This is a genomic window from Rhodococcus sp. WB9 (genome assembly GCF_007558985.1).
GTDB classification, from domain to species: Bacteria; Actinomycetota; Actinomycetes; order Mycobacteriales; family Mycobacteriaceae; genus Rhodococcus_F; species Rhodococcus_F opacus.
Window position 1 is genome coordinate 6,468,081 of record NZ_CP041769.1, and the last position, 57,671, is coordinate 6,525,751.

General features: G+C 68.4%; 45 protein-coding genes and 1 pseudogene (2 of these 46 cut by a window edge). 14 read left to right on the forward strand and 32 right to left on the reverse strand.

All coding sequences use genetic code 11. From position 1 onward, the window contains the following. Window positions 1-6,870, forward strand: partial view of a non-ribosomal peptide synthetase gene (locus FND50_RS30185; protein WP_144288127.1) — the 3' portion only. Its footprint begins 7,851 nt before the window's first position; only the last 6,870 of its 14,721 coding nucleotides appear in the window; its start codon lies off the left edge, out of view; the stop codon is at window positions 6,868-6,870. On the opposite strand, the gene FND50_RS30190 is transcribed toward FND50_RS30185, so the two are convergent. From FND50_RS30190 to FND50_RS30200, 3 genes are all read right to left on the reverse strand, one after another. Continuing rightward, on the reverse strand, window positions 6,805-7,521 hold the full coding sequence (locus tag FND50_RS30190; protein WP_144288128.1) for a M50 family metallopeptidase: 717 nt from the start codon (window positions 7,519-7,521) through the stop codon (window positions 6,805-6,807). The two genes, FND50_RS30185 and FND50_RS30190, sit on opposite strands and share 66 nt — an antisense overlap. Before the next feature lie 28 nt (window positions 7,522-7,549). Next, the gene (locus FND50_RS30195; RefSeq protein ID WP_144288129.1) at window positions 7,550-9,505 is read right to left on the reverse strand and encodes an aconitate hydratase; all 1,956 of its coding nucleotides are present in this window, start codon (window positions 9,503-9,505) and stop codon (window positions 7,550-7,552) included. A 130-nt stretch (window positions 9,506-9,635) separates the two neighbouring features. Further along, entirely contained in the window at window positions 9,636-10,823 is a 1,188-nt protein-coding gene (locus tag FND50_RS30200) for an AAA family ATPase (RefSeq protein ID WP_005258779.1), read from the reverse strand. A gap of 169 nt (window positions 10,824-10,992) precedes the next feature. Between FND50_RS30200 and shbA the strand changes: the two genes are divergently transcribed. From shbA to FND50_RS30215, 3 genes are read left to right on the forward strand one after another with little or no spacing between them, the layout of a single operon-like run. Continuing rightward, a complete protein-coding gene (shbA, locus tag FND50_RS30205) occupies window positions 10,993-11,580 on the forward strand; it encodes an RNA polymerase sigma factor ShbA (RefSeq protein WP_144288130.1) in 588 nt (195 codons plus the stop codon). Between the two features lie 52 nt (window positions 11,581-11,632). Then, entirely contained in the window at window positions 11,633-12,730 is a 1,098-nt protein-coding gene (locus FND50_RS30210; RefSeq protein ID WP_144288131.1) for an exo-alpha-sialidase, read from the forward strand. Next, window positions 12,727-13,017, forward strand: coding sequence for a MoaD/ThiS family protein (locus FND50_RS30215; protein WP_007297691.1), 291 nt, complete (start codon window positions 12,727-12,729; stop codon window positions 13,015-13,017). Before FND50_RS30210 ends, FND50_RS30215 begins: the two co-directional genes overlap by 4 nt. A 6-nt stretch (window positions 13,018-13,023) precedes the next feature. Here the strand turns inward: FND50_RS30215 and FND50_RS30220 are convergent, their stop codons facing one another. Further along, window positions 13,024-13,695: a cyclase family protein gene (locus FND50_RS30220; protein ID WP_144288132.1), complete on the reverse strand. Its 672-nt coding sequence runs from the start codon at window positions 13,693-13,695 to the stop codon at window positions 13,024-13,026. Window positions 13,696-13,764: 69 nt separating this feature from the next. On the opposite strand from FND50_RS30220, the gene FND50_RS30225 reads away from it, so the two are divergent. Then, the gene (locus FND50_RS30225; protein WP_144288133.1) at window positions 13,765-17,262 is read left to right on the forward strand and encodes a serine/threonine-protein kinase; all 3,498 of its coding nucleotides are present in this window, start codon (window positions 13,765-13,767) and stop codon (window positions 17,260-17,262) included. Between the two features lie 7 nt (window positions 17,263-17,269). Here the strand turns inward: FND50_RS30225 and FND50_RS30230 are convergent, their stop codons facing one another. The 14 genes from FND50_RS30230 to FND50_RS30295 all read right to left on the reverse strand — a co-directional run bounded on the left by FND50_RS30230 (window position 17,270) and on the right by FND50_RS30295 (window position 33,325). Continuing rightward, complete coding sequence (locus FND50_RS30230) at window positions 17,270-18,286, reverse strand: aldo/keto reductase (RefSeq protein ID WP_144288134.1); 1,017 nt, start codon at window positions 18,284-18,286, stop codon at window positions 17,270-17,272. Continuing rightward, window positions 18,283-18,774: a hypothetical protein gene (locus FND50_RS30235; protein ID WP_144288135.1), complete on the reverse strand. Its 492-nt coding sequence runs from the start codon at window positions 18,772-18,774 to the stop codon at window positions 18,283-18,285. The genes FND50_RS30230 and FND50_RS30235 overlap by 4 nt, the downstream gene beginning before the upstream one ends. Window positions 18,775-18,778: 4 nt before the next feature. Continuing rightward, window positions 18,779-20,380, reverse strand: coding sequence for a GMC family oxidoreductase (locus FND50_RS30240; protein ID WP_144288136.1), 1,602 nt, complete (start codon window positions 20,378-20,380; stop codon window positions 18,779-18,781). After that, window positions 20,377-21,888 carry an aldehyde dehydrogenase family protein gene (locus FND50_RS30245; protein ID WP_144288137.1) on the reverse strand — a complete coding sequence of 504 codons (1,512 nt, stop codon included), beginning with the start codon at window positions 21,886-21,888 and terminating at the stop codon, window positions 20,377-20,379. Before FND50_RS30245 ends, FND50_RS30240 begins: the two co-directional genes overlap by 4 nt. A gap of 16 nt (window positions 21,889-21,904) precedes the next feature. Then, window positions 21,905-23,023 (reverse strand): Zn-dependent alcohol dehydrogenase, encoded by a 1,119-nt coding sequence (locus tag FND50_RS30250; RefSeq protein WP_144288138.1) that lies wholly within the window; start codon window positions 23,021-23,023, stop codon window positions 21,905-21,907. A gap of 34 nt (window positions 23,024-23,057) precedes the next feature. Further along, window positions 23,058-24,035, reverse strand: coding sequence for an ABC transporter permease (locus FND50_RS30255; RefSeq protein ID WP_144288139.1), 978 nt, complete (start codon window positions 24,033-24,035; stop codon window positions 23,058-23,060). 44 nt (window positions 24,036-24,079) lie between these two features. Further along, window positions 24,080-25,597 (reverse strand): sugar ABC transporter ATP-binding protein, encoded by a 1,518-nt coding sequence (locus FND50_RS30260; RefSeq protein WP_144288140.1) that lies wholly within the window; start codon window positions 25,595-25,597, stop codon window positions 24,080-24,082. After that, a complete protein-coding gene (locus FND50_RS30265) occupies window positions 25,594-26,625 on the reverse strand; it encodes an ABC transporter permease (protein WP_144288141.1) in 1,032 nt (343 codons plus the stop codon). Before FND50_RS30265 ends, FND50_RS30260 begins: the two co-directional genes overlap by 4 nt. 36 nt (window positions 26,626-26,661) lie before the next feature. Beyond that, window positions 26,662-27,702 carry a sugar ABC transporter substrate-binding protein gene (locus FND50_RS30270; protein WP_144288142.1) on the reverse strand — a complete coding sequence of 347 codons (1,041 nt, stop codon included), beginning with the start codon at window positions 27,700-27,702 and terminating at the stop codon, window positions 26,662-26,664. 190 nt (window positions 27,703-27,892) lie between these two features. Beyond that, complete coding sequence (locus FND50_RS30275) at window positions 27,893-29,017, reverse strand: glycerate kinase (RefSeq protein ID WP_144288143.1); 1,125 nt, start codon at window positions 29,015-29,017, stop codon at window positions 27,893-27,895. Continuing rightward, on the reverse strand, window positions 29,004-29,831 hold the full coding sequence (locus tag FND50_RS30280) for an aldo/keto reductase (protein WP_144288144.1): 828 nt from the start codon (window positions 29,829-29,831) through the stop codon (window positions 29,004-29,006). Before FND50_RS30280 ends, FND50_RS30275 begins: the two co-directional genes overlap by 14 nt. Then, the gene (locus FND50_RS30285; RefSeq protein WP_144288145.1) at window positions 29,828-30,586 is read right to left on the reverse strand and encodes an SDR family NAD(P)-dependent oxidoreductase; all 759 of its coding nucleotides are present in this window, start codon (window positions 30,584-30,586) and stop codon (window positions 29,828-29,830) included. The genes FND50_RS30280 and FND50_RS30285 overlap by 4 nt, the downstream gene beginning before the upstream one ends. Next, window positions 30,583-31,752, reverse strand: a complete 1,170-nt coding sequence (locus FND50_RS30290; protein ID WP_144288146.1) for an acyl-CoA dehydrogenase family protein — start codon at window positions 31,750-31,752, stop codon at window positions 30,583-30,585. Before FND50_RS30290 ends, FND50_RS30285 begins: the two co-directional genes overlap by 4 nt. A 10-nt stretch (window positions 31,753-31,762) precedes the next feature. Further along, the gene (locus FND50_RS30295; RefSeq protein ID WP_144288147.1) at window positions 31,763-33,325 is read right to left on the reverse strand and encodes a CoA-transferase; all 1,563 of its coding nucleotides are present in this window, start codon (window positions 33,323-33,325) and stop codon (window positions 31,763-31,765) included. Window positions 33,326-33,443: 118 nt separating this feature from the next. Between FND50_RS30295 and FND50_RS30300 the strand changes: the two genes are divergently transcribed. Next, a complete protein-coding gene (locus FND50_RS30300) occupies window positions 33,444-34,601 on the forward strand; it encodes a DUF993 family protein (protein ID WP_144288148.1) in 1,158 nt (385 codons plus the stop codon). 1 nt (window position 34,602) lies between these two features. Beyond that, window positions 34,603-35,406: a sugar phosphate isomerase/epimerase gene (locus FND50_RS30305; protein ID WP_144288149.1), complete on the forward strand. Its 804-nt coding sequence runs from the start codon at window positions 34,603-34,605 to the stop codon at window positions 35,404-35,406. Between the two features lie 9 nt (window positions 35,407-35,415). Here the strand turns inward: FND50_RS30305 and FND50_RS30310 are convergent, their stop codons facing one another. The 5 genes from FND50_RS30310 to FND50_RS30330 all read right to left on the reverse strand — a co-directional run bounded on the left by FND50_RS30310 (window position 35,416) and on the right by FND50_RS30330 (window position 40,605). Beyond that, window positions 35,416-36,429, reverse strand: a complete 1,014-nt coding sequence (locus tag FND50_RS30310; RefSeq protein ID WP_144288150.1) for a LacI family DNA-binding transcriptional regulator — start codon at window positions 36,427-36,429, stop codon at window positions 35,416-35,418. 102 nt (window positions 36,430-36,531) lie between these two features. Beyond that, window positions 36,532-37,584, reverse strand: coding sequence for an alcohol dehydrogenase catalytic domain-containing protein (locus FND50_RS30315; RefSeq protein WP_144289199.1), 1,053 nt, complete (start codon window positions 37,582-37,584; stop codon window positions 36,532-36,534). Further along, window positions 37,581-38,633: a Gfo/Idh/MocA family protein gene (locus tag FND50_RS30320; RefSeq protein ID WP_144288151.1), complete on the reverse strand. Its 1,053-nt coding sequence runs from the start codon at window positions 38,631-38,633 to the stop codon at window positions 37,581-37,583. The genes FND50_RS30315 and FND50_RS30320 overlap by 4 nt, the downstream gene beginning before the upstream one ends. After that, window positions 38,630-39,982, reverse strand: coding sequence for an MFS transporter (locus FND50_RS30325; RefSeq protein ID WP_005251303.1), 1,353 nt, complete (start codon window positions 39,980-39,982; stop codon window positions 38,630-38,632). Before FND50_RS30325 ends, FND50_RS30320 begins: the two co-directional genes overlap by 4 nt. 197 nt (window positions 39,983-40,179) lie before the next feature. Next, entirely contained in the window at window positions 40,180-40,605 is a 426-nt protein-coding gene (locus FND50_RS30330; RefSeq protein ID WP_144288152.1) for a pyridoxamine 5'-phosphate oxidase family protein, read from the reverse strand. A gap of 151 nt (window positions 40,606-40,756) precedes the next feature. On the opposite strand from FND50_RS30330, the gene FND50_RS30335 reads away from it, so the two are divergent. Both FND50_RS30335 and FND50_RS30340 read left to right on the forward strand, forming a co-directional pair. Beyond that, window positions 40,757-41,809 carry a Dyp-type peroxidase gene (locus FND50_RS30335; protein ID WP_144288153.1) on the forward strand — a complete coding sequence of 351 codons (1,053 nt, stop codon included), beginning with the start codon at window positions 40,757-40,759 and terminating at the stop codon, window positions 41,807-41,809. Then, window positions 41,806-42,612, forward strand: coding sequence for a family 1 encapsulin nanocompartment shell protein (locus FND50_RS30340; RefSeq protein ID WP_007297722.1), 807 nt, complete (start codon window positions 41,806-41,808; stop codon window positions 42,610-42,612). Before FND50_RS30335 ends, FND50_RS30340 begins: the two co-directional genes overlap by 4 nt. A gap of 15 nt (window positions 42,613-42,627) precedes the next feature. Here FND50_RS30340 and FND50_RS30345 read toward each other — a convergent pair whose 3' ends face one another. Genes FND50_RS30345 through FND50_RS30360 form a run of 4 tightly spaced genes read right to left on the reverse strand, consistent with a single transcriptional unit; the run spans window position 42,628 to window position 46,363 of the window. After that, window positions 42,628-43,962, reverse strand: a complete 1,335-nt coding sequence (locus tag FND50_RS30345) for a hypothetical protein (RefSeq protein WP_144288154.1) — start codon at window positions 43,960-43,962, stop codon at window positions 42,628-42,630. Continuing rightward, complete coding sequence (locus tag FND50_RS30350) at window positions 43,959-44,321, reverse strand: hypothetical protein (protein WP_005258829.1); 363 nt, start codon at window positions 44,319-44,321, stop codon at window positions 43,959-43,961. Before FND50_RS30350 ends, FND50_RS30345 begins: the two co-directional genes overlap by 4 nt. Then, on the reverse strand, window positions 44,322-44,516 hold the full coding sequence (locus tag FND50_RS30355) for a hypothetical protein (RefSeq protein ID WP_005258831.1): 195 nt from the start codon (window positions 44,514-44,516) through the stop codon (window positions 44,322-44,324). Continuing rightward, a complete protein-coding gene (locus FND50_RS30360) occupies window positions 44,513-46,363 on the reverse strand; it encodes a hypothetical protein (protein ID WP_144288155.1) in 1,851 nt (616 codons plus the stop codon). Before FND50_RS30360 ends, FND50_RS30355 begins: the two co-directional genes overlap by 4 nt. 262 nt (window positions 46,364-46,625) lie before the next feature. Here FND50_RS30360 and FND50_RS30365 point away from each other — a divergent pair, with 262 nt between their 5' ends. Further along, window positions 46,626-47,138, forward strand: coding sequence for a CGNR zinc finger domain-containing protein (locus FND50_RS30365; protein WP_007297668.1), 513 nt, complete (start codon window positions 46,626-46,628; stop codon window positions 47,136-47,138). A 185-nt stretch (window positions 47,139-47,323) separates the two neighbouring features. On the opposite strand, the pseudogene FND50_RS37650 reads toward FND50_RS30365, so the two are convergent. From FND50_RS37650 to FND50_RS30390, 3 genes and pseudogenes are all read right to left on the reverse strand, one after another. Continuing rightward, window positions 47,324-48,467 (reverse strand): annotated as a pseudogene (locus FND50_RS37650) (RNA-guided endonuclease TnpB family protein). A gap of 87 nt (window positions 48,468-48,554) precedes the next feature. Further along, window positions 48,555-48,875: a hypothetical protein gene (locus FND50_RS37910; protein WP_397492791.1), complete on the reverse strand. Its 321-nt coding sequence runs from the start codon at window positions 48,873-48,875 to the stop codon at window positions 48,555-48,557. A gap of 99 nt (window positions 48,876-48,974) precedes the next feature. After that, window positions 48,975-50,144, reverse strand: coding sequence for an LLM class flavin-dependent oxidoreductase (locus FND50_RS30390; protein ID WP_144288156.1), 1,170 nt, complete (start codon window positions 50,142-50,144; stop codon window positions 48,975-48,977). 135 nt (window positions 50,145-50,279) lie between these two features. On the opposite strand from FND50_RS30390, the gene FND50_RS30395 reads away from it, so the two are divergent. From FND50_RS30395 to FND50_RS30405, 3 genes are all read left to right on the forward strand, one after another. Continuing rightward, entirely contained in the window at window positions 50,280-51,605 is a 1,326-nt protein-coding gene (locus FND50_RS30395; RefSeq protein WP_144288157.1) for an MFS transporter, read from the forward strand. A gap of 107 nt (window positions 51,606-51,712) precedes the next feature. Then, window positions 51,713-52,420, forward strand: a complete 708-nt coding sequence (locus tag FND50_RS30400) for a TetR/AcrR family transcriptional regulator (RefSeq protein WP_144288158.1) — start codon at window positions 51,713-51,715, stop codon at window positions 52,418-52,420. Further along, window positions 52,417-54,072, forward strand: coding sequence for an FAD-binding dehydrogenase (locus FND50_RS30405; RefSeq protein WP_144288159.1), 1,656 nt, complete (start codon window positions 52,417-52,419; stop codon window positions 54,070-54,072). Before FND50_RS30400 ends, FND50_RS30405 begins: the two co-directional genes overlap by 4 nt. 43 nt (window positions 54,073-54,115) lie before the next feature. On the opposite strand, the gene sfnG is transcribed toward FND50_RS30405, so the two are convergent. After that, window positions 54,116-55,231: a dimethylsulfone monooxygenase SfnG gene (sfnG, locus tag FND50_RS30410; RefSeq protein WP_144288160.1), complete on the reverse strand. Its 1,116-nt coding sequence runs from the start codon at window positions 55,229-55,231 to the stop codon at window positions 54,116-54,118. A 126-nt stretch (window positions 55,232-55,357) separates the two neighbouring features. Here sfnG and FND50_RS30415 point away from each other — a divergent pair, with 126 nt between their 5' ends. Then, window positions 55,358-56,569 (forward strand): SfnB family sulfur acquisition oxidoreductase, encoded by a 1,212-nt coding sequence (locus FND50_RS30415; RefSeq protein WP_144288161.1) that lies wholly within the window; start codon window positions 55,358-55,360, stop codon window positions 56,567-56,569. A 58-nt stretch (window positions 56,570-56,627) separates the two neighbouring features. On the opposite strand, the gene FND50_RS30420 is transcribed toward FND50_RS30415, so the two are convergent. Then, a protein-coding gene (locus tag FND50_RS30420) for a DUF4185 domain-containing protein (RefSeq protein WP_144288162.1) crosses the window boundary here: on the reverse strand, window positions 56,628-57,671 show its 3' portion. Its footprint extends 429 nt past the window's final position; the window shows 1,044 of its 1,473 coding nt (coding positions 430-1,473); the start codon falls outside the window, past its right edge — the gene reads right to left on this strand; it ends in the stop codon at window positions 56,628-56,630.

Sequence of the window (57,671 nt, forward strand, 5' to 3'; positions counted from 1 at the left end):
TATCCCGAACACGACGGGATCCCCTGCCAGCACGTTCTCCCCGCCTCCGCCGTGCCGGCGTGCACGGTCCGGAGGACGACGGACCCGATCGCCCGGGTCCGCGACCTGCTGTCGGCGGGGTTCGACCTCACCGCTGAACCCCCGGTTCGCACCGAGCTTCTCGCGGTGAACGCCGACGAGTGGGTGCTGACTCTCGTCGTCCATCACATCAGTGCGGACGGGTTCTCGCTGGGACCACTCGCCCGGGATGTGATGGCGGCGTATCGCGCCCGGGCGGAGGGCGACTCCCCGGGCTGGACGCCACTGCCCGTCCGCTACGCCGACTACGCCATCTGGCAGCGTGAACTGCAGGACGGGCAGCGGGGCCTGACGTATTGGACGCAGACGCTGTCCGGGTTGCCCGAGTTACTCCCCCTGCCGTTCGACCGTGCCCGCCCGCCCGTCGCGACGCACCGCGGCGCGAACGCCGAGTTCACCATCGACGCCGAGATTCATCGGCGGATTCGTGCTCTCGCGCGGACGCACGACGCCACTCCGTTCATGGTGGTGCACGCGGCGCTGGCCGTCCTCGCGGCCAGGCTCGGCGACACGTCGGACATCGTCGTCGGCGCGCCGATCGCGGGACGCGGGCCCCGCGTACTCGACGACCTCGTCGGGATGTTCGTCAACACACTGGTGCTACGGACAGATGTCTCGCTGCACACCACGTTCGCCGACACACTCACCCACGTGCGGAACGTCGATCTCGCCGCGTACGCCCACGCGGACGTCTCGTTCGAGGAGGTCGTGGAGGCGGTCGCGCCCGCTCGGTCCCGCAGTCGCAATCCGCTGTTCCAGCTTGCGCTCGCCTATCACAACACGGTGCCGGTCGTGATCGACCTGTCGCAGGTGTCCGCCGAGATCGTCGAGATCAAGACGCACACAGCGAAATTCGACCTCCAGCTCACCGTCACCGAATCGGTCGACGACGCAGGCGGCCCGGGGCCACTGTCGTGCGTCTTCACGTACGCCACCGATCTGTTCGACGACGCCACGGTCGCGGGATTCGCGGACCGGTTCCGGCGCATTCTGCGGGCGGCGCTCGCACACCCGTCCGTCGTGGTCGGCGACATCGACATGCGGGACCCCGCGGAGCAGCAGGCGCGGCACGACGGACCGCCGTCGTTGCTGCAATGCACACTGCCCGACCTGATGTCCGCCGCCGTCCGGCGGAATCCGGGAGGGTCGGCGCTGACGGCGGACGGCCGGTCGATGACGTATCGCGAACTCGACGCCGAGTCGAATCGGCTTGCCCGCGCCCTGATGCGGCGCGGGGTGGGACCCGAGGCACTCGTGGCGCTCGGTCTGCCGCGGTCCGTCCTGTCCGTCGTCTCCGTGTGGGCCGTCGCGAAGACGGGTGCCGCGTTCGTGCCCGTCGACCCGCACTACCCCGCCGCGCGGGTCCGGTATCTGATGGACGACTCCGGCGCCGCCCTCGGGCTGACCACCGTCGCGGACCGCGAGGCCCTGCCGGACGGTACGAACTGGTTGGTGCTCGACGACCCGGACTTCCGAACCGAATGTCGCGGTTGGTCTTCGGCTCCGGTCACCTATGCCGACCGCTCTCGGCCGCTGGATGCGCGCCATCCGGCGTACGTGGTCTACACGTCCGGTTCGACGGGAAACCCCAAGGGAGTGGTGGTCACCCACACCGGTCTCGCCGACTTCACGGCGGAACAGCGGGATCGGTATTCGGTGACGGCGTCGTCGCGCACGCTGCACGCTTCGTCTCCCAGCTTCGACGGCGCGGTGCTGGAGATACTGCTCGCGCTCGGTGCGGGCGCCTGCATGGTGCTCGCACCACCGATGGTCCAGGGTGAGAACCAACTCACGGACCTGCTGGCCCGCGAGCGGGTCAGCCACGTGTTCACCACACCGACGGTTCTGGCGACGGTCGACCCGCGCGGCCTGCACGACCTGCGGGTCGTCGTGGTGGGCGGCGAACCCTGCCCGCCGGAACTCGCGGCGGTGTGGGCCGAGCAGGCGCAGATGTTCAACGGATACGGTCCGACCGAGACGACGGTCATGACGAGTATCAGTGATCCCTTGGCGGCCGGCGGGCCGGTCACCATCGGCCGCCCGGTCCGCGGCGCCGCCGTACTCCTGCTGGATTTGCGGCTGCACCCGGTTCCGACGGGAGTGGCCGGCGAACTCTACATCTGCGGGCCGGGTGTCGCCCGCGGCTACCATCGCAGGCCCGCGCTGACCGCCGCGCGCTTCGTCGCCTCCCCGTTCGGCACAGCCGGGGAGCGGATGTACCGGACGGGCGATGTGGGTCGTCGGCGTCGCGACGGGTCGATCGAGTATCTGTACCGCAACGACTCGCAGATCGAACTGCGCGGCGTCCGAATCGAACTCGGCGAGGTCGACGCCACACTCCTCACCCATCCGGCCGTGAGATTCGCGGCGACGGATGTGCGTGAACTCCGGGACGGCGTCGAGGTTCTCGTGTCGTACGTGCTGCCTGCTCGGAACGAGACGGTCGATCCGGATCAGCTGATCCGCTACGCGGCGACGCGCCTGCCGACCCCGCTGGTGCCCGCGATCGTGGTCGTGGTGGACGCCGTCCCGCTCACCGCCAACGGGAAACTGGACCGCTCGGCGCTGCCCGACCCCGCTCCTGCGGCAACCGAGTTCGAGGCCCCGCACACGCCCGCCGAACGGGTGGTGGCGACAGCGTTCGCCGAGGTGCTCGGACTCGACCTCGTGGGGCGGGACGAGAACTTCTTCGCCCTGGGCGGCAGTTCCCTGTCCGCCACGCGCGTTGCGTCCCGGATCGGTGCCGCGCTGGAGACGACGGTGCCGGTACGTGCAGTGTTCGACTCGCCGACCGTCTCCGCGCTCGCTGCGGCCGTCACCGAGCAGACCGACGGCGCGACGCACGTCGCCCTGACCGTGCGTCCGCGCCCGGCCCGCGTGCCGCTGTCGCCGGCGCAACAACGATTGTGGTTCCTCGCCCGCCTCGCACCCGGATCCCCCGAATACAACATCCCGATGGCGTTGCGGCTCAACGGAACACTCGACGTCGCCGCCCTCACCGCGGCCGTCGCGGACGTGGTGGGCCGTCACGAACCGCTGCGCACCCTCTACCCCGACAGTGACGGTGTGGCGTACCAGCAGTTGGTCCCGGTGTCGCGGGCCGCTCCCACTCTCAGTCCGACACCCGTGTCCCGCGGCGACGTCGCCGCGCGGGTTGCGACGTTCGCGTCGAAGGGTTTCGCCCTGGGCGCCGAACCGCCGATCCGTGCCCGGCTGTTCGCCCTCGCCCCCGACGAGTGGGTGCTCGCCGTCATGGTCCATCACATCAGCGCGGACGGGTTCTCGGTGCCGCTGCTCGTCCGCGACGTGATGACCGCCTACGAGGCGCGGGTTTCGGGCCAGGCGCCCCGGTGGGCCGAACTTCCCGTCCAGTACACGGACTACACCCTGTGGCATCACGAACTGCTGGGCGACCGCGACGATCCACAATCCGTTGCCGCGCAGCAACTGTCGTATTGGAAGGAGACGTTGTCGGATGCGCCGGAACAGCTGTCCCTCCCCGCCGACCGGCCACATCCCGCGGTCGCGTCGCACCGCGGCGGCACAGTCGAGTTCGCGCTCGACGACGTGCTCTACCGTGCGGTCGAGCACACCGCTACGGCCCTTGCCGTCACCCCGTTCATGGTCGTGCACGCGGTATTCGCGGTGCTCCTCGCGAGGCTCGGCGGATCCACCGACATCGTGATCGGCACCCCCGTCGCGGGACGCGGGGACCAGGCCCTCGACGACCTGGTGGGCATGTTCGTCAACAACCTGGTCCTGCGCACCGAGGTGATTCCCGCGGAAAGCTTCGCGGAACTGCTCGGCCGCGTGCGGGAGGACGACCTGGACGCGTTCGCGCACTCCACCGTTCCGTTCGAGACCGTGGTCGAGGTCCTCGATCCCGCCCGGTCACGCGCACGCAATCCGCTGTTCCAGGTGGCCCTGTCGTTCCAGAACCTCGACCACACCGCGCTCATCCTGCCCGGACTGCGGGTGTCGGCGATGACTCCCCCTACCCGGTCGGCCCGATTCGACCTGCAACTCACCGTGACCGCCGATCCGGACCCGTCGACGGACCGCACCCGGCGTGCGGCGGTGTTCACGTACGCCACCGATCTGTTCGACCACCACACCGTCGTGACCATCGGCGAACGTTTCATCCGGACGTTGAGCGAGGCCGTCGCACAACCGGATACGGCCGTCGGCGACCTCGCCCTTCTCGATCCGGACCCGGATGTCCCCACTGCGGTGCCGTCCTCCGGGGAGACCCTCGTCGATCTGTTCGCGCGGCAGGTCGCCGGTTCGCCGGACGCGACCGCCGTCGTCTCCGGAGATCGTGCGCTCACCTACCGTGAACTCGACGAGCACGTGAATCGACTGGCCCGCCACCTGATCGGCGCCGGCGTCGGCCCGGAGTCCATGGTGGGACTGGCGATTCGTCGCTCGGTCGACCTCCTCGTCGGAATGTATGCCGTATCGAAAACAGGAGGGGCGTACGTGCCGATCGACCCCGATCAGCCCGCGCAGCGCAATGCCCAGATCATCCGGTCCTCGGACACACGCGTCGTCCTCACCACCGAGCGCGACCGGTTCGACCTCTCCGACGTCCTGCCCACGGAGACACAACTCGTCGTCGTCGACCGACTGGACCTCTCCGGTATCGATCCGTCGCCGATCTCCGATCTGGACCGGATCGCGCCCCTGCGGGCGCAGAACCCCGCGTACGTGATCCACACGTCGGGATCGACGGGTACCCCCAAGGGGGTCGTCGTGACCCATGCGGCCGTCGTGAGCTTCCTGAGTTGGCGTCAGGACACCGACCCGCTCGGCGCGGACGACACGGTGATGCTCAAGTTGCAGTACACGTTCGACGCCTCGGTCCGCGAATTCTGGTGGCCGCTGATCGCCGGTGCGCGGCTGGTGATCGCTCGACCGGACGGTCACCGCGACCCGCGGCATCTCGCCGAGCTGGTCGGACGGCACCGGGTGACCGCAGCATACTTCCTTCCCCTCATGCTGGCCGAGATCCTGGCGATCCCCGACGCGGACCTGACGTCACTGCGGCAGGTGTCGTGTGGTGGCGAGGTCCTGCCGCCCGGCACGGCACACAGTTTCCACGCGCGGTGCCCGGACGCGACGCTGTACAACGAGTACGGCCCGACCGAGACGGCGGTCGCGGTGACCCGCACGGTCGTCGGCACGGTGGACGCGACCGTCCCGATCGGCGTGCCGCAGAACGGCGTCGGCGTGCTCGTGCTGGATTCGCGGCTGCATCCGGTGCCCGTCGGCGTTCCGGGTGAGCTCTACCTGGCGGGTGCCCAGTTGGCGCGCGGCTATCTCGGACAACCGGGGGTGACGGCCTCCCGATTCCCGGCCAATCCGTGGGGACCGCCCGGTCAACGGATGTACCGCACCGGCGACGTGGTGAGTCGTCGCCGAGACGGCACGATCGACTACCTCGGCCGGCGCGATCTCCAGGTGAAGATCCGCGGTCAGCGCGTCGAACTCGAAGAGATCGAGACGGCACTGCGACGCGATGCCGCCGTCGCGCACTCCGCGGCGGCCGTGTACGAATCAGCCGCCACCGGCGTCCGGCTGGTCGGCTACGTCGTGCCGCGGCCGGACATGGTGGTGGATACCCGTGCTGTGTCGGCGGAACTGGCGCAGCGACTGCCCCGGTACATGGTGCCCAACCAGATCGTGGTGCTGGGGGCGCTGCCGTCCACACCCCACGGCAAGCTGGATCGACGGGCGCTTCCGGATCCGGGTGTGCCACGGGCGCAGCGGTTCCGTCCCCCGACGACCCGCACCGAGAAACTGGTCACCGCGGTGTTCGCGGACACTCTCGGCACAGGTCTGGTGGGGCTGGACGACAATTTCTTCGAACTGGGCGGCAACTCACTGTCCGCGACCAGGGCTGCGTCCCGACTGCACGCCACGACTCGGGTCGAGGTCCGGCTCGAATGGTTCTTCGCGGACGCGACCGCGGAGAGCATCGCCGGGCGAATCTCGTCGAGTTTCGCCGCGGCCTCCGACACCTCCGCCGGACTCGGGGTGCTGCTGCCGCTGCATCCTGACGGCGGACGCGAGCCGCTGTTCTGCATTCATCCGGCCGTCGGGTTGGCCTGGTGCTACGCGGGATTGAGTACGCATCTCGGCCCCGACCGCCCCGTCTGGGGTGTGCAGTCCCCCGCCGTGACCGTGCCCGGCGAACGGTTTTCGTCGATCACACAGCGGGCCCATCGATACGTGGAGGAGATCCGCCGTGTGCAACCGCGGGGGCCGTACCACCTGCTCGGGTACTCGGTGGGTGGCGTGATCGCGCACGCGATGGCCGTCGAGCTGCGGTCGCTCGGCGAGGAGGTGCGTGTGCTCGCGATGATCGACAGCTACGCGTCGGCGGAGCGGGACAGCCCGGCACCGACACTGCCGGAACTGCTCACAGAATTCGGCGGCGGGGCGTCGGAGCAGCTCGGGCCCGAGCAGCTGACCCGGTTGTACGAGGACTACGTCGACGTCGTCGACGCTGCCGCCGACTTCGTTCCGGGACACTTCGACGGCAACCTTGTGTTCTTCGGCGCGGCCGGGGACGGATCCCAGCCCGTGCCGGCGAGTACGACGTGGCGGCCGTGGATCGACGGGGACGTCATCGCGCACACAGTCGACCGCCCTCACGCGCGGATGACCGACCCGGACGCGCTGGCCGTCATCGGACCGATCCTGGCCGAATACCTCGCGGGCGCGTCAGCCACTGACGGGACGAAGAATCCACCAGCCACCCAGCGCGAGACAGCCCAGCGTCACGAGTAGGGACAGACCCACCCAGACGATGCCGGGCACGCGGGTGAGTCGCGCCAGCTGATCCGCATCCGACTCCGGGGCCGCGCCGCGGGCCCGTTGCCGCTGCAGTTCGAGGACCGGGCGCGGCGCGGCGACGAGCATGAACAGGGTGATCAGATACGCCGCGGCCACCTGCTGGTCCTGCGTCCCGAACCACACGATTCCGAACAGCAGCGCCCCGACCACCGTGAGGGAGAACAACCCGTACAGGTTTCGGACGAGGATCAGCATGGCTGCGAGAGCGACGACACCGATCCACAGCACCGCGACCGCGTGCTGGGTACCCAGCACGCGGGCCGCGCCGAGCCCCAGAACGGCAGGACCCACGTAGCCGGCGAACGTCATGAGGACCACACCGAGCCCGGTCGGTTTACCGGACGAGATGGCCACACCCGATGTGTCCGAGTGCAGCCGCACCCCCTTCAGCGTTCGACCGAACAGCAGGGCGACCACCAGATGCGCGCCCTCGTGCACGATGGTCACCACGTTGCGGGTGACTCGCCAGGCGTGCGGTTCGAGGACGAGTATCACCGCCACCACCGCCGTGACCTGAACGATCCAAGGAGCCGGCGCGGGGCTGACGGCGCTCATGCGCTCCCACAGCGATTCAATTCCATTCATCGGCGCCGAGTGTACGGCGACCGGCTGATCACTCCCTGCGTGCCAGCTGTGGAATCAATCCGCCCGCGAGCACGTCGTCGACCTGACGTGGGGACAGCCGGTGACGCACTGGGATCTCCACGTCACGGGTCGAGTCGAACAGGGTCAGGTGGGGGCCGGAACGAATGGCGTCCCGGACCCCGTCGAGCACGAGTACGTCGTCCTGCCGGATCGTGTCGTAGTCGTCCGGGTTCTCGAATTCGAGCGCGAGTACACCGAAGTTGGCGAGGTTCTGCCAGTGGATACGAGCGAACGAGGTGGCGATCACCGCGTGCAACCCGAGGTAGCGCGGGGTGATCGCGGCGTGCTCACGCGAGGACCCCTGCCCGTAGTTGTCACCGCCGACGATGAAATGCCCGGTGGTCTTCGCCGTCTCCTCCGCGCGCGCCGGATAGGTCTCGTCCACCTGGGTGAACGTGAACCGGGACAGCTTGGGAATGTTGGAACGGAACGGCAGGGCCCGCGCCCCGGCCGGAGAGATCTCGTCGGTGGAGATGTTGTCACCGACCTTGAGAAGAACCGGTGCCTCGATGCGGTCGGGCAGGGGCGGAAACTCGGGCAGGGACGAGATGTTGGGCCCCTTCACGAGTTCGACGTGCCGCGCTTCCTCTTCCGGCAGCGGAGCCACCAGCATGGCCGTGTTGACGGTGGCCTCGTCCGGAAGGGTGATCTCCGGGTACGGCATCCCCGCTTTCTCCGCCCAGTCCCGCGGGTCGGTGATCACCCCGGTGAGAGCCGACGCGGCCGCCGTCTCGGGTGAACACAGCCACACGGAATCGTCACGGGTGCCCGAACGACCCGGGAAATTGCGGGGCATCGTCCGGAGGGAATTCCGGCCGGTCGCCGGCGCCTGGCCCATGCCGATGCAGCCCATGCACCCGGATTGATGAATTCGCGCGCCTGCCACGACGAGTGCGAGCGTGGCGCCCATCTTGGTCAGATCGGAAAGGATCTCCCGCGAACTCGGATTGACGTCGAAGCTCACGCTCGGGTCGGTCTGCCTCCCCGACACCATGGCCGCAGCGATCGCGAAGTCGCGCAGCCCGGGGTTGGCGGACGACCCGATCACCACCTGGCTGACGTCCTCACCCGCGACCTCCCGGACCGGCACCACGTTTCCCGGCGAAGACGGTTTCGCGATCAGCGGCTCGATCGTCGACAGGTCGAGGTGTTCGTGCACGTCGTATTCCGCGCCCGCATCGGCGAGCAGTTCCACGAAGTCGCCTTCCCTGCCCTCGGCGCGCAGGAAATCGCGGACGGCGTCGTCGGCGGGAAAGATGGACGTCGTGGCGCCCAGTTCGGCGCCCATGTTCGCGATCACGTGACGATCCATCGCCGTCAACGTCGCGAGCCCCTCACCGTGATATTCGATGATTCTGTTGAGCCCGCCCTTGACCCCGTGGCGGCGGAGCATCTCGAGGATGACGTCCTTCGCCGAACTCCAGTCGGGGAGCCGGCCGGTCAACTCCACGCCCCAGATCTGAGGCATCCGCAGGTGCAGGGGCTGACCCGCGATCGCCATGGCGACCTCGAGCCCACCGACGCCGATCGCGAGCATGCCCAGCGAGCCCGCCGCCGGTGTGTGCGAGTCGGACCCGACCATGGTCTTGCCCGGGACGCCGAAGCGCTGCATGTGGGTGGGATGAGAGACCCCGTTGCCCGGCTTCGAGAACCACAACCCGTACCGCAGGGCGGCGGTGCGGAGGAACTCGTGGTCCTCGGCGTTCTTCTCGTCGGCCTGCAGCAGATTGTGGTCGACGTATTGCGCGCTCAACTCGGTCTTGATGCGATCGAGGTGGAGCGCCTCGAGTTCCTGCATCACCAGGGTTCCGGTGGCGTCCTGGGTGAGCGTCTGGTCGATCCGGATCGAGATCTCCTCGCCCGGTTCCATCCGGCCGTCGAGGAGGTGTGCACCGATGACCTTTCGGGCGACAGTGTCCGACATCGCTGATCCCTTCGTCGTACCTCCAGGATGCGCCGGAGCCACGGCGAGGGCCAGCGCCCGGAACACGTCCGGCACTCGACAGGACAATCTTCGGCTTTCTACGCAAATTCGTAGAGAGAGCTAGATTCCGCTAGTCGTGCTGCGCCCGCAGGTACTTGCCGAAGTGCGGCACGGTGAATCCGATCGACCCGCGCTCGGCCGAATAAATCAGGCCCTTCTTGATCAGCCCGTCCCGCGCCGGTGACAGCGACGCGGGTTTGCGGCCGAGCTCGGAGGCGATCGCCGACGTGGCGACCGGCCCGTCGTCCCCGGAGAGGTCGGCCATCGCCCGCATGTACTCCCGCTCGGCAGGTGTCGCGCGCTCGTACCGCGACCCGAAGAACCCGACCGCGAGTTCCTCCTCCGCGGTCGGCGCGGCCACCCGCACGTCCTCCTCGGTGATCGGGCTGGCCGCGGCCACGTCCCACGTCGCCTTGCCGTAGGCCTGGACGAAATAGGGGTAGCCGTCGGCCGCGGCGTACAACGCGTCGAGCGCCTCGTCCGTGAACTTCACATCCTCCCGCTCGGCGGGCGCGATCAACGCCCGGTCGGCCGACACCCGGTCCAGCCGGTCGATGCGGTGGTAGCTGAACAGCCGCTCCGAGTAACTCTTGGACGCCGACAGCACCGCGGGCAGGTGCGGCAATCCGGCCCCGACCACGATCAGCGGCGCCGCGTCCTGGCTGAGCTCGTGGCAGGCCCCGCACACCGCCGAGACGTCCGCGGCGCCGAGGTCCTGCATCTCGTCGATGAACAATGCGATCCCGACCCCGACGTCGCGGGCCAGGGACGACGCGTCGAGCAGCAGTTCGACCAGGTCGATCTCGATGTCCCCGGAATCGGCGCGCCCCTTCACCGCGGGGGCGTCGATGCCCGGCTGCCACCGCTCCCGCATGCCCTTGTCGGCCGTCGCCCGCAGGGCGAACGACTTCAGGACGCCGAGGAACTCCTCCACCCGGTCGGGGTCGCGGTGCGAGCCCGCGATCTCCCGAACCGCCATGTGCAACGCCGACGACAGCGGCCGCCGCAGATCCTGATCCGGTCGGGCCTCGATCTTCCCCGTTCCCCACCGCCGCGAGATGGCGGCCGACCGCAGGTGGTTCAGCAGGACCGTCTTCCCGACGCCACGCAGACCCGTGAGCATCACACTGCGTTCCGGGCGACCGCGCGCGATCCGCTCGAGCACCACGTCGAACGCGTCGAGCTGCCTGGTTCGGCCCGCGAGCTCCGGCGGGCGCTGTCCCGCGCCGGGCGCATAAGGGTTACGGACAGGGTCCATGGCCACGAAGGTAACAACCTCTGTTGCCGAATCTGCGCTCATCTAGCGCGTGTCCTAGATCCCGCTATGGAGTCCTAGCCGGGGTGGGGACTTCCGCACCCTTCGGTGCCTATCGACTATCGCGCGTTCCCCCGAGGCTGGATGCAGCACCAGGAACAGGGAGAACACCATGATCGAGTTGGACGCCAGAGCCGAGTTGGAACGCCTCGCGCCGCACGCAGCGAAGGGCGACGAGGACGCCGTCGAAGAGGTTCTCCGCATTGCGCACCCCCTCGTGCACCGCTACTGCACGAGCCGGCTCGAGTCGGTGGATCACCCGCACACCACCGCCGACGACGTCACCCAGGACGTGTGCCTCGCGTTGATGAGCGCCCTGCGGACGTACGAGAACCAGGGAAAATCGTTGCTGTCGTTCATCTTCGGCATCGCCGCGCACAAGGTGTCCGACGCGCGGCGCCGCGCCACCCGGTTGTCCGTGCCGCAGACCGCGCGCGCCGCCGCCGCACACCACGTGGCGGACGTCGAGGATGGCCCCGAGCATCACATCCTGCGCGGTGAACTGCGCGGCGAGATGGGCCAGCTCGTCGAGACCCTTCCGGTCCGGCACCAGCAGATCCTCTTCATGCGCGTCATCGTGGGAATGTCGGCCGAGCAGACCGCACGGGTCCTGGACACCACACCGGGCGCCGTCCGCGTCGCCCAGCACCGGGCACTGAGCCACCTGCGGGCGCGGATCGGGCACGGGCCCGCCCGCTGAGAGTTCCCGCTCCGTCGTTGCCAACTGCTGGGCCGAGTGGTCCGATGGATTCATGAGCGCACCCGACACCGTCCTGGTCGCGATCGGAACGAAGAAGGGCCTGTGGCTGGCCACCAGCCGCGACCGCGCCACCTGGGCGTTGTCCGGCCCGCACTTCCTGATGAACGAGATTCCGAGTATCGGGATCGACACGCGGGCCGGCCGCACCCGCATTCTGGTCGGGGTCCGGTCCGAGCACTGGGGTCCCACCGTCGCGCACTCCGACGACCTGGGTGCCACCTGGACCGAACCGGATCACGGCGCCATCCGCTTCGGCGACGGTGACGGCGCCGCGCTCGAGCGGGTGTGGCAGCTCCGGCCCGACACGGACGACCGTCCGGGCGTCGTGTGGGCGGGGTGCGAACCCATCTCGGTGTGGCGGTCGGTCGACGGCGGCGAGCATTTCGACCTCGAACGCGGGCTGTGGGACCATCCGCACCGCCCGGAGTGGGGAGCCGGATACGGCGGCGCCGCAGCGCATTCCGTCGTACCACATCCACAGGATGCGAACACGGTGCATGTCGCGATGAGCACCGGAGGGGTCTACCGCACCACGGACGGGGGAGCGTCCTGGGAGCCGCGCAACACCGGGATCACGGCCTACTTCCTGCCGGACCCGAACCCGGAGTTCGGTCAGTGCGTCCACAAGATCGCCCGCGACGCCGTCGCCCCCGACCGGCTGTACGCCCAGAACCATCACGGCGTCTACCGCACCGACGATAGCGGTGACACGTGGAAGTCGATCGCGGACGGGCTGCCGACGGACTTCGGATTCGTGATGCTCACCCACCCGCGCCGCGAGGGAACCATCTGGGTCGTTCCGATCGAGGCGGACCGTGAACGAATCCCACCCGACGGCCGGCCGGCCGTCTACCGGAGCGAGGACGCCGGGAACAGCTGGACCCGCCTCGACAGCGGACTACCGGAACGCGACTACAACGTGGTGCTCCGGGACGCCGCCGCAGTGGACACCGGCGACCCGGTCGGCGTGTATTTCGGCACGCGCGGCGGCGAGGTGTACGGGAGCGCCGACGAGGGCGCCTCGTTCGGCACGGTCGCGGCGCATCTGCCCGACGTCCTGTGCGTGCGGGCCGCAGTGATCGCGTCATGAGTGAGGGCGTCACCGTGCGGGTTCCGCGGGCGCTGGCGTCGATCGTCGGCGGTGAACGGTCCGTACACGTGCCCCTCGACACCGCCTCGCCGCTGTCCCACGTGCTCGACGTTCTCGCGGGCGAGTTCCCGATTCTCGGCCGCCGGATTCGCGACGAGACCGGCGCCCTGCGGCGGTACGTCAACGTCTACGTGGACGGCGAGGACGTCCGGCTCCTCGGCGGGGTCGGCACCGAGGTGGCGCCCGGGCAGGAACTGCAGATCCTGCAGTCCGTGGCCGGCGGCTGAGCGCGACTAGTCGGCCAGCTCGATCGCCACTGCCCGGGTGGGGGCTCCGTCGCCGGCCTCCAAGGCGATCGGCAGGAGGCTGAGGAGCGGGTCGGGGAAGTCGATCCGGTCGAGCCGGCACAGATTCTCGCCGATCACTCCGCCTGCGTCGGCGATCAGGTGGTGAACCGGGTATCCGGCGTCGGCGTGCGCCCCGTCCGGCGTCTCGTCGATGCTCGGGGCATCGAGGCAGAACGTCCGCACTCCCCGGTCGAGCAGCAGCGCGCACGCCGCGGGGTCGAGGAACGGATGTGTGTAGTAGGCATCCGTTCCGTAGTGGCGAGACCACCCGGTATGGAACACGGCGATGTCGCCCGGCCCGGCGTCCTCCGCCCGGGACACGATGAGGTCGCGGGTAATTCGCTGCCGCGCAACGAGCCCGCGCAGGTCGAACACGACGCCACGTCCGACGAACAGCTCCGGCGCCAGCCGGTCGACGGTCGCGGCCCCCGCCTTCAGATGCGCCGGGGCGTCGACGTGCGTCCCGGACTGCGAACCGATCCTGACGTCCAGCACGTTGTAGCCGTCGCGTTCGAGGGTGCAGTGCCGGATCAGCGTCGGCACCGGGTCGCCGGGATACACCTGCATCCCCGGACCGATGGTGTGTGACAGATCCACGATTCTCCGCACGTGTGGCATCGCTCGATTGTCCGGCCTCGGGGTCACGCGTACCGCGATATGCTCGATGACGAGCGAAGAGGTGGTGGAATGACCGATTTTGACCCGCTCGCCACCCAGCGTGAGTCGGTGTCGAAAACACTCGCAACCGAGCTGTCCGCGGTCGGTCTCGAGGATGCCAGGGAGATCGGGCACGGTGGGTTCGGGGTGGTCTACCGGTGTGCCCAACCGGAACTCGATCGAACCGTGGCGGTCAAGGTCCTCACCGCGGCGCTCGATGCCGAGAACCTCGAACGGTTCCTGCGGGAGCAGCGCGCCATGGGCCGGCTGAGCGGCCACCCGCACATCGTCAACATCATGCAGGTCGGGACGACCGACACCGGCCGGCCGTACATCGTGATGCAGTTCCATCCCCACGACTCGCTGGACGCGCAGATCCGCAGGCGCGGGCCCATCCCCTGGAGCGACGCCCTGCGTATCGGGGTGAAACTTGCCGGTGCACTCGAAACCGCGCACCGGGTGGGCATCCTGCACCGAGACGTCAAACCGGGAAACATCCTGCTGACGGAGTACGGCGAACCGCAGCTCACCGATTTCGGGATCGCGCGGATGTCGGGGGCGTTCGAGACGACTGCGGGCACCGTCACCGGCTCCCCAGCTTTTACCGCTCCCGAGGTTCTGTCGGGGCGGACCCCGACCGCCGCCTCCGACGTGTACAGCCTCGGTGCGACCCTGTTCAGCGCGATCACCGGGCACGCGGCCTTCGAACGGCACAACGGCGAGGAGGTGATCGCGCAGTTCCTGCGGATCACCACCCAGCCTGTCCCGGACCTGCGGACGGAGGGTTTCCCCGAGGACCTCAGCGCCGTGATCCAGCGGGCGATGTCCGGTAAACCGCAGGATCGCCCCGCGTCCGCCGCCGCGTTCGGGGACGAACTGCGGGAGGTAGAACGCCACCACGGACTGGCCGTGGACGAGATGGCGATGCCCGTCGACGCCGGGGTCCACCACGTCGAGGACGCCTCGCCCGGGGCGGTCTCGACCATCTCCGGTCCGTTCCGGACCTCCACGACGGGACGGGCGCGATATGCGTCGACGCCGCCGCCCGCGCCGGCCACCCGGTTCCGGCCGCCCGCCGCGACCCGTCAGCTCGTCGAGCGGAACCGGCTGATCGACCTGCTGCGGGCCGGACGCCGACGCCTGCTGACCGTGATCCACGGCCCCACTGGATTCGGCAAGAGCACCCTCGCCGCCCAGTGGCGGAACGTCCTCGCCGACGAGGGCGTGGCCGTCGCGTGGCTCACCGTCGACAGCGACGACGACAACGTGGTCTGGTTCGTCGCCCACCTCATCGAGGCGATCCGCCGCGTGCGCCCCAACCTGGCCAAGGAACTCGGCCAGGTCCTCGAAGAGCACGACGACGAGGCCGAACGCTACGTGCTCACCTCGCTCGTCAACCAGATCCACGAGAGCGGCGAACGGATCGCCCTGATCATCGACGACTGGCAGCGGGTGTCCGAGCCCGCGACGATCGCCGCACTGGAGTTCCTCCTCGACAACGGGTGTCACCACCTGCAGGTCGTGGTGACGAGCCGGACCAGGGCCGGGCTGCCGATGAGCCGCATGCGCGTCAAGGACGAACTCGTCGAAATCGACTACTCCGAACTGCGTTTCGACGATTCCGAAGCCCGGTCGTTCCTCGTCGACCTCGGTGGCCTGCCCCTCGACACCGAGGACGTCACCGAGCTCCGCGACTCCACCGACGGGTGGGTGGCGGCGCTCCAACTGGCGTCGTTGTCGCTGCGCGGGCGAGCGGATCCCTCCGAGCTGATCGCCGGACTGTCCGGCCGCCACCACGCGATCGGCGAATTCCTCGCCGAGAACGTCCTCGACACCCTCGAACCCGAGATGCTCGATTTCCTGCTGGCCACCTCGATCACCGAACGCACGTGCGGCAGTCTCGCAGGCGCCCTCGCACACACCGCGCGTGGGCAGGCGATGCTCGAGGCCGCCGAGGACCGGGACCTGTTCCTGCGCCACATCGACGACGAGCGAACGTGGTTCCGCTACCACACCCTGTTCGCCGAGTTCCTGCGCCGCCGGCTCGAACGCGACCAACCCGACCGCGTCCGGGAACTGCACCGCGTCGCGTCCCGCTGGTTCTGCGACCACAGTCTGCTCCGCGAGGCCGTCGACCACGCCATCGCCGGCGGCGAAGAGCAACGCGCGGTGGAACTCGTCGAAGCGGACGGACTGATACTGCTCGAGCAGTCCCAGGCGGCGACGTTGTCGGCGGTGGTCGACAAGCTGCCACCGGCGCTCGTCGCCGCGAGCGCCCGGTTGCAGGTCACGACCGCGTGGGCGCACGCGATGGCGAACCGGACCATGGCCGCCGAACGCGCGCTCGAGCGAGCCGAATGGGCACTCGACCACAGCGGCGCGAGCGCGAGCGACACGGCGGATCTGCGGGCGGAGGCGGGCGTCGTCCGTGCGGTGGCCGAACTACGCAACGACCGCAGCGGCCGGATCGACGAACTCGCCGCCGACTGCCTGGCGCGGCCGGAGACAATGTCCCCGTGGGTGGTGTGCGCCGCGTTCAACGTCACCACATTCGCCGCCGTGTACCGCTTCGACTTCGCGGAGGTGCGCAGGATCCAGGAAGTGGCCCGGCCCTACTACGAGCGGAACACGGGACCGCACAACGTCGTTCACGGTCAGAGCTATCTGGGTGTCGCGTCCTACGAGCAGCTCGACGTCGACGACGCCGTCGACCGCTTCCGGCGGGCCCGGCGAGCCGGACGGAAACTGGGCGGGCCGCGAGCCCCGTCCGCCCGGCTCGCGGGGTCGCTGCTCGGTGAGGTGCTCTACGAACGTGGGGACGTCGAAGAAGCCGAACGTCTCCTCGACGACGGATACACCCTCGCCGTCGAGACCGGTGGGGTGGACTTCAAGGTCGCCCGCTTCGTGACCGGCGCTCACGTCAAGGCGCTGCGGGGTGACCGCGAGGAGGCGACGACACGCCTGCACGCCGGACTCGAGGTGGCCGAGACCTACTCCCTCGCCCGCCTGCGGGCCCGCATCGAGAACGAACGCCGGCGGCTCGGCATCACCCCGCATCCCGCCCTGGGGGCACCGAACCCGATCTCACACGAAGACAGGCGGCGCCCGGTGTCGGGCATCGACGAGATTGTCGCGCAGGTCGAGGAGACCACCGCGATCCGGATGCTGCTCGCCACCGGGGCGCGCGAGAACATCGAGCTGGCGTGCACCTGGGCGCAGGAGTGGACCGATCGACTGGCCGGCACCGGCCGCAACCGCGCCTACCTGCTGGCCGAGCGCCTCCGGGTGGCGTGCCTCGCCGCCGCGGGCCGCGACGACGAGGCGAAGCAGACCCTCGCCTCCATCGCCTCGATCTGCGCGGCACGCGGACTCCACCGCGTGCTTCCCGACGGTGGCCCCCTCGTAGTCGCCCTGGTCGCGGATCTCCGGGCAGATCAGCTGGCCGGCAACTGGCGGCCGGAGTGGCCGACGGTGCCCTCCGACTTTCTCGAGGAGCTACAGAACGCAACCGCTCCGTACACGATGTGACCGGCGGTCAGGACGGAGTGGGCGCCTCCTCCAGGATCAGTCCCGCGGCGCGCAGGTCATCCCAGAATTCGGCCGGGATCGGGTGTTCGAGCCAGGCCGCGTTCTGCCGCAACTGCTCGCAGTTCCGTGCGCCCAGCAGAAGTTCCCGCACCGCCGGATGCGCGGCCGCGAACTGAATCGAGGCGGCCGCCAACGGAACCCGATGACGCTCGCAGTGCTTCTCGATGTCGCGCACCCGGCTCAGCACCTCTTCGGGTGCGGGCTGATAGTTGAACTTGGCGCCGGGCACCGCGCCGGTGGCCAGGATGCCCGAATTGAACACACCGCCGAGCACGATCGCGACGTCGCGCTCCACTGCGAGCGGCAACAGGTCCTTCACCGGATCCTGCTCGAGCAGGGTGTATCTTCCCGCGAGGAGGACGCAGTCGAGATCGACGCGTTCGAGGGCGTCGACGACGACGTCGGCCTCGTTGACCCCGACGCCGATCGCCCGGACCACGCCCTCCTCCCGCAACCGGATCAGCGCGGGGAACGCACCCTCGAGCGCTTCCGCGAACCGCGCGGGCTGGGCGTCGCCGTGCGTGTACCGGTCGACGTCGTGCACGTAGAGGATGTCGAATCTGTCCTGGCACATGCGCTGCAGGCTGTCGTCCACCTGCCGCAGGACCGCGTCGTACGAGTAGTCGAAGTCGGCCCGGAACGGCGGGGTGTCCACCCAGATTCCGGTGTCGAACGACCCACGGCGCGCGGGCGTCAACGTGCGCCCCACCTTCGTGGACAACACGTAGTCGTCGCGGTCCCTCGTCAGCAGTGCATGGCCCACCCGGTGCTCGGACAGCCCGTGCCCGTACATGGGTGCGGTGTCGAACGAACGCACCCCCATGTCCCACGCCTCGGCGATCTGCGCCTGCGCCTCCGCCTCGGGGACCGGTCGGAAGATGTTGCCGATGGGCGCACCGCCGTAGCCGAGCAGCGTCACGTCGAACCCTGCGCGCCCGAACGTCCGAGTGTCGTTCACCTTCATGGATTCTCGCTTCCGTTGCCGAGGAACAGGGTGCTCGGGTCGCGCATCACGGAGTCCATCTCGCGAAGGCACACGACCTTGATCGCCGCCACGACCAACTCCGAATAGAACTGGTCGTGGAACCACTTGTCGCCGCTGTACGCCACGACCAGCCCGCCCTCGCCCACCGCGCTGCCACCCCACTTGGTCCAACCGTGCTGGTACAGATAGGGATGCAGCTGCTGAACGGCGTGCGACGGCAGTCCGGTGGTCCAGCTGATCCGAGCCTTCGACTCGGCAATCACGTCGTACGGCCCGGTCCAGTCCGTCTGCTCACCCCAGCTACAGCGGAAGACGACGGGCAACTCCGCGTCGTCGGTGGGGGCGACGCCTGGCCGGAGCATGACGAGATGCCCCGGAGATCCGTGGGAGAGGTTCTCGATCGACGGGCGAGCCAACTCGACGGCCTCCCGAGCCACGTCCTCGGTCAGTCCGGAAAAATTGGTCATCCGGTCATCCTTCCCCACGGATCAGATCGATCGCCTTCTCGGCGATCATCACCGTGGGAGCCTGGGTGTTGGAACTGACGATGCGCGGCATGACGGACGAGTCGACCACCCGCAGACCCTCGATGCCCATCACCTTCAGTTCCGGCGAGACGACGGCGTCGTCGCCGACACCCATCGCGCACGTGCCGACCGGGTGGTACGAGGTGCGGCCGTACGCGCGAACGAACTTCACGTAGTCGTCCTTCGTGTTCACCGACAGACCACCGGCCAGATGTTCCGCCTTGATGTGCCGCGCCATCGACGACTGCGCCATGATCTCGCGGCTCTGCCGGAGCCCCTCGATGCTCGACTCCAGGTCGAAGTCGGTGGCGAGGAAGTTCGGGTCGATCAGCGGCTGGGCGGTGGGATCGTTCGACCTGATCTTCACCGAGCCGCGGCTCTCCGGCCTCAGTGAGTACGAGTTCAGGGTGCAGCCGTAGCCGGGACGGACCGCGGCGACACCGGCCTCGACGCCGGCGGCGGGCAGGAAGTGGAACTGCAGATCCGGAATCGACTCCGCCGCGTGCCCGAAATTGAACCCACCGGCCTCGACGACGGTCGACGCAAGCGGGCCGCGCCGGAAGGCCGCGTACTCGAGTCCCGCCTTCGCCGTGGCCGGACGCATCAGGTTCAGTCGGTCGAGGCTCTGGTATTCACGGAGTTCGTAGATGACGTCGAGATCGCAGTGGTCGTGCAGGTTCCGGCCGACACCGGGAAGCGCATGGGCCACCTCGACATTCGCGTCCCGGAGATCGTCGGGATGACCGATCCCCGACAGCTGCAGGATCTTGGGCGAACCGAACGCGCCCGCCGCGACCAGCACCTCGCGGGACGCACGGAACGTCTCCACACCGTGCGGGGTGAGCACCTCGATCCCGGTGGCGCGTCCGCCGTCGAGCAGCACCCGCGACACGACGACGTTCTCCCGGACCGTCAGGTTGGGCCGCTTCCTGGCGGGTGCGAGGTACGCGACCGCGGCGCTGCACCGGCGGGCGTTCTTCGTGGTCGTCTGATAGAGGCCGACACCGTACTGGTGCTCGCCGTTGAAGTCGCCGTTGAACGGCAACCCGAATTCCTGACCCGCCTGGACGAACGACTTCGACAGCGGATGAGGGTTGACGGGATCGGAGACGCCGAGCGGCCCGTCGGTGCCATGGTACGGCGCCGACAGCCGTTCGTTGTCCTCGGACCGGAGGAAGTACTTCTGGATCTCCGCGAACGACCATCCCGCGCAGCCGTATTTCAGCGCCCACTCGTCGTAGTCCTCGTGCGCGCCACGCGTGAACACCTGAGCGTTGATCGAGCCGCCACCGCCGATGACCTTGCCCTGGGCGAGGGGGATGACCCGGTCGTTGCAGTGTTTCTGCGGGACGCTCGAGAATCCCCAGTCGTACTTGCTCGCAGTGAGTTTCGCGAATCCCGCCGGCACGTGGATGAACGGATGCCGGTCGTTGCCGCCGGCCTCGAGCAGGAGGACCCGGACCATCGGATCCTCGGTCAGCCGTCCGGCCAGCACGCAGCCCGCAGTGCCGCCGCCCGCGATGACGTAGTCGTAGGTGGCACTCATCGGTTGCCTCCGGTCCAGTTCGGGAACACGCGCTGACGTGGTCCGGTGCGGATCTGAATGGTCTTGACGTCGGTGAACTCGTCGAAGCCTGCCTGCCCCATCTCGCGGCCGAACCCGCTCTGCTTCATGCCGCCGGCAGGCAGCTGCGGGGCGCCGTCGATGGTGGTGTTCACCCACACGCGGCCGCTGCGCATCTCCTTCGCCACCCGCAGCGCCTTGTCGATGTTCTTGGTCCAGATCGAGCCGGCGAGTCCGTATTCCGTGGCGTTGGCGAGCCGGATGGCGTGGTCGACGTCGCTGAACCGGGTGACGGTGAGCACGGGTCCGAAGATCTCCTCCTGGAAGGCGGCGGACTCCTCGGCCACGCCGTCGAGAATCGTGGGAGCGACGAAATGCCCGCTCCCCCAGCTCTCTCCGCACAGCCGGTCACCACCGGTCAGGACGGTCGCACCGTCCCGCCGCGCCGCGTCGATGTGCCCGAGCACCTTCTCGAGGTGGCCGACGTCGATCATCGGACCCAGTTCGCTGGCGTCGTCGAGCGGTCCGCCCACCCTGATGCGGCCGGCGGCCTCGACGAGGCGGGCGAGGAAGGCGTCCGCGATCGAGTCCTGGACCAGGAGCCGGGCACCCGACACGCAGCACTCACCCTGATTGAAGAACACACCGAACAGGACTCCGTCGAGTGCGTCGTCGAGGTCGGCGTCGTCGAACACGACGCTGGCGGCCTTGCCACCCAGTTCCATCGACAGTCGCTTGACGCTGCCCGCCGAGGCCTCCACGATGCGCTTACCGGTGGCGGTGCTCCCGGTGAACGACAGGATGTCGACCAGGCTGCTCTCCGCGAGCGGGGCACCGACCTCGGTCCCCGCGCCCGTCACCACGTTCACCACCCCGTCGGGGATCCCGGCCTCGGTGAGCAACCGGGCCAGCTCGACGGCGGTGCCGGACGTGAACTCGGATGGCTTCACCACCGCCGTGCAGCCCGCGCCGAGCGCGAACGGCAACTTCTGCGCGAGCAGGAGCAGCGGGAAGTTCCACGGGATGATCATGCCGACCACGCCGGCGGGCTCCCGGACCACCATGGCGGTGCAGTCGTCGCCGAGCGCCGTGTGTGCCTCACCGTGCATCGTCATGGCCAGCGCAGCGGCGTACTCGAACAACTCGATGCTCGCCCCAACGTCGCCGCGGGCCAGAGTGATCGGTTTGCCCGACTCCTCCGCGTCGATCCGGGCGAGTCGTTCCTCGTGCTCGCGCATCAGCCCCGCGCACCGCAGCAGTGCCCGGCCGCGGTCCATCGCGGTCCAGTGCGGCCACTCGCCCTCGTCGAAGGCCTCCCGCGCGACCGCAACGGCCAGGGCCGCGTCGGCGCGGGTCCCCGCGGTGAACGTGGCGACGACGCGACCATCGGCCGGGCTGACCCGTTCGATGATGTTCTCGGACGGGGGCACGCTGCGCCCGCCGATGAAGTGTCCGTAGCTGCGGATCTGTGTTGCTTCGACTGTCGACATCTTTGGCAGTTCCTCGTCAGTGTTCGTGGATCAGGACACCACGCAGGTTGAGCCCCGCGTGCATGTCCACGTATGCGTCGTTGACCTGGTCCAGGCTGTAGCGCCGGGTGATCAGTTCGTCCAGCTTCAGTCGTCCCGACTTGTAGTAGTCCAGCAGGGCCGGGATGTCCCGGGTGGGGTTGCAGTTGCCGAACAGCACCCCCCGCAGATGCTTGGCGTAGACCACCAGTTCGAGCGGACTGATCGGGATCCCGGGTTCGTTCTGGCCGATCGACACGACGGCGACGGTTCCCTCCTTGCGGACGGCGCCGAACGCGTCGGCGATCAGCTGTCCGTCCACCACGCCGACGGTGACGACGGCGCTGTCGGCGCCCTGCCCGTTGGTGACCGAGCGGACGAACGGCATGGCCTCGTCGATCGACGCGTACGCGTGGGTGGCGCCGAGTTCGAGCGCTCGTTCGCGTTTGAACGGGACCGGGTCGACCGCGACGACGTGCGTGGCACCCGCGTGGTGGGCGCCCTGCACCGCGTTGATCCCCACACCGCCGACCCCGACGACCAGCGTCGTGTCCCGGGGACGGACGCCCGCGCCGTTCACGGCGGAGCCCCACCCGGTGGCGACCCCGCACGAGACGAGGCAGGCCACGTCGAACGGGATGCCGTCGTCGATCTTGACGGCCTGTGCCTGCGAGGTGACGAGGTAGTTCGCGAACGTGCCGAGGCGCTGCATGGCGCCGATCGGCCGCCCTGACTGCGTGGCGAACCGCGCCGTTCCGTCGAGCATGAAACCAGCCTCCATACCGGCCCCCGTGTCGCAGACATATTGCATCCCCTGCGCGCACCAGGCGCAAGTTCCGCAAGCCGGGAGGTAGGCGGTGGCGACGTGATCGCCGACGGCGAGCCGGGTGACACCGGGCCCGACCGCGTCGATCACACCGGCACCCTCGTGTCCGCCGACCAGCGGCAGCGTATTGGGAATGTCACCGGTGACGAGGTGATCGTCGGAGTGACACAGTCCGGACGCCATCACCTTGATCCGCACCTCGCCGGGACCGGGTTCCGCGAGGACGAGGTCGTCGACCTCCCACTTGCCGCCCACTTCGTGAATCACCGCACCGCGTGCCGTCGTACTCATCGTTCTCCTTCGAATCTCACACTGACACAGAGTCTTACTTGATGATCGAGAGCCGGCTGCGGTCGAGGGTCACGGCGACCGCGACGATGACGACCGCGCCGTACACGATCTGCTGGAAACTGGGGTCGATGCCGGCCACCGAGCCGCCGACCCGGAGAACGGTGACCACCAGGGCGCCGACGAGCACCCGCCACGCTCCACCGATTCCACCGGTGATGGCGCAGCCGCCGACCAGCACGGCCGCGATGGCAGGCAGGAGCAGCGAATCCGCGAGTTGCGGTGCGGCGCTCTGCTGCTGGGCCGACAATACGATACCCGCCGCGCCCGCGAAGAATCCGGACAGGGCGAATGCGCTGATCCGGACGATCCGGGTTCGGACGCCGCTCATCATCGCCGCCTTCTCCCCCAGTCCGACGAGGTGGAAGACGTTGCCCCGCGGGGAGAACCGCATCGCGCAGAACACCGCGGCCACTGCGGCGACACCGGCCCACACCGCCATGGGGAGACCGAGCACCGTCCACGAACTGAGCCAGAAGATCGCGTCGTAGCCTTCGCTGATGTAGATGGTGGTCGACCCGGACGCCACGAGCGCGACCGCACCCCAGAACCCCAGCGCCCCGAGCGAGACGACGAACGACGGGACCTGACCGAACACGATCAGGAGACCGGTCAGCGCACCGATCAGAGTGAGCGCCACGAGGGTGACGACGACGGCGAGGGGACCGAGGGAGCCGATCACCGTCGCCAGGATCACCGTGGCGAGCGACGCCAGCGCCGCCACCGACAGGTCGATGCCGCCGGTGAGGATGACGAACATCTGGCCCAGCCCGAGCAGCAGAATCGGGACCGCCTGCGCCGAGACCACCGCGAGGGCGTTCATCGACAGGAAATTCGGTTCGGCGAGCGCGACGAGCAGGACGAGCGCGACCAACACGACCGACGGGCCTGCCAGCCGCAACCGGTCCCGCGTCGTCCGGGACACCACCGGCGCCGCACCCTCGGGTGCGCGCATCTCGGTGGAAGTCCTCTCGGCGGAAGTTCTTGTTGCCACGGCGATCACATCATCTTCTCGAGGAGTTGGAGTTTGCTGGGCGGGTTTCCGGGCGGCGAGTCGAACGCGCCGGTGATCTCGCCGTCCCGCATCACGATCACACGGTGGCCGAGGCCGATCGCCTCGTCCAGGGTGTCGGCGAGCACCAGAATCGCCACTCCCCTGTCGGAGAGGTCGCGGAAGACGGCGTAGAGGTCTTCTTTCGCGCCGATGTCGAGGCCGCGGGTGGGGTGGTCGAGAACCAGCACCTTCAGTCCGTCGCCCAGGATCCACTTGGCCACCACGGCCTTCTGCTGGTTGCCGCCCGACAGTCGCGCGATGTCGGCGTCGGGGTCCGCGGGCCGGATGCCGAGTTTCTCGATCCAGCCGCGGGCGGTCTCCTCCACCCGGGCTCCCGAGGAGATCCGGCCACCGCCTGCCTTCACCGGATGCACCGTCGCGATGTTCTGCGCCACGGTCGCGCCCGCGATCATGCCTTCGACGCGACGCTCGGCGGGAACGTATGCGACACCGGACCGCACGGCGTCCGCCGGTGATCCGGGGGCCGACCGCTGTCCGTCGATCTCGACGGTTCCGGAGTGGATGGGGACGGCGCCGAAGACGGCGCGGGCCACCTCCTCGCGGCCGGAGTCGACCACGCCCACCACCGACACGATCTCGCCGGCGTGGACGTCCAGCGACACGTCCTTCGCCTTGCCGCCGCAGGTGAGGTTGCGGACCGACAGAGTCGGCGTGCCGGTCCGGGGAACGGCCCGCTTGCGCTCCGACGAGTAGATCTCCTCGGCCGCGCCCTTGCCGATCATCAGCTGGTACAGCTCGGATTCGGTTGCCGCCGCGGCGATCCGCTCACCGACCACCTTGCCGTCGCGCAGCACGTACACGCGGTCGGAGAAGCGGAGGACCTCGTCGAGACGGTGGGAGACGAAGATGACGGAACCGCGCTCCTTGAGGGCGGTGACCCGGCGATGGAGCACCTCGACGTCCTCGGGTTCGAGCACCGACGTCGGCTCGTCGAGGATGAGCAGCGGCGGGTGTTCCACCTGCCTGCCGCCGACGGCCCGAGCCACCTCCACCATCTGGCGCTGGGCGAACCCGAGCGTCTCGGTCAGGGCGCGCGGGTCGACCGTCGACTCCACCACCGACAACATTTCCTGGGCGCGGGCCCTGATCTTCCGTCGGCGGAGGAACCCGGCTCGGGTGGTGTCGCCCTCGTGTCCGAGGATCAGGTTCTGGCCGACGGTGAGGTTCGGCAGCAGCGACTGCTCCTGGTGCACCACCCCGATCCCGTGGTCGGCGGCGTCGGCGGGGCTTCCGAAGCTCACGTCGCGCCCGCCCAGCACCATCCGGCCGCCGTCCTGGCGGTGGACTCCCGCGAGGATCTTGAGCAGCGTCGACTTTCCGGCGCCGTTCTCGCCGATCAGCCCCACGACCTCGTTCGGAGCGATGGACACGCTCACGTCGTCGAGGACGGTGTTGGGTCCGAATTTCTTCGTGACATTGCGGAGTTCCAGGAGAGATGTCATTTCACGACCCTCAATCGACTGCGGGCGGGCCACCCGGTGGCGATCACCGCGACCACGATGATGAGACCTTGCGCGCCCTGCTGGATGTACGGGCTGGCGCCCGACAGGAGAAGTCCGTTGCCGAGGACCACGAGGAGCAGCACACCCACGAGAGAATGCAGGGGTCCGCCGCGACCGCCGCTCAGCAGGGTGCCTCCGACGACCACCGCGGACAGGGTGAGGAAGAGGCTTCCCGATCCGACGCTCACGTCGCCGACACCGAGCCGGATGGTGGCCAGCACTCCGCCGAGCCCGGACAGCAGTCCGGCCACGGCGAACAGGATGATCTTGGTGCGCCCGACCGGGACGCCCGCCAGGCGGCTGGTCGCCTCGTCGCCGCCGATCGCGTAGGTGTGCATGCCGAGCCGGGTTCTCTTGCACAGCAGCACTGTCACGGCCACGGCGGCGAGCGCGAACACCACGACGACGGGAAGCCCGAGCCAGTGGCCGCCGGCCCAGGCCGCGAGCGACGGGTCGGCGAGCTGAGGGGTGGCGGTGCCGAAGAGCACGGTGGCGACACCGAGACCGACGAACCACGTACCCAGTGTGACGAGGAAGGACGGCACCCGGACGACGACGTGCAGCACGCCGTTGACCACTCCGAAGAGCAAACCGACCCCCAGCGCCAGCAGGACCGCGAGGAGTCCCAGGTCGTTGCCGTTGACGCTGTTCGCTGCAAGTAGGACGAACGTCAGCCCGCTGGCCGCCATCACGCCCTCGATCGACAGGTCCACGCCGCCCACCAGGACCACCAGCGTCGCGCCCATCGCGAGGACGACGGGTATCGCGGCCTGCTCCACGATCGCTATCGCGTTGCTCGCCGTCGCGAAGCCGGGAGCCAGCGCGGCGAAGACGGCGCACAGTCCCAGCAGGGCGGCGAGCGGGCCGGCGGTGGAGAGCAGCCGGCGAACTCGTAGTCGTGTGCTGCGCACGGGCGCAACGGGTTCTGCGGGGGTCGTCACCTCCCCGGTCACTTCAGTCGTCGACATCGTTACTCCTTCGGAAGTTCGGTGGTGTTCGGAGGGTTATCGGGCGACGGGCCCGGTGATGCGGGAGAACGGATCCTGCACGGACCGCACGATCTCCTCGTCAGTCGGAACGGCGAGGAACTGGTCGACGTTGTTCGCGGTGATCAGAGACTGATCGACGAAGAATTCGCGGTTCTCCCGGGGCAGCGACTCGACGTCGAGTGCGCCGGTCATGGCCTGGTAGCAGATGGCGAGTCCCATCGCGCCGTTGAAGTAGGGGTGGGTCGTGTAGGTGGAGAGCAGCTCCCCGTTCGCGATGGCGCCCAGGCCTTCCGGGGTGGCGTCCGCGGCGCTGGCGATCTTGATCTCCCCCGCGCGGCCCGCCTCACGCACCGCCTGCAGAGCGCCCAGTGCCATGGAATCCGTTGCGGCCCAAATACCGTTCACCTGGTCGCCGTACTTGTTGAGCAGGGTCTGCGTGGTGGTGTAGGCCTTGTTGCGGTCGAAGTCGGCGGGCTGGTCGTCGAGCAGGGTGACGCCGGACTGTCCGTCCATCGCCTGCTGGAAGCCCTGGAACCGGGTCTGGCTGATCTCGTTGGCGAGCAAACCCTGCAGCGCGATCACGCCGCCGGTGCCGCCGAGCGAATCGACGAGGGCCTTCCCCGTGTCGGCTCCCTGCTGGACGCCGTCGTAGGCGACGTACGACGCCCATCCGTTCCCGACGTCCTGGGGATGCAGGTCGGCAGGCTTGCTCCACTGGGTGACCGCGCACCCGCCGCTGTTCTGCACGGCGCGCACGATCGCGGGGGTGTCGGCGCTCGTGTTCGGGTTGATGTTGAGCAGCACGGTCTTGCCTGCGGCGAGCACCGACTGCAACTGCGACAGCGCGTTCTGCGAGTCGCCGCCGTAGACGATCACCTTCAGTTCGATCCCCAGCGATTCGGCGTACGCGCGGCTGCCCTGCACCCACGCGGCTTCATACGGGTTGGTGAGCGACCGCACCTCGGAGACCATCACCATGTCGCCCCGGTCGACGGCTGCCCCGTCCCGCTCGATCTGTTCCGATCCCGTCGAGCAAGCGATGGCGGAGCTCGCCATGACGGAGACTGCCGCGGCAACGCCGACGGCCCGGGCTGCCGCCCTGATTGATCGTTGCGTCCGTGTCATCGTTCGTCCACTTCCTGAAAAATGAATGTAAACGCTTTCTTACCGTGATCGGCGTCACAAGTCAAGCGCTGCATGGTGTGGTCAAGTGCCATCCGGATCGACCGGACAAATTAGAAATCGATTACAGAGTGCTGGTGAGCCGGGCTGCGGCGACCGCTCCGGCCACCCGGCACCACATCGCGGGTGCGGCGAGTGCCGGTTCGGAGCTCCCCGCCAGGTCGGACAGTGAGATCCCGATGCCGGGTGGCGCCGCCGCGAGGCGGCCTGCGACGACGACCGATCGGGTCGCGGTCTCCGCGCACCGTTCCAGCACGGAACCGACGAGTTTGCCGGACAGCGACGTCGCGTCGAATTGGCCTTCACCGGTGACCACGACGTCGGCGCGGCCGAACTCGGCGCTCAGCCCGGTGAGCTCCGCGATGCGGGCGGCACCCGGCATCAACCGGCCGCCCCAGGCCGACAGTCCGAATCCAGTGCCTCCCGCCGCTCCCGTGCCGGGTTCGTCGGGACTGCACGGCAGTCGTGCGCCGAGGCAGGCGGCGAACGTCGCGAGCGCACGATCGAGGCGGTCGCGCTCCGCGGGGTCGGCACCCTTCTGCGGCCCGAAGACGTGTGCTGCCCCGTTCGGGCCGCACAGAACGGCCGTCGTGTCCGTCAGCAGTTCGACGCCACCGGGTGGGGGCTCGGTCAGCGAGCCCACGTCGATCGAGGCGAGAGCGGCCAGGCCGGCGCCCCCGTCGGGGATCTCCCGGCCGTCGCGGTCCAGGAGCTTCGCGCCGAGCGCCCGCAGGGCGCCCGCACCGCCGTCGGTGGAGGCGGAACCGCCGAGTCCGACCAGCAGTGCCTTCGCGCCGTCCGCCAGTGCGGCGGCGATCACCTGTCCCAGGCCGGTCGTCGACGCTCCCCCCGGATCCGGCGAGTCCATCAGCGGCAGCCCACTCATGTGGGCCAGCTCGACCACCGCCGTGCCGTCCCGGAGCAGCAGCCAGCGTCCGTTCGTCGGACGTCCGTCGGGGCCTCGAACCCCCGGCACCTCACGCCACACGCCGGTGCCGTGGCAGGACGCGACGGCGTCCACCGTGCCTTCGCCGCCGTCCGCCTGCGGGAGCAGGATCAGCTCGTCGGTCGCCCGGACCGTCGACCAGCCGGCTGCCAGAGCCGCCGCCACCTCCGTCGCGGTCAGTGAGCCCTTGAACGAATCCGGGGCCAGCACCACCCGCATCGAGCCGGCGTCAGTCGACGTCATCGGGGTGGGGTCCCGTGCGCTGATCCCGATTCAGGGCCGAGATCGCGTCCATCTCCGCGGCGGACAACCGGAAGTCGAACACATTCGCGTTCTGCCGCATCCTGTGCACCGCAGAAGATTTGGGCAGTGGAATCGTCCCGATCTGCAGATGCCAGCGGAGCACGATCTGCGCGACCGACACACGGTGCCGGGCGGCGAGCGCCGCCAGGAGTGCGTGGTCGTTCAGGTGCCCCCTCGCCAGCGGCGCCCACGCCTGGGTGCGGATGCCCATCGACCGGTGCAGATCCGTCAGCGCGGACTGCGTGAGCAGCGGGTGCAGTTCGATCTGATTGACCGCCGGGGTGATCGTCGCGATCTCCGCGAGCCGCTCGAGCTGTTCGGGCTGGAAGTTCGACACGCCGATCGCCCGCACCCGTCCGTCGTAGTACAGCTTTTCGAGTGCCCGCCACGTCTCCAGGTACAGTCCGCGGCTCGGTGCCGGCCAGTGGATCAGGCACAGGTCGATGCGGCCGAGTTTCGCCGCACTCGCCTCGAACGCGTCCAGTGTCTGCTGGTAGCCCTGGTCCTCGTTGGAGATCTTGGTGGTCACGAAGATCTCGTCCCGATCGACGTCCGCCCGGGCCAGCGCCGCGCCGAGAGAGGCCTCGTTGCCGTACATCGGGGCCGTGTCGAATGCGCGGTAGCCGGCGGACAGGGCGTGCGACACCGTGGCGTCCATGTCCTCGTCGGGGATCGTGAAGAGGCCGAACCCGAGCGCGGGCATCGTGACGTCGTTGTTCAACGTGACCGAGGGAACGGTCGCCAGGTTCGTCATGTGATCGAGTACCCGCCGTCGACGGGCAGGACCACCCCGGTGACGTACCGCGCGGCGTCGGAGACCAGGAACAGCACGACGTCGGCGACGTCGTCGCCGTCGGCGAACCGTTGCAACGGGATGCGGCTCAACTTCTGGGCGCGGAAGTCTTCCTGCCCCAGCACGTCCGCCGTCATCGGCGTTTCGATGTAGCCCGGCGAGACGGTGTTGACGCGCACGCCGTGGGGGCCGAGTTCCACGGCCAGTCCCTTGCCGAGCTGAGTCAGTGCGGCCTTCGTCGCGCCGTAGGGAACGATCCCCGGGACAGCGCGATCCGCGGACAGCGACGCAATGTTCACGATGCTGCCGCGGGCGTCGACCAGCGACTTGGCCGCCTGCCGCGTCAACCGGTAGGCCGCCGACAGGTTGACGTCCAGGAGACGTTCCCATCCGTCCTCGTCCACGTCCATAGCGGTGGTCCGCAACTGGATCCCGGCCGCGTTGATCAGGATGTCGAGGCGCCCCGACAGCTGCTGGGCGAGGTCGACGGCGCGCGCACCGAACTCGGGGTCGGTGAGGTCGCCGCAGAGACCGTGTCCGCCGAACTCCGCGGCGACGTCGGTGACCTTCGGGTCGGCGTCGACCGCCACCACGAGTGCCCCGTTCCGGGTGAGGGCCCGGGCGATCGCCGAACCGATCCCGCCGGCCGCACCGGTCACGATGGCGGTCTTCCCCGACAGATCGACCGAGTTGGTGGGTTGTGCAACGCCGCTCATGCCGCGGCTCCCTTCAGTACTGCCCGGCTGATGATGAGCCGCTGCATTTCGCTGGTGCCTTCGTAGATCTTCGTGATGCGGGCGTCGCGGTAGAGGCGCTCGACCTCGTATCCGCGGATGAAGCCGTTGCCGCCGAACACCTGCACGGCGGCGTCGGCGTGGCGCACGCATCCCTCGGACGCGTAGAGCTTGGCCATCGAGCACAGCGTCTCGGCGTCCGCTGCCCCCGTGTCGAGTGCCCGCGCCGCCTCGACCGACAGCGCGGTGCCTGCCCGCAGTTCGGTGGCGACGGTGGCGAGGGAGAAGGAGATGCCCTGGTTGGCGGAGATCGGCTTGCCGAACTGGCTGCGGTCGAGGGACTGCCGGGTGGCGGCGTCCAGTGCGGCGCGGCTGATGCCGAGGCTCAGGCCCGAGATGCCGAGACGGCCCTTGGCCAGCACCTTCATCATGTAACCGAACGCCTTGCCTTCCTCGCCGAGGAGGGCGTCGGCCGGCAGTTGGACGGAGTCGAACACCAGCCCGCCGACCTGCGAGGCCCGCTGGCCCATCTTGTGTTCGTGGTACGCGCGGCTGACACCGGGCTGGTCGACGTCCACCAGGAAGACGGAGATGCCGCCGCGCTTACCCAGTTCGGGGTCGGTGACGGCAAGGACGACCGCGAAGTCCGCGACGGGGGCGTTGTGGATGTAGATCTTCTCACCGGTGAGCACCCAGCCGGCGCCGTCCCGCACCGCCCGTGTGGTGATCGATCCGAGGTCGGATCCGGATCCCGGCTCGGTGAGCGCGTAGGCGCAGCGCTTCTCGGCGGTGAGCATCGGGCGCAGGTACTGCTCCTGCTGCTCGGGTGTGCCGTAGTTGCCGAGCAGGCTGCCGAGGATCTCGACGAGGCCGCACTGGTCGGCCACCGACGCGTACCCGTAGGACAGCGACTCCATGACGAACAGGTAGTCGAGGGCGGTGCCGCCGAAGCCGCCGAACTTCTCGGGCACCGTGATGCCGAAGAGCCCGATCTTGCCCATCTCCCGGTAGATCTCTTCGGGGAATCGTTCGGTCTCGTCGAGCTCGGTGGCGACCGGACGGATCCGTTCGTCGACGAATTCGGCGACGAGTTTGCGTTCGTCGGCGCCGAGCACCGACGAGGGAATGACGCTGTTTCCGGTTGACATGTAGTTCTCCTCAGATGTGTACGGCGACGGGGGCGAACAACCCCGCGTCCATCACGCGGGGGTTATTGATGATCGGACGGAATCCCATGTGCGGCAGAATGTCCCGATCGATGTCGATGCCGGGTGCGATCTCGGCGAGTTCGAGGCCGTCCCGGGTGAGGACGAAGACGGCGCGTTCGGTGACGTACACCGCCTCACGTCCCTCACGGACGGCGAGAGCGCCGGAGTAGGTGACCTGATCGACGCGGTCGACGAACTTGGGCACCGAGCCTTCGCGCCGGATCACCAGTTCTCCCCCGACGATCGCGACGTCCAGGCAGCGAGCGGTGAACGTTCCGCAGAACACGGCACGCGGCGAGTTCTGGGAGATGTCGATGAACCCGCCCGGTCCGACGATTCCGCCGCCGATCTTGCTGACGTTGACGGCGCCCGTGGAGTCGACCTCGGCCATGCCCAGGCAGCTGACGTCGAGCATGCCGCCCGAGAACAGATCGAACTGGGTGGTCGACGAGTGCACGACCTTCGGTCCTCGCGCGGCCCCGAACAGGTCGCCGGAGACGGGGATGCCGTCGATCAGCCCCTGCTCGATGGCAAGTGTGATGTCGTCCAGGCGATCCTGTTCGGCGAGCGCGTCCACGACCAGCGCGGACACCCCGAAGCCGACGTTCAGGACGTCGCCGTCCCGGACCTCGGCGGCGGCCCGCCGGGCGATCAGCATGCGGATCGGGTCGTGGTTCGTGGCGCCGAAGCCGGAGTTCGCCGCGTCGCCGGAGAGTTCCGGGTCGAATTCGCCCGCGTACGTCTGCCATTGGGCCGGTGCGTGGACGACGTCGTCCACGAGGACCGCCGGAATGTGCACGAGCCGCGGATCGATCGGCCGGTCCAGCAGGTTCTTCACCTGCACGATGACCCGGCCGCCGCTCGCCTTCGCCGCCTGAGCGACGGCCAGCGCGTCGAGCTGGGCCGCCTCGCCCGAGCACGTGACGTTGCCGGACGGGTCGATGGAATCGCCGCGGACGATGGCTACGTCGACGGGAAACGGCTTGTAGCGCAGGTACTCGCGGCCGTCGAGAGTCAGGAGTTCGACGAGGTCCTCGGTGGCGGACGGCGTGAACTTGCCCCCGCCGTGCCGCGGGTCGACGAACGTGTCGAGACCGGTCGCTGTGATGAGGCCCGGCCGACGTGCGCCGATCTCCCGCAGCAGCTGACTGATCGCGCCGCCGGGCCACGCGTACGCCTCGATCTCGTCGTTGCGGACGAGGTCGATCATGGTCGGCGACCACGTCCAGTGCCCGCCGACGACCCGCTTGACCATGCCCTTGTGCGCGAGGTGGTTGGTTCCGCGCCTCACCCGGTCGCCGATGCCGAGGGCGTGCACGATCGTGAGTTCCCTCGGCGATCCGGTCGCGAGGAAGCACTCCTCCAGCGCCTTCAGGACGGTGTCCGGTTCGAGGATCCCGCCGCCCGAACCGGTGAGGGCGATCGTCGATCCTGGCGCGATGTCGCTCACGGCTCGGGTCGCGGTGGTCAGTGTCCAGCGCCTCGAGGCGGCACCCGTTCCGGGCTGTGTCATATCCGCTCCTGTAAATGCTTACATTCTGCCAATCGGCCCATGAACGCTATGGACCTCGGTGATTGACACAGTATATTGTGAGCTGCACAACATCAAGAAAACGATTACAGGAGATTTCATGGCCTCGATCCTGCTGCCCGATCGCCACGGTTCGCCCACGACTCTCGCGTTGAACGCACCGGCACGGCTGGGCACCCGGTCCACCCCGCCGACCAGCAGGGCGGTGTACGCGGCCGCGCATGTGGTCGCCGATCCGCTGCGGGCGTCGGCGGAGAATGCCGCGGACCAGATCGACTGGGACGCGACCCTGCAACTACGCCGCGACCTGTGGTCGCTGGGACTCGGGGTGGCCGAGTCGATGGACACCGCCCAGCGCGGCATGGGACTGGATTGGGCCGCGGCGAAGGAACTCGCCGTCCGCACGCTCACCGACGCGAAGTCGGTCGGCGGGAAGGTGGTCGTCGGGGTGGCCACCGATCAACTGAAAACCGACACCCCCTCGCTCGACGAGATCCGCGACGCCTACCTCGAACAGGTCGAGGAGATCGAATCCGCGGGCGGTGAGGTGGTGCTGATGGCGAGCAGGCACCTCGCCCGCGCCGCGACCGGCCCCGACGACTACCTCGCCGTGTACGACGCGGTGCTGTCGGCGGCCACCCGCCCGGTGGTCCTGCATTGGCTGGGTTCGGTGTTCGATCCCGCCCTCGGCGGCTACTGGGGCTTCGCGGAGCCGGACGCGGCCATGGACACCGTGCTGCAGATCATCGACGCGCACCGGGACACCGTGCGCGGCATCAAGGTGTCCCTGCTCGACCCGGCGCTCGAGATCGCCCTGCGTGAGCGGATGCCCGCCGGGGTGCGGGTGTTCACCGGCGACGACTACAACTACGTCGGCCTGATCGCCGGCGACGGCACCCACACCAGCGACGCCCTCCTCGGCGCGTTCGCCGCACTCGGACCGTTCGCCTCCGCCGCGTTCGCGCGGTTGGACGACGGCGACGAGCAGGGCTTCCGGAACATCCTGGGCCCCACCGAAACCCTGAGCCGGTTGCTGTTCGCCGCCCCGACGCAGTTCTACAAGGTCGGCGTCGCCTGGTTGGCGTACCTGAACGGCAAGCAGGAGCACTTCCGGATGATCGGCGGCTTCGAGACCGGCCGCAGCCTCACCCACCTGGCCGAACTGGTTCGCGCCGCCGACGCGATCGGGCTGTTCACCGATCCCGACTTCACCGCCACCCGCGCCGCCGCCTACTTCGCCGTGCACGGAATCCACTGACATGGACCTGGCGCACTGCAGTCTCAACTCCGTCACCGTCAAGGGTGCCGGCCTCACCGAGGTCGCCGACCTCGCCGCGCAGTGGGGATTCGGCGGCGTCGGCCTGTGGCGGGACGTCCTCGACGGCGTGGATCTGGTGGCCGCGCCGGCCCGGCTCCGGCAGTCGGGTCTGCGCGTCACCAGCGTCTGCCGGGGCGGAATGTTCCCGCAACCGACCGCCCGGCTGCGGCGAGAAACCATGGCCGACAACCGAGTGGCGGTCGATCAGGCGCACGCCCTCGGCGCCGACTGCCTCGTGCTGGTCTGCGGCGCCGCTCACGGCGACCTCGCCGACGCGCGGCGGCAGGTCCGGGACGGCATCGCCGAACTCGAGCCGTACGCCCGCCAGTCGGGGGTGCGGCTCGCGGTCGAGCCGATGCACCCGATGATGGCGTCGAGTCGTTCGGTGATCACCTCACTGAGCGAGGCCAACGACCTGGTCGAGGCGATCGGATCCGACATCGTCGGGATCGCCCTCGATTCGTATCACGTGTGGTGGGACGCAGCGCTGCCGCAGCAGATCACCCGGGCAGGCGAACGCCTGTTCTCGGTGCAGTTGGCCGATTGGGTCACCCCGATCCACGGCGAACTCAGCAGCCGCGGCATGCCCGGCGAAGGGTGCATCGACCTGACCGGCTTCGTCGCCGACTGCCGGAACGCCGGCTACCGGGGTCTGGTGGAGGTCGAGATCCTCAGCGACCGCTGGTGGGCCGCAGACCCGAAAGACGCGGTCCACGCCGCGGCGAACGGCCTTGCCGCCGTCTGAAATTCCGGCTCAGCTCGAGGCGGGCCCCGTCGACTCGCGAATGACGACGTCGGCGGGGATCAGCGGCGGAGACGTGGTGGCCTCGTTGTTCAGGGCCGCGCGCATCAGCGACCACGCCTGGTCGCCCAGGTCGGTTTTCGGGCTGACCACCGTGGTCAGGCGCGGTGCCAGGTGGCGCGCCATGTCGATGTCGTCGAAGCCGGTGACCGAAATGTCCTCGGGGACGCGGAGTCCACGCTCACGCAGTTTCGAGATGACGCCCAGCGCGGTCAGGTCGTTGAAGCAGACGAGAGCGGTCGGTTCGTGCGTGAGTGCTTCTTCCACCACGTCGTAGCCACCCTCGATGGTGCCGTCCGACGGCACCGCCGTCGCCTCGATCCCGAGCACCTTCGCCATTTCGATGGCCCGCCACCGCTCGCGGTTCTGCCAGGCCAGATCCGAGCCCTTCACGTAGACGATCCGGCGATGGCCGAGCTTCGCGAGATGCCCGCACAGCTGCATCATGGGGGTGAAGTTGTCGACGGCCACCATGGGGAGATCGACTTCCAACTCGACCCGGTTGACGAGCAGGACGGGAGTCGACTGCTTCGCGAGTTCCTTCAGGCCACTCGTCGGAATCCTCGACGAGAGCAGCACGAGGCCGTCGACCTGGCCGAGCAGGTCGAGTGCGGTGGCGAGTTCGTCGGCCGCGTCACCCGAGTAGTCGGCGACGAGCATGCGGTACCCGTCGGCGGTGGCGCCGTGGTGCATCTGCTTGACGACGTCGAAGAAGTACGCGTTAGCCAGGTCCGGCAGGATCACGCCCATGTTCCTCAGCGACCCGAGGACGAGTCCGCGGGCGGCGGTGCTGGGCCGGTAGGACAGCTCGTCGGCGACCTTGTGGACCCGGGCCGCGAGGTCCGGGGTCACCGACGAGCTGCCGCTCATGACACGGGAGACGGTGGCGATCGAGACCCCGGCTGCCTTCGCTACGGTATTGATCGTGACGCGACGGCTCGCGGGCACTCGGGTCTGATCAGCCATAGCTGCCTCTGCATCTCTCGTCGCCATTGCTACCGTCTACCACCTCGGTGGGTGGAAACGCTTACAGCGTATCGCGAAGACGGCCCCGGATCACGCGGACGCTCACTCCGTGCGCAACAAGGCGCGCGTTCCGAGCAGTTTCCGCGACGTCAGCAGCACCTTGACGTGCTTGCTGCCGTTCGATTCGAGTTCCTCGACCGCGCGGCCGAACTCGTCCAGCGGGAACGTCGCGGTGTGCAGCGGTGACGCGTCCACCTTCCCCGATTCGAGTAGTTCGGCCGCCTCGACGAAATCCTGACGGACGTAGTTCCGGCAGGCCACGACGGACAGTTCGCGGGCGTAGAGCGTGCTGTAGTCGAGGGTCAGTTCGTGCCCGGGTTTCGCGGACGCGATCGCGACGTACCGGCCGCCCGGAGCGAGGACCCGCAGCGCCAGCCGAGAGGACTCGTCGGTGCACACCGTGTCGTAGACCAGGTCGACCGCGTCAGTCCGGTCCCGGAGCCAGCCCTCGAGCGCGGCCCCCGAGTCCGTCGTGAAGTCGCTCATCCCGCACGCCAGGGCGGGCTGCTCACGTTCGGTGTAGCGATCGACACCGAACACCCGGACGCCCCGGCTCCTGGCCACCAGCGTGGTCGCAAGACCGATCGCACCGGTCCCGATGACCAGCGCGGTGTCCCCCTCCGACGCGCCGCCGCGCCGGACCACGTGAACTCCGACGGCGAGCGGTTCGACGAGCGCCCCGAAACGGTCCAGCACCGAGTCGCTCACGGGCACGCATTGCGTCTCGGGAACGACGAACTCCTCGCTGAAACACCCGCGTGGGTCGGACAGGCCGAACACGCGGATGCTCGGGCAGTTGTTGATCCGGCCGTCGCGGCACGCGCGGCATCGGCCGCAGCCCGTGGTCGGGTAGACCATCACCGGCTGACCGACCGTGAGACTCGTGCCCGGACCCACCCGCGACACACGTCCCGCGCATTCGTGGCCGAGCACCGTCGGATATGCGGCGACGGCGTTCCGGCCGCGCAGATGCGACAGGTCACCGCCGCAGATCCCGGCCGAGTCGAGTGCGACGAGCACCTCCCCCTCGCCGGGCGCCGCGACGTCACCGTGAACGAGGCGATACTCGTTCGGACCGTCGACCCGAATACTCAAGACTGACATGCACTTTCCCTTTCCTCGGAGACAGTGTCACGCGTCTCCTCGGAGACAGTGACCGGCATCGTGCCGGCCGCGGCGGACCGGTAGGCGGTGTCGATCACCGCTTGCACGGGCAGCCCGGACCGGGCGTCGGACAGCGGTGCCGCACCTGCCGCCCAACTGGTGAAGACGTCGTCGTACAGCGACCGGAACCACGCCGTCATCGACAATGGGTCCGGGCCGGACGCGTCGACGGAACCGTCGACGACCCGGCGGACCCCGTCGCCGATCTGGACGAGCGAATCCCCCACCAGCCGCAGCTGTCCCGCGTCGCCGTAGAGGTGAATCGTCTCGGCACCGCCCGGCCACGCGGCCGTGCTCGCCGTCACCGACGCCGCATGCGTGCCGTGGTCGATCAGGAGGTGAATCGTGTCCTCGGCCTCGAGCCGGCCTCGGCTGGTGGAAGCCGCGGCCACGACACTGCGCGCCCGGCCGGCCAGCGACAGGTACAGGTCGAGGGTGTGGATGGCCTGGGTGATCAGCACTCCGCCGCCGTCGCGGTCCCAGGTCCCGCGTCCGGCCTCGGTGTAGTAGGAGTCGGGGCGCCACAGCGGGACAGTGACGGTCGCCGAGCGGAGGGCGCCGATCGCTCCGTCCGACAGAAGCTGCCGTGCGCGACGCGCCGCCTCCTTGTAGCGGTGCTGGAGCGTGACCGCCGCCCGCACGCCGGACCGCTCGGCGACGTCGACGATCGCCTGCGCATCGTGCAACGACGCGGCCAGCGGTTTGTCGATCACCAGGTCCAGGCCGCGCTCGGCCAGTGCCGACGCGACGGCCAGGTGACTCGACGGCGGCGTGACCACCACCGCCGTGTCGGCGTCCAGGTCCGCTGCCGCGTCGACGTTCGGGAGTATCCGTGCCTCCGGTGCCAGCCGGCGTGCGGCCGCCGCCCTCGTCTCGTCGCGCGTCACCACACCGACCACGTCGGCGCCGACAGCCCGGAGCGCCGTGAGGTGTGCGGCGCTCGCGAGCCCGGCGCCGACCACCACGACGCGACGGGTCACGGTGCGACCTCGACGGACGTGCGCGAACCCACGCTCCGGCCGAGGGTCTCGGGAAGCAGGGCGATGCCGATCAGCCCGACCACGCTCAAGCCCATGAGGTAGCTCGCGACGAGCCAGGGCGTCCCGCCCGCGACGGCGACGAGGGCGGTGGCGACCAGCGGGATCGTGCCGCCGACCACGGCGGCCGGGATCTCCCGGGAGATCGCGATGCCGCTCCACCGGATCTTGGTGGGAAACAGTTCGGAGAGCAGCGCACCGCCCGGACCGGACGTCGTGCCCTGGACGAGGCAGATGCCGAGGATCAGTGCCAGTCCGACCATCCACGGGGACCGCGTGTCGAGCATCATGAACATCGGGAACGGGAAGATGATGCCGAAGATCGCGCCGGACAACAGGACCGGCTTGCGGCCCACTTTGTCGGCCAGTCGGCCGAATCCGATGATGACGGGGATGGCGCAGAACTCGGCGACGATCAATCCGATCAGGGCCTGGGTGGAATCGACGCCGAGGGTCTTGGTCACGAACGAGAGCGCGAAGACCTGCATGACGTAGGCCCACGGAATCACGAAACTGAACAGGGCAAGTCCGCACAGGATCTGCCGCCAGTGGTTGCGGACCGCCTCGACCAGCGGCGCGCGGTCGACCTCGCCGTGCTGCGCGGCCTCCTCGAACACGGCGGTCTCGTTCACCTTCAACCGCAGATAGCCGGCGACGAGAACGATGACGGCGCTGGCCAGGAACGGAATACGCCAGCCCCAGGACAGGAACTGGTCGTCGGGCATCAGCGTGAGCAGCGCGAAGATCATGGTGGCGCCGCCGGTCCCGACGTAGATCGCGGCTCCCGGATAGGCGCTGGAGAGAGCGCGGCGGGAGCTGTCCGTGGATTCGGTGACCATCGTGATCGCCCCGGCGAACTCGGCGCCCGCGCCGGCGCCCTGGAACAGGCGAAGGACGATGAGGAGGATCGGCGCCCAGATCCCGATCGCGTCCGCGGTGGGCAGCGCACCGATCAGCGTCGTCGATGCGCCCATGACGAGCAGGGTCATGAGGAGCATCGGCTTGCGACCGAGCCGGTCGCCGAAGTGCGCGAACACCAGCCCACCGATCGGGCGGGCGCCGAGCCCGACGGCGAACGTCCCGAAGGCGGCCATCGTGCCGGCGAGGGATCCCGCCCCGGGGAAGTAGAGCGGCCCGAAGACGAGGGCAGCGGCGAGGCCGTAGAGCGTGAAGTCGTACCACTCGATCACGGTTCCCGCCGCGCTCGCCTTGATCACCCGGCGGCGCTGCTGCCCTGCCGACCCGTGTGGCACCGCGGTCGACCGCTCGGTGCCGAGTTCGGTCATGCCCATCGAGAACTCCTGACTGTGAAGGGAATCTGCCGGAACCCGACTACTATGACCCACGTCACCAAATTTGTAAACGCTTTCTCGACTACGCGGACGGATTCCCGTTTCCACAGTTCACAGCAAAATACTCGACGTTTCCCGACCAGTGCCAGTCAGATACCGCTTTCATGTTGGACACCGGGCCGTGACCGGCCCCGCGGTCAGGCGTGACCCATGTCTGCCGATCGCCAGTGCTCGGGGCGGAGATAGATCGCGACCTGCTCGCCGAGTTCGGCCCGGGCGAAGTCGAGGTAGCCGTCGACCTTTTCCGGTGCGAGGTAGCGCTCGGTGATCTCCCGCAGCTGGGCGTCGGTTCCCGTGACGGTGCGCGTCACCGCACCCTCGACGGAGACGTATCGGACGGTGGGGGCGACGCGTTCGACCATCATCGTGAATCGCCCGGCCGCCTCGATCAGGCGCGCCTTCTCCGAACCGGCGCCGGTCAGTACCCACAGATCACCGCCCGGGGCGTACTGATACCAGATCGGGACCGTCAGAGGTCCGCGGCTCTCACCGGCGGAGACCGACAGCGCCGCGATGTGCGGCTCGGACAGGAACTGTTCGCGCTCGGACACAGACAATGGCATGACCTCGACGATAGGAGCCCCCACCGACAGATTCCGGAGCCCCGCGGCGGCGCGGCGAACCGATGGAATGGAACCTGGCGGTGCGAAACGGTTAGATGGACCTAGGTTCCGGACAGTGCAGCGTCGTACGTCGAAGTGAACGGAGACACAGATGCCAGGCCCAGTCGCGAGATTGGCACCCCAAGCAGTCCTCACTCCGCCCAGCCCTGCCTCGCTGTTCCTGGTGCTCGTCGCCGGGGACTCCGACGACGACCGCGCGACGGTGTGCGACGTGATCTCCGGGATCGACGGACCGCTCAAGGCGGTGGGATTCCGCGAACTCGCCGGCTCACTGTCGTGCGTGGTCGGTGTCGGTGCGCAGTTCTGGGACCGCGTGAGCCCGTCGTCGACACCGGCGCACCTGCATCCGTTCGTCCCGCTGTCCGGACCGGTCCACAGCGCGCCCTCCACGCCGGGTGACGTCCTCTTCCACATCAAGGCCGCCCGCAAAGACCTGTGCTTCGAACTGGGCCGCCAGATCGTCTCCGCGCTGGGCTCCGCCGCCACCGTGGTCGACGAGGTGCACGGGTTCCGCTACTTCGACTCCCGCGACCTCCTCGGATTCGTCGACGGCACCGAGAATCCCACCGACGACGACGCCGCGGACGCCGCACTGATCGGCGACGAGGATCCCGACTTCCGCGGCGGCAGTTACGTGATCGTGCAGAAGTACCTGCACGACATGAGCGGGTGGAGCACACTGAGCACCGAGGAACAGGAACGGATCATCGGGCGCACCAAGCTCGAGAACGTCGAACTCGACGACGACGTCCAGCCCAGCAATTCGCACGTCACCCTCAACACCATCGTCGACGACGACGGCGTCGAACACGACATCCTGCGCGACAACATGGCATTCGGCAGCCTCGGCGAGGCCGAATACGGCACCTACTTCATCGGGTACGCCAAGGATCCCGCCGTCACCGAACTGATGTTGCGGCGCATGTTTCTCGGCGAGCCGCCCGGCAACTACGACCGCATCCTCGACTTCTCCACGGCGGCCACCGGCACGCTGTTCTTCGTCCCGAGCCGGGACGTGCTCGAAACTCTCGGCGACGGGCCGGCCGCCGCAGAGTCGGCACCCGAAGACCCGGTCGAGCCCGCCGCGGCCGGCCCGTACGACCTGTCCCTGAAAATCGGTGGTCTCAAAGGAGTATCGCAATGAGTGATTCGAGCAATCTGCACCGCAACCTGGCGCCCGTCACCGAGGTTGCCTGGCAGCAGATCGGCGAAGAGGCCGCCCGCACGTTCAAACGGCATGTCGCGGGGCGGCGTGTCGTCGACGTCGCGGGACCGTTCGGATACTCCTACTCGGCCCACAACCTCGGCCGCGTCACTCCGATCAAGACGTCGGACAGCAGGATCCGGGCGCAGCAACGGCAGGTGAACCCGCTCGTCGAACTCCGATTCCCGTTCACCCTCAGCCGCGCCGAGGTCGACGACGTCGCCCGGGGTTCCCTCGACTCCGACTGGCAACCCGTCAAGGACGCCGCGAAGGCCGTCGCGTTCGCCGAAGACCAGTCGATCTTCCAGGGATTCGACGAGGCGGGCATCCGCGGACTCGGACCGTCCAGCGACAACCCGGTTCTCAGCCTGCCGGAGGATCCGCTGCTCATCCCCGACGCCGTCGCCTCCGCACTGTCGGCGCTGCGACTCGCCGGTGTCGAGGGACCGTATTCGGTGGTGCTCGACGCCGACGCGTACACCGCGGTCAGCGAGACCCGCGACGAGGGACACCCCGTGTTCCACCACCTGCGCGACCTGGTCACCGGCGACATCATCTGGGCACCCGCCATCAGCGGCGGGTACGTGCTGTCCACCCGCGGCGGCGACAACCAGCTGACCCTCGGCACGGACCTGTCGATCGGCTACGACAGCCACACCGCCACCGATGTCACGCTCTACCTCGAAGAGACGTTCACGTTCGCCTCGCTCACCGCGGAGGCGGCAGTCGTCCTCGCACGCTGACACACGCCGGGGTCGTCAGCCGCCGAACAGCAGGTACAGCCCACCGAAGGTGTACGTGACCATCGTGAACAGCAGTGCCAGCTGCCCGGTCAGCTGATGACCCCGCGGCAGGACCCGCACGGATTTGTCGTGTGCCGCAATCACTCCGAGGACGTGACCGGCGAGGACGCACAGCACCTTGATCGATGCCGTCGCGGCCGGATGCTCGGACAGCACGTACCAGACGTCGGCGTCGCCGAGCCCCAGCGGGTCCCATCCCCGCCCCATCGGGTCGGCCAGCAGGATCACCGTCGCCTGCCCCTTCTCCACCAGATACGTCAGATAGTGGGCGAAGACGTAGCCGATGATGATCGGGATCAGCGAATGCGACAGCAGCCCCGGGAGAGCGGAGCGCTGCTCCGACCGTAGTCCGCCCGCGGCCCGCGAGGCCACCCAGAACGACACCCCGACGAAGCCGATGAACACCAGCAGCCCCGCCGTGAGCACGAGAGTGGCGCCGATCGGCGAACCGAGTCCGTCCACCAGCCGTGACCACCACGGGAACGCCGAGAAACTGTCGAAGGCCGTGGATCCCAGCAGCGTTGCCATCAGCGCGACCGAGCCGGCACGGACGGGCATCGATCCCAGGTGGTCCAGCGGATTGCGCAGCACGATCCGGCCGTCGTGCCGATCCCGGCTCAGCGGAGACAACCGCGACGCCAGCGTGCTGTACACCTCGAACGGATCACCCCGCTCACACCAGCGTTCGCCGCACGCGAAGGCCCCGGCCGTCGTGACCACGACGTAGACCAGCAGCCAGGTGCGCACGGCGGCAACGGAACCCGGGTCGCCAGCGGCGAGCTCGAGCCAGACGAAGGCGAACAGTCCCGCGACCGCGGGCCAGTAGCCCCACGAGTTGTGGTACCGCGCATTGCCTTCTGCCGGCGATCGCCCGATCGCCGCGCACACCGATCGGTGTACCGTGCGGACCGGGGAGAGCACCCGCCACACCGGGCCGAACGCCAGCGACACCGCGACCAGTCCCACCCAGAGCAGCACGTAGAACACGCCCGGCAGTGCATTCTTCGACGATGCCGCGGGTCCGAAGAACGCCGCGAGGGCCACCCACACCGCGAGCACCACGCCGAACGCCGCCAGCACGTTCCGCGTGATCGACGCGTCGGCGAACCGCGTCACCCAGCCCGGCAACCTCCGCCCGGGACTGTCCGGATCCAGTTTCGGGGTGCGCCACGCGAAGGCCAGGACCACGAAAGACACGGTGAGCGCCCAACTCGCCCCGATCAGCGCATACGTGAACGGAATCGGAAGGTCGGTGGATCCACCGAGGCCGTGCGCGAGAACAACCGTCATGGACGCACGAGCAGGGTGGCCACCGTCTTACCCGTGTCGTGCAACTCCACCGCCACCTGGCCCGGAACGTCCACGGAGAACTGGGTTTCCTGCGTTCCGGGGTGAATCTCGAACGAATGTTCCGGCACGGCGTGCACGTGCAGTTCGTCGGCGGCGTCGCTCTCGATCCGCACGGTGACGGTCTCCCCCACCGTGGCCTCGATGCGCTCGTTGCTCGGTGTGACCGAGCCGCTGTCGATCACGACGTCGATCACGACACCGTCCTCCGTTGCCGGAGTGTCGTTGTCGCCTCCACAGCCCGACACCAGGGTGACGACGACAGCAGGTACCACGACAACTCCGGCCAACCGCCTGATCACCTAATTCTCCTCGTCTTTCTCACTCGGGCCGTGTTTCGCACTCTCGGCATTCTCGGCGGCTTCCGCCTTGCGGTCCCGGACCGCCAGGTAGATGACCAGGCCGGCCACCAGGAACGCAGGGACGAACGCGGGAATCGCCAGCAGCACCGAGTGATCGGCGAGGAAGACGATGTCCGGGTCGTTCACCGGATTCATGTCACCGTCACGTCCTCACGGGTGCCGGTGGCCGCCTGACCCTGCGTGTACTTGCTGATCCGGCCCGCCCCCCAGGCCAGCGCGGTGATCAGCGCGAGAGTGCACGCGAGTACGACGAGCGACGCGGCACCGAACAGCCAGGACGGGTGATCGAAGTTCCGCTCCCGCTGCAGGATCGTGATTTCCGGGACGAAGTCGCGGGTCGAGGACGCGACGGCGGGGAGTTCCTCGGCGCCGATGCCCGGGTCGCTGGGCAGGTAGATCGGGACGGCCGTCATCGTGCGCCCGTCCTGCACGCGCAGCAACGTCTTCCACGTTCCGTGTACCGGCACCGGTTCGTGAGTTCGGTAGGTGCCGGGCCCGATGCGTTCGAGTCGGTCGACCGTGAATCCGTTGCCCAGTCCGGGGCCACCCTGCCACGACAGAATGGACACCCAGGCGGGATCGTCGCCGGCGAGATCGGGTGGGTCGATGCGCACCACCGCGTCGACCATCCGGCCGCCGTCCGGTGCGGCCTCCGTGAGAGCGATTGTCGCCGTGGCGTTCTCCGGGACTGTCGCGACGAGTCCGTTGGCGGTGGCACCGGCGATCACCACGACCGTGGCGACGACGATGGTGCGGCTGATCGCGGGACGCGGAAGCCCCTCGGATCGGAGCACCCGCCCGAGCAGGGCGCCGCACGCCCCGGCCGCGATGCCCACCGGTACGGCCATGGCCAGCGCCTCCGGCCACATGCTGGTGGGCCAGGGGTAGATGTACACGGCGTCGATCCACAGCGACTCGAGCCACAGCCCGACCGTCGCGACGAGGAGTCCGCCGACGGCACCGAAGGCCACCCGATTCTTGATCAGCGGTGTCAGGGCGAGCAGTTCGATCAGCACCGCGGCGCCGAGGCACAGTTCGAACACGTTCGTGGGGGCGCCGAGAACCGGTCCCACCATCAGTGCCGTGATCGCACGCACGACGCCGGCCACCGCCACGGCCACGATCGCCGCGAAGGGTCCGAGAACGATGCGCGCCGCCACCAGGGTGAACGCGGCCGCGCCGGCGATCATCATCGGTTGCAGGACGAGGCGAAACTGTTCGACGCCGAAGTCGTATTCGATCTGGAAGACGGACAGGCCGATGAGCAGGCCACCGAACGTGCCGCACCGCAGGAACCAGATCAGCCTGCTGTCCTGCTTCGTGTCACCGGGGGTGGCCATCCGGCCCTCGTAGTCCAGGAGCAGGACGCCGATCAGCGACAGTCCCGCACCGCCGATCAGCATCAGGTGCGTCGGCCCCCACAGCGTGACGTCCTGACCGAAGATGCGATGCCAGACGTCGTCGAGCGGAAACCCGATGAGGGCGTACAGCCCCGCCCCGGCCACCAGGACCCCGCCGACCGGGACATACCAGGTGCGGGTGATCTTGATCGCCGCCGGACCGGGTTTCTCGTCGCGCGGCAGGATCATCGCCAGCATTCCCGTGATGAACAGCAGGAAGAGTCCGACGAGGATGAAGTAGTGCGCAGGGTTCGCGAGCGGCCCGTCGTCGCGGCCTCGCCCGATGTGCAGGCTGACGTCCCAGATGAAGCCGAAGAACGCCGTGAGGATGGTCCCGACGAACGTCACCAGGGGCAGTGCCACCCACGGGGGCCGGTCGAGCGCGCGCGCCGCCGTGTCGGCGATCGTCTGCAGCCACGTGATCTTGCGTGTGCGGTGCAGGTACGCGATCCACAGCAGACCCACGGTGATGATCGCCGTCGCCACCGAGATTCCGATGATCTGATCGAACGCCGCACCGCCACCCTCTCCGCCTGATTGGGCAAGAATGGGTGAACTCGGAGTAACAGTAACTTGGCTCACGTGGTGATTATGTGCTCCTCGGACCGAAAACGCCAGACCTCGACCCACCAGACGGCGGTTCGTAGACAAATCTATCCAGATCTGCGATCAGACGTAGATATGGCTAGATTCCCCTACCGACGCCTCGAACAGCGACAACTGCCACCGCCCGCAGGAACAGCCGAGGTACGTGACGACTCCCGTACTCGTCCGGTGCCGAGAGACTTCCTGCCAGTCGTGTTCGTGATGTCCACTCATGCACCCAGCGTGATGTAATGGCATTGTGCATCTCAACCCTTACGGCGAATACGCGGTCACACTCGCCGCCGACCTCGCGAATCACCCGCCCGACTCGACCGGCGAACTCGTCGACCGATGCGTCGACGCCGGCATCGTCGTCGACTTCCCCGTCACCGACGACGACCTCGCCGACGTGCTCGCGATGCTCGACCGGTGGTCGTCGATCGCGGACACCACCAGCGACGAAGCCCGGGCCGAACAGGTGAACCTCATGCTCACGAAGGCGTCCGCCTACCCGCGACTGACCAACCACGCCGGCGACGGCTGGCACCTCCACTACCGCGACGACCAGCAGTCGCTGGCGGGCGTGCTCGAGGCGCTCTTCTCGGTCGGCACCGCACTACACCTCGTCGGCCGCGGCATGCACCGACTCGGCCGCTGCGCACTCGACGAGTGCACCGCCATCTACGCCGACACGTCCCGCAACGGCCGTCAGCGGTACTGCTCACCGAAGTGCGCGAACCGGGACGCCGTGCGACGTCACCGGGCGCGCTGACACTTGGTCAGTATGCAATCGACGGCTCGCCGTCAGTGAGCGAAATCTTCCCCCGTGTACTCCCGCTTCTCCACCAGAAGCCGGAATTGTCCCGCTTGACGTCCTCTCGGCCGTGAACGACCGAGATTCCCCTCGGGACTCGCGTCCCGAGGTTCCTGTTTCACCGACAGTTGCCTCCCCACACGTTATGTGTGAGGTGGTCTCACACCGTCTCCGCAGGCTGTCACCGTCAGTCCGACGGCCAAAATGTTCTTCGCCGCGTTCACATCCCGGTCGTGGACGGCGCCGCATCGGCACGTCCACACCCGCACGTCCAGCGGCATCGCCGACGCGACCTCCCCGCACACCGAGCAGGTCTTCGACGACGGATAGAACCGGTCGATCACCACCACCCGCCGCCCGTACCAGTCGGCCTTGTACTCGAGCATCGACCGGAACTCGGACCAACTCGCATCGGAGATCGCCCGAGACAACGACCGATTCTTGACCATGTTCCGCACACTCAGATCCTCGATGGCGATCACTTGATTTTCGCGCACCAGCCGAGTGGAAAGTTTGTGCAGATAATCGCGACGCCGATCGGCGATCCGGCCATGAATCTTCGCGACCTTCAGTCGGGCCTTGGCCCGGTTCCGGGATCCCTTCTGCTTCTTGGCCAGCACCCGCTGCGCCTGCGCCAGCCGCGCACGGTCCCTGCGCTCATGACGCGGGTTGGTGACCTTCTCCCCCGGTCGAGAGCGTGTAGAGGCTCGTGATCCCAGCGTCGAGCCCGACCACCCGATCCGTCGACGGGGCCTCGGCGATCGTGTCCTCGACGAGGATCGAGATGTGGTACTGACCGCGAGCATTGCGCGACACCGTCACCTGCGACGGCGTAGCCCCCTCCGGTAGCGGCCTCGACCACCGGATATCGAGGGGTTCGGACTGCTTGGCCTACCGGATCTGCCCGCCGCGGTAGGTGAAGCAGTTCGAGTAGTAGGTTGCCGACTCCTTCGACTGGGCCTTCCTCTTGAATTGCGGGTGGCGGGCCTGCTTGCGCCAGAACCTGTCGAACGCGCCCTGCAACTGCCGCAGCGCCTCCTGCAGCGGCCCCTTCGACGGCTCCGACAACCACTCCGTCTCGGCATCCCGCTTCCATCCGGTGAGCATCTTCGAGGTATCCGCATAGGTCACCCGACGCCGCTCCTGCGACCACGCACGCGAGCGCTCCGCCAACGCCCGATTGTAGACATACCGAGTGCACCCGAACGTCCGAGCAAGCTGATCCGCCTGCACCACAGTAGGATAGAAACGGTACTTGAACGCCCGCTTCACCACCCTCCCCGCCATAACCCAGACACTAGCCACACAGTCCGACAAAACCAGATCGGCTATCCCGGACCTGAAGGACCGGGTTTGCGCCGAAAGATTCACGAATCACCGCCTCGATGCCGTAAGGCCCTCGGCCGGCGGCTGCGTGAACTCGACGACCCTGGCGACCAAATCCCGGTACGTCTCGTGACAGTCGGTGGTGGTCAACCCGAATCTGCCCATCGTCCCGCTCTCGAGCGACCGGCGGACCGCGTCTGCCATGTCGGCGTCGAGGGGGCGGCTCTTCTCCGAAATTGCGGCGGTCACCGGCGGTCGCTCAGCCGTGCATGAACACGTGGCACCCGGGATGCGCGGCGCCCCGTGCTCGGCGAACTTCGCCTGATACACCGACGGCGACGCGCCGACCAGCTGGCGGAATTTGGACACTGAACGACCCGAGGCTGGTGTACCGACGAGGCGGCAGATCTCGGTGACCGTCAGGTTCGCGCTCACCCGACCGCTGCCATGCCCCCAGTCTGGCAGTGGCTACCGACTCGAGGACAGGAACGCCGTCGACCCGGACAGGTCGCCGGGGCGGTGACTGCGCGACTGCACGAGCCCCCGGCGCTCGAGAATCGGCCGGACCCCTTCGCCGAAGTTGAAGGCCTCTTCAAGGTGCGGGTAGCCGGAGAGGACGAAGTGATCGAGCCCGAGCGCCGCGTACTCGGCGATGCGATCGGCGACCTCCTCGTGGGAGCCGACCAGCGCGGTGCCTGCGCCGCCGCGGACCAACCCGACACCGGACCACAGATTGGGGGCCACCTCGAGGGCGCGTGCTCCGGCGTCCTTCGAGTAGGCACTTCCCCCGCCGTGCAGTTCCCGCATACGACGCTGACCTTCGGAACCCGACCGGGCGAGGCTCTGCTGCGCCTGCTCGACCGTCGCCGGGTCGAGGGCGGAGAACAGGCGGTCGGCCTCGGCCCACGCCTCCTCGGACGTGTCGCGGCTGATCACGTGCAGCCGGATGCCGTAATCGAGCGTGCGGCCCTGGACGTCGGCGAGGTCGCGGATCCAGGCGATCTTCCCGGCGACGGCGCTCGGCGGTTCACCCCAGGTGAGGTAGGTGTCGGCGAACTGGGAGGCCACGGTGCCCGCGGCCGGCGACGACCCGCCGAAGAAGATCGGCGGCACCGGGTCGGGGATGCGCTGCAACTGGGCGTTCTCGACCCGGATGTATTCGCCGGCGTAGTCGACCGGTCCGGTTCCCGCCCACAGCTGACGGATGACGTCGAGGAACTCGCCGCAGCGGGCGTAGCGCTGGTTCTTGTCGAGGTAGTCGCCGTAGGTGCGCTGCTCGTGGTCCTCGCCGCCGGTGACGACGTTGAGCAACAGCCGCCCCTGCGACTGCCACTGGAACGTCGCCGCCATCTGTGCGGCCAGCGTGGGGCTGAGCAGGCCCGGCCGCAGTGCGACCAGGAACTTCAACGTCTCGGTGGTCTCCAGCATCATGGCCGTGGTGAGCCAGGCGTCTTCGCACCACGCGCCGGTGGGCGTCAGGACCGATTCGAAGCCGTTCGACTCCGCCGCCGCGCCGATCTGATTGAGGTACCGCAGCGTGGCGGGACGGTCTCCTGCCATGGAACTCCCGTGACCACCCGCCATCAGGTTGCGGGAATCACCGTAGGTGGGAAGGAACCAGTGGAAATGCAGAGACACGCGCGATCCTCTTGTCGACGACAGATGGGCAGCGCAGGTCAGTTCATCAACGACGACGCCGTGGCGCGAGGGTTTCGATCACCGTGATTCGGAATCGTGCCCGACCGCAGCGAGCAGGGTTACGGTCGCCGCGCTATGACTACGCTGTCCGACGCCCCGTACACATCCTCGACCGAATCCGACCTCGAGCGGCGCAAGCGGCTCCGCACCGTCGTCGCCGCCAGCCTCCTGGGGACGACAGTCGAGTGGTACGACTTCTTCCTCTACGCGACGGCTGCCAGCCTGGTGTTCAACCAGCTGTTCTTCCCCGATCAGAGTTCGTTCGTCGGCACCATGCTGGCGTTCGCCACGTTCGCGGTCGGTTTCGTGGTCCGGCCGATCGGCGGAGTCGTCTTCGGCCACATCGGCGACCGCATCGGACGCAAGAAGACGCTCGCGCTCACCATGTTCATCATGGGCATCGCCACCGCTCTGATGGGTGTGCTGCCCACGGCTGCGCAGGTCGGGGTGATCGCGCCGATCCTGCTGCTCCTCCTGCGCATACTGCAGGGGTTCGCACTGGGCGGTGAATGGGCGGGTGCCGTGCTGCTCGCCGTCGAACACAGTCCCGCGAAGAAGCGCGGCATCTTCGGCAGCATCCCCCAGATCGGTCTGGCGCTGGGCCTGGCCCTGGGCACCGGCGTCTTCGCCGCGTTGCAGGTGATCTTCGACGACGCCCAGTTCCTCTCCTACGGGTGGCGGATCGCCTTCCTGCTGAGCCTGATTCTCGTGTTCGTCGGATTCATGGTGCGGCTGAAGGTCGAGGAGACTCCGGCGTTCCAGGAGGTGCACGACCTCTCGAAGCGCTCCTCCGCTCCACTGAAGGACGTGTTTCGCGGCCGGGTGCGCCGGGGCACCGTCCTCGGCCTGCTCTCTCGCTGGGGTGAGGGCGCCGCGTTCAACACCTGGGGCGTCTTCGCGATCACGTACGCCACCAAGAATCTGGAGTTGGCGAAGATTCCCGTGCTCCTGGTCGTCACGATCGCCGCGACGGTCATGGCCGTGCTCCTGCCGTTCTCCGGGCTGCTGGTCGACCGATACGGTGCCAAGAGGATCTACCTCGTCGGGATCGGGGCCTACGGGCTCGCGGTCTTCCCCGCATTCGGGTTGTTCGGCACGGAGAATCTCATCCTGTTCGGTGTGGCGATGGTGCTCGTGTTCGGCGTCGTCCATGCGCTGTTCTACGGGGCGCAGGGGACGCTGTACGCAAGCCTGTATCCCACCGAGATCCGCTACACCGGCCTGTCCGTGGTGTACCAGTTCTCCGGGATCTACGCCTCCGGCGTCACGCCGATGATCCTCACGGCCCTGATCGCGGCTGGCGGCGGAACTCCCTGGCTGGCCTGCGGATACCTCGTCGCCACCTCGGTCGTCAGCGTGGTGGCGACGGCCCTGATCCGAAAGCAGGACCTCTACCTCTGAGACCGCAGAACTCTCCGAACGGGCTCTGACAGCCGAGTTCGATACACTGGTGTATCCGATACGCTAGTGTATCGGCGGCTGCTGTCGACCCGATCGGAGGAGTGCCCATGCCGACGTCACCGGCGCGCTCCTCCGAGCCTGCCACCGACACACCCCGCCGGGTCACGAAACGGCGAGGGCAGACTCGTCGGCGTCTGCTCGACGCCGCGGTCGAGGTGTTCGCGGAGAACGGCTTCGGACGGTCGACGGTCGAGCAGATCTGCGAACGCGGTGGTTACACCCGCGGCGCCTTCTACTCCAACTTCGCATCGCTGGACGAGATGTTCTTCGCCATGTGGGAACAGCGCTCGAGCGCGATGCTCGCACAGATCCGGCTGGCCGCCGACTCGTCCAGCATCGACCTCTCGGGGCTCACGCCTGCCGAAAAACTGCGCGCCGGTACCGAACTGGTGCTCGGAGTCGTCCCCGTCGACGACCAGTGGTATCGGATCAACGCGGAATTCACCGTCCACGCCCTGCGCAACCCGTCGCTGAAGAAGGCCCTCGCAGCACGTGAGGACACGATTCTGGAGACCATCGTGCCGATCCTCGAGAAGGCGCTGCACCGGCTCGGGCGCCGCGTCGTCGGCGATCCCCGGGTGCTCGGCCGCGCGCTCGTCGCCCTGCACGACGGCACGAGCGTCCAGTGCCTCATCGAAGACGACGACGCGTCCGCCCGGGAACTGCGTCTCGAACTGTTCACCCACGTCGTGGCCGCGTACACCGAACCCGACACCACCCACACCCACACACACCGGAAAGAGGGGTCCTCGTGACCGAACAGGCTGATGTGATCGTCGTCGGCGCCGGATTGGCCGGACTCGTCGCCACCTACGAGATGGTCAAGGCCGGCCGGAAGGTGCTCGTCGTCGACCAGGAGAGTTCGGCGAATCTCGGCGGGCAGGCCTTCTGGTCGCTCGGCGGCCTGTTCCTCGTCGACAGCCCCGAACAGCGGCGCCTCGGCATCAAGGACTCGTACGAACTGGCGATCCAGGACTGGATGGGCACCGCGGCATTCGATCGCGCCCGCGAAGATCAGTGGCCGCGGCTGTGGGCCCAGGCGTACGTCGAGTTCGCGGCAGGCGAGAAGCGGCACTACCTCCACGACCTCGGGCTGCGGTTGATGCCGAACGTCGGGTGGGCCGAACGCGGACGCGGATCCGCACTCGGACAGGGCAATTCCGTCCCGCGCTTCCACATCACCTGGGGCACCGGACCGGGGGTCGTCGAAGTCTTCCTCACGCGCGTGATGGCCGCCTCGAAGCGGGGCCTCGTCACGTTCAAGCATCGTCACCAGGTCGACGAGATCATCGTCACCGACGGCGCCGCCACCGGCGTGCGCGGCACAATCCTGGAACCGTCCACCGAAGCACGCGGGGTGAAGAGTTCGCGGACCGCGGTCGGGGAGTTCGAATTCGCCGCGCAGGCGGTCGTCGTCACATCCGGCGGCATCGGCGGCAATCCCGAACTGGTCAAGAAGAACTGGCCCGCGCGCCTCGGCAAGGCTCCCGAGAGCATGCTCGCCGGCGTCCCCGCGCACGTCGACGGCCGCATGCTCGAGATCACCGAGAACGCCGGCGGCAACATCGTGAACCGCGACCGGATGTGGCACTACACCGAGGGCATCCAGAACTGGGACCCGATCTGGCCGAACCACGGCATCCGCATCATCCCCGGACCGTCGTCGATGTGGTTCGACGGCAACGGCAAACGCCTGCCCAGCCCGAACTTCCCCGGTTTCGACACCATGGGAACCCTCGACCACATCATGAACAGCGGCCACCACCACACGTGGTTCGTCCTCGACCAGAAGATCATCGAGAAGGAGTTCGCGCTGTCGGGCTCCGAGCAGAACCCCGACATCACCGGCCGCGATTTCAAACTGCTCGCCGAACGCCTGAAGAAGGGCGCGCCAGGTCCAGTCGAGGCGTTCAAACAGCACGGTGCGGACTTCGTCGTCCGCGACAATCTCCGTGACCTCGTCGACGGCATGAACGCCCTCACCCCGGAGGCACCGCTGAAATACGAGGACCTTGAACGCGAAATCGTGGCCCGCGACCGCGAGGTGAAGAACAGCTACACCAAGGATTTCCAGGTCATGGCGATCCGCAACGCACGGAACCTGCTGGCCGACAAGATCACCCGTGTCGTGAGCCCTCACGAGTTGCTCGATCCCAAGAACGGTCCGCTGATCGCGGTCCGGTTGCACCTGCTCACCCGCAAGACCCTCGGCGGGCTCGAGACCAACCTCGACTCGCAGGTGATCAGGCCCGACGGCACACCGTTCGAGGGTCTCTACGCCGCCGGTGAGGTCGCCGGATTCGGTGGTGGCGGCGTCCACGGTTACAGCGCGCTCGAGGGCACCTTCCTCGGCGGCTGCATCTTCTCCGGCCGGGCCGCGGGTCGCGCGCTGGCCCGGCACCTGTAGGCGGCTCCGCCGCCCGTGCGTGGTTGACGAGTCCCTGGACTCGCTAACCGCTCACGGGCGCGAGCCTCTCGGAAGCCTCGAGTTCGCGGACCAGCGGCAGGACGTTGGTGCCGAAGTACTCGATCTCCTCCTGGAAGTGCAGGAAGCCGCCCAGGATGAGGTCGACTCCGCGGCGGCGGTATTCGACGATGCGCTCGGCGATCTGCTCCGGCGTCCCGATCAGCTGGGAGCGGAATCCGTCGTTGTACTGGACGAGATCCTCGAACGTGGAGTCGGCCCACATCCCCGACTTGTCGGCGGTGGACGCGCCGGCCTGCTGGACGGCGGACCTGAATCCCTCGACCGCGGGCTTGTTCGCCTTCTCGATGATTTCACGGAGGGTGTCACGTGCTTCCTTCTCGGTGTCGCGGGCGATGATGAATCCGTTGAGCCCGAACTTCACTTCCCGGTTGTGCTCGCGGGCCACCTGTCGCACGTCGACGATCTGCTCGGTGACGCCGTCGTAGTCCTTGCCGTTGCTGAAGTACCAGTCGGAGTACCGGCCCGCGTTCTGCCGTGCGGCGGCGGAGTTGCCACCCTGGAACAGTTCGGGGTTCGGACGGTCGGGCGTGTTCAGCGGCTTCGGCTCGAGGGTGAAGTCGTGGATGCGGTAGAAGTCGCCACGGAAGTCGACGTCGTCCTCGGTCCAGATCTTGCGGAGCACCTGCAGGAACTCGGCGCTGCGCCGATACCGCTCGTCGTGCTCGAGCCACGGCTCCCCGAGGTGGGTGAACTCGTCCTTGAACCAGCCGCTCACGACGTTGACGGCGAACCGGCCGTTCGACAGGTGGTCGGCGGTGGCCCCCAGCTTCGCCAGGACCGCGGGCTGCCACAGACCCGGGTGGACGGCAGCGATGACCTTCAACCGTTCGGTGGCCAGCAGCAGTGCGAGGCTGAAGCTGGTCGACTCGTGCTGGAACTCGGCCCCGTAGCTGGCCTCGTACCGGACCTGGCTGAGCGCGTACTCGAAACCGTTGTTCTCGGCGGTCTGGGCGAGCTTCTTGTTGTACTCGTAATCCCAGCTGGTCCGCTGTTCGATGTCGGACGTGACGAGCCCGCCACTGACGTTGGGCACCCAGTAGGCGAACTTGATCTGCTCAGCGATGCGTTCGGTTGACATACCCAGCATGCAACCCGCCCGTGCAGCCCACGCCCACCCTTCCAATCACTGCGCGCACAACCCTTCACCCGGCTCGCGGGTCCGTGTGAGGTTCGACGCCATGACCGCCGTACCGGGAGATCAGGCATGACCGCCGTCCAGAACGCCCACCGCATCAGTGACGAGGCCGAAGCCCTCGCCGTCGCCGCCGATCTCGCGGCACAATTCGCCGAGGCGGCGGCAGCTCGCGATGCCGGTCGGCAACTTCCCTACGAACAGGTAGGCGCTCTCGCCGCGTCCGGACTGCTCGCACTCGGTGTTCCCCGCGAGCACGGTGGCGTCGACGCGCGGACCGAAACCCTCGCCGAAGTCTTCCGTCTCCTGGCCGAGGGCGATCCGAGCATCGCGCAGATCCCGCACAGCCACTACACGTTCCTCGAGGTGCTGCGTCACCAGGGCACGCCGGCGCAGCAGGAATTCTTCTATTCCGAGGTGCTCGCGGGGCGCCGGTTCGCCAACGCCCAGAGCGAGCGCGGAACGAAGACGATCGACATCGACGCCACGACGCTCACCGAGCAGGGTGGTGACTTCGTCGTCGACGGTCGCAAGTTCTACAGCACGGGCGCACTGTTCGCCGACTGGATCGCGGTCCGGGCCACCCTTCCGGGGACGACGACGCCGGAAGGGAAACCCGCCAAGGCCGTCGCCTACCTGCCGAGCACCGCTGCCGGGCTGTCGATCGTCGACGACTGGGACGGCATGGGGCAGAAGACAACGGCGAGCGGAACCGTCACGCTGGACGCAGTCCGGGTGCCCGCGTTCCACGTCGTGCCGTTCTCTCCCATCTTCGACGCACCCACCACGTACGGGTCGCAGGCCCAGATCCTGCACGCCGCGATCGACGCCGGGATCGCCGCGGCAGCCCTGCACGAGGGCGTGCGATCTGCACGTCAGGCAAGGCCCTATTTCGAGGCGGGCGTCACCGACGCCGTCGACGATCCCCTGCTGATCCAACTGGCCGGTGAGGCGTCGGTCAGCGTCCGGTCCGCGACGGCACTCCTCCGGGAGGGTGCGCGCAGCATCGACGCAGCCCGGCGCGACCTGAACGAGCAGGCTGCCGCGGTCGCCTCGATCGACGCCGCCGCAGCCAAGGTCGCCGCCGCCCGTGCGTCACTCGAGGCGTCGAGCGTGCTGTTCGAACTGGGCGGCACCCGCTGTGCGTCGGAAACGTCCAATCTGTCCCGGTACTGGCGCGATGCCCGCACCCACACCCTGCACGACCCCACTCGGTGGAAGATCCAGCACATCGGCCGGTGGACACTGTCGGGCACCGTCCCGCCCCGTCACGGCCTGCTGTAGGCCCTCCGGGCCTGTGCGCCTTTCTGGTTGCGGGAGCTACCAAAAAGGCGCACGGGCGCTAGCCGCCTAAATCCGCCTTCATGAGGAAGACGTTGTAGTCGGACCACGTCGACATGGTGAAGTACAGATCGTCGCCGCTCGACCACGGGTGGATGAAGCCGCCGTACAGCTCCGGGTACTCGACGGCGCTGACCATCGGCGCCCCGTCGGACCAGACGCCCTGCGGCGAGTCGGACTCGCGGAGAACGATGGCCGCCTTGGACGTGTCGAGGTACGCCATCTGCCACTTGCCGGTGGCCTCCTCGTAGCGCACGGACAGTTCGGCGGCAGGGGCGTCCACGATCGGCGTCGCCTCCGTGTAGCCACCGACGGGCGTCCAGTTGCCGTTCTGCCAGTACTGGTACGCGGACGTGTTCAGCACATCGGCGGCGGGGACGCGGGCCAGGCCGATGGCGCCGAGCCTCGTGTTGGGGGTGCCGAACATGTACACGAAGTCGCCGGCCGGGACCATCGACGCGACCTGGAACTTGGTGACCCCGAAGATGTTGTCCCACTTCGCGTACGGGTCCTTGGTCCACGTCGATCCACCGTCGTCCGAGTAGGCGATGCCGCCGTAGTTCGTCCACCACGTGGCGGGGATGCTGTTCCAGGTGCGGATCGACATGTAGCTCATGTACTGCCGGTTCCCGACGGCGAAACCCGAGGTCGGGATAGTGGTGATCTCGATGTTGTCGAGCTTGCGGCTGTCGAGCAGTTCCGCCGCGTGGCACCGGCTGTCCTGGACCATGCTGTCGAGGCTCATGCCGTCGGACAGGTTGCGGTCGGAGCTGAACCCGAGGACGTTGCTGCGCCAGTCGCCGCCCTGGCCACCGGGCGGCTGGAATCCCTTGCCGACCGTGTCACCGAACGCGACGGCGATCTGGTCGGGGGCGCTCTCCCACATGATGCCGAGGTCGGTGCCGTTGACCTGGTAGCGCTTGTCGGTGCGGCTGACCGAACCGGACCCGGTCACCTTGGCCACGCGGGTCACGTCGCCGATCTTCGGGGTTGCCGGGGCCGCGCTGCGCGGCGCCTCCTCGGTCGCGGGGTGCACGAGGGGCGG

Bases quoted from the DNA above. Each gene is read 5' to 3' on its own strand.
- FND50_RS30190 (WP_144288128.1), bottom strand. From the start codon at position 7,521: ATGAATGGAATTGAATCGCTGTGGGAGCGCATGAGCGCCGTCAGCCCC.
- FND50_RS30195 (WP_144288129.1), bottom strand. From the start codon at position 9,505: ATGTCGGACACTGTCGCCCGAAAGGTCATCGGTGCACACCTCCTCGAC.
- FND50_RS30200 (WP_005258779.1), bottom strand. From the start codon at position 10,823: ATGGACCCTGTCCGTAACCCTTATGCGCCCGGCGCGGGACAGCGCCCG.
- shbA (WP_144288130.1), top strand. From the start codon at position 10,993: ATGATCGAGTTGGACGCCAGAGCCGAGTTGGAACGCCTCGCGCCGCAC.
- FND50_RS30210 (WP_144288131.1), top strand. From the start codon at position 11,633: ATGAGCGCACCCGACACCGTCCTGGTCGCGATCGGAACGAAGAAGGGC.
- FND50_RS30215 (WP_007297691.1), top strand. From the start codon at position 12,727: ATGAGTGAGGGCGTCACCGTGCGGGTTCCGCGGGCGCTGGCGTCGATC.
- FND50_RS30220 (WP_144288132.1), bottom strand. From the start codon at position 13,695: ATGCCACACGTGCGGAGAATCGTGGATCTGTCACACACCATCGGTCCG.
- FND50_RS30225 (WP_144288133.1), top strand. From the start codon at position 13,765: ATGACCGATTTTGACCCGCTCGCCACCCAGCGTGAGTCGGTGTCGAAA.
- FND50_RS30230 (WP_144288134.1), bottom strand. From the start codon at position 18,286: ATGAAGGTGAACGACACTCGGACGTTCGGGCGCGCAGGGTTCGACGTG.
- FND50_RS30235 (WP_144288135.1), bottom strand. From the start codon at position 18,774: ATGACCAATTTTTCCGGACTGACCGAGGACGTGGCTCGGGAGGCCGTC.
- FND50_RS30240 (WP_144288136.1), bottom strand. From the start codon at position 20,380: ATGAGTGCCACCTACGACTACGTCATCGCGGGCGGCGGCACTGCGGGC.
- FND50_RS30245 (WP_144288137.1), bottom strand. From the start codon at position 21,888: ATGTCGACAGTCGAAGCAACACAGATCCGCAGCTACGGACACTTCATC.
- FND50_RS30250 (WP_144288138.1), bottom strand. From the start codon at position 23,023: ATGAGTACGACGGCACGCGGTGCGGTGATTCACGAAGTGGGCGGCAAG.
- FND50_RS30255 (WP_144288139.1), bottom strand. From the start codon at position 24,035: ATGCGCGCACCCGAGGGTGCGGCGCCGGTGGTGTCCCGGACGACGCGG.
- FND50_RS30260 (WP_144288140.1), bottom strand. From the start codon at position 25,597: ATGACATCTCTCCTGGAACTCCGCAATGTCACGAAGAAATTCGGACCC.
- FND50_RS30265 (WP_144288141.1), bottom strand. From the start codon at position 26,625: ATGTCGACGACTGAAGTGACCGGGGAGGTGACGACCCCCGCAGAACCC.
- FND50_RS30270 (WP_144288142.1), bottom strand. From the start codon at position 27,702: ATGGCGAGCTCCGCCATCGCTTGCTCGACGGGATCGGAACAGATCGAG.
- FND50_RS30275 (WP_144288143.1), bottom strand. From the start codon at position 29,017: ATGACGTCGACTGACGCCGGCTCGATGCGGGTGGTGCTGGCCCCGGAT.
- FND50_RS30280 (WP_144288144.1), bottom strand. From the start codon at position 29,831: ATGACGAACCTGGCGACCGTTCCCTCGGTCACGTTGAACAACGACGTC.
- FND50_RS30285 (WP_144288145.1), bottom strand. From the start codon at position 30,586: ATGAGCGGCGTTGCACAACCCACCAACTCGGTCGATCTGTCGGGGAAG.
- FND50_RS30290 (WP_144288146.1), bottom strand. From the start codon at position 31,752: ATGTCAACCGGAAACAGCGTCATTCCCTCGTCGGTGCTCGGCGCCGAC.
- FND50_RS30295 (WP_144288147.1), bottom strand. From the start codon at position 33,325: ATGACACAGCCCGGAACGGGTGCCGCCTCGAGGCGCTGGACACTGACC.
- FND50_RS30300 (WP_144288148.1), top strand. From the start codon at position 33,444: ATGGCCTCGATCCTGCTGCCCGATCGCCACGGTTCGCCCACGACTCTC.
- FND50_RS30305 (WP_144288149.1), top strand. From the start codon at position 34,603: ATGGACCTGGCGCACTGCAGTCTCAACTCCGTCACCGTCAAGGGTGCC.
- FND50_RS30310 (WP_144288150.1), bottom strand. From the start codon at position 36,429: ATGGCTGATCAGACCCGAGTGCCCGCGAGCCGTCGCGTCACGATCAAT.
- FND50_RS30325 (WP_005251303.1), bottom strand. From the start codon at position 39,982: ATGGGCATGACCGAACTCGGCACCGAGCGGTCGACCGCGGTGCCACAC.
- FND50_RS30330 (WP_144288152.1), bottom strand. From the start codon at position 40,605: ATGCCATTGTCTGTGTCCGAGCGCGAACAGTTCCTGTCCGAGCCGCAC.
- FND50_RS30335 (WP_144288153.1), top strand. From the start codon at position 40,757: ATGCCAGGCCCAGTCGCGAGATTGGCACCCCAAGCAGTCCTCACTCCG.
- FND50_RS30340 (WP_007297722.1), top strand. From the start codon at position 41,806: ATGAGTGATTCGAGCAATCTGCACCGCAACCTGGCGCCCGTCACCGAG.
- FND50_RS30345 (WP_144288154.1), bottom strand. From the start codon at position 43,962: ATGACGGTTGTTCTCGCGCACGGCCTCGGTGGATCCACCGACCTTCCG.
- FND50_RS30355 (WP_005258831.1), bottom strand. From the start codon at position 44,516: ATGAATCCGGTGAACGACCCGGACATCGTCTTCCTCGCCGATCACTCG.
- FND50_RS30395 (WP_144288157.1), top strand. From the start codon at position 50,280: ATGACTACGCTGTCCGACGCCCCGTACACATCCTCGACCGAATCCGAC.
- FND50_RS30400 (WP_144288158.1), top strand. From the start codon at position 51,713: ATGCCGACGTCACCGGCGCGCTCCTCCGAGCCTGCCACCGACACACCC.
- sfnG (WP_144288160.1), bottom strand. From the start codon at position 55,231: ATGTCAACCGAACGCATCGCTGAGCAGATCAAGTTCGCCTACTGGGTG.
- FND50_RS30415 (WP_144288161.1), top strand. From the start codon at position 55,358: ATGACCGCCGTCCAGAACGCCCACCGCATCAGTGACGAGGCCGAAGCC.